The organism is Bradyrhizobium sp. 197 (genome assembly GCF_023073375.1).
Taxonomy (GTDB): domain Bacteria; phylum Pseudomonadota; class Alphaproteobacteria; order Rhizobiales; family Xanthobacteraceae; genus Bradyrhizobium.
In genome coordinates this window covers 1-57,671 of record NZ_JADPJJ010000186.1, presented here as the reverse complement: position 1 = coordinate 57,671, position 57,671 = coordinate 1, and the positions used below count along the sequence as shown (strand labels likewise).

Genomic DNA, 57,671 nt, shown 5'->3' with positions numbered 1-57,671 from the left:
CGAGCGCAACCTGGCGAGCGAGTTTTCCGGTCACGCCGTCCGCCGCCCAGCTCACGATGCGCGCGCCAATTCTCATGGCGGCCGTCAACGGTCCACGCTTGCCGTCGCCCGTTTTTGGTGCGTGTGAGATCGGTTGGTTCAGGGAGAAGCTCACACTGCCTGCATCCTTTTGTTTCGGAAACACCCACCGAAGCAGGCCGGAGGCATCGCGTTGCAACAACGCATAGTCCCGATCGGGTCGAGGCTGATCCAGCGTGACGGCGATCGCCGGTGCGGCCGCACCTCCGCGCGCGCCAGTCGTGACGTTCCGATCGGGCGCAGCCCGGATCTCGAGATCGGCAACCACCGTCATTCCCGCGCCGTGGACAGCATCATCCGGCAGAACTTCTACTTCGACCGGACCGCGCTTTGTCGATGGCGCGGGGTCGCGCAGTCGAGCCGAGCCAGTCCAGCCGGGTGCGCTTACTGTGATCGCCCTGCTGCTGAGCCGCGCGCGCCCGGCACCGTCAAGTTTCACATCGCTCGCCATGGCTGAATCAATCCTGGTTGAGTTTCAGCAAGGGATGGCCATAGAAAATGTAGGCGAGCCGCGTGATGCCGGGACTCGCCGCGTCCTGACGCAAGCTCTTAAGGGCGACGCCGGCCTCCATCGCCTCGTCCAGCATCTTCGTGAAGAAGCACCTGGCGAAGTGACAAGCCCCGGCATCGTCGACTTCCCACAGCGGCGCGATCACGGCTCCAGTGCCGCGTCTGGTCAACGTGCCCGGAAAGCCGGACACCTGCCCCAGGGTCTGACCGCCAGTCCCGGCCTGACAGGCGTTGATGAAGACGACGGAGTAGGGACGCGGCGGCCGGTCCTTTCCATCAAGACCCAGCAGGTCAGCTGGTGTCATTTCATGGCCGTCACCAAGAATCAGCCGCTGCTCGTTGGCTCTCGGATCGCTGTAGCCATGCAGGGCCAGCAGCAACGTTTCGGCGTTCGGTCGTGGCGAGGCCAACCACTCTGCAATCTCCGCACCATTGGCTTCGTGACGCATCGCTCCGAACTTAGTGACGGCGAACTCAGCCTCGGCAATTGCGTGCGGCAAATCCCTGCGAGAGCCGGTCGTCTCATAAGATGACGCAACGACGACATGGAAGTCTCCGAGCTCCAACCCGGCGCGGGGCGCCGCGAAGTCGTCATTGATCGGCCAGCGTCCAACCCTTGCGGCCTCACCGAGATAGCGCCTTCCGGCCCCCCCGCCGCCCGCAGGAAGCAAAGCCAATTCCCATGGGATGAAAGCGTCGTCAGTCAGAATTAAGATCGAGGGTCCTGCGCCCTTCTTCGTCAGGGCCGCGCGGAGTACGGCATCATTCCCGTCCAGTAATTCCTTCGGAATAAGCGCTGCAATATCGAGCCCGATATTGCGCAATCGCCCGGCCCTCTGCTCTTCCGACGGCAGGACGCCGCGACCGATCTCGCTCAGCTCTTTCGCAAATTCCTCTGGATGAGTCCCGACGCTCTTCTTGAAGGGCCCTACCCGGCGTTCATCGCGCGTCAACGCATCGAAACGGATTTCGGAGCCGGCATGAGCGATACGCAGGATGACGTCGACCGGTGTCTCCAGGCGCGGAAAGTGGACGGCGTCGGCACGGTCTTGGGGAGCTGACAAGATGCTGACGTTAGTTGAGACATAGGTGTTCTCGAAGTTATTCCCTACGACCGAACCCGGACCTTCAGCAACAAAGCTTTTGCCGCCGCCTTTCGATGACGGCTCGCTTCTTTTAGAGTCGCTGGACGCGATAACGTGGGTCAAAATAGTCGAACTTTTAGCCGAACCTCCGACCGCGATGGAGCCTGCTCCGGACGCGCGTGTATCTTTTCCACTCATCACAATCTTCTCCTCAATCAAATCCCGACAATTGCGCGAAGCATTTAGGAAATCCGTCTCGAGTGCCGGAAGTATAGTCCGCTTGAGTCTTTTTCTTTTCGTGATCCAGTTGTCCATCGCTGGTCGAGTCCAAGTTTGGACCCAGTTTAGGGCTCCTCATAACCCACGATGGCTAAGCACTGCTGATAATATTCCATCCCCTTCCGACCCTCGCCAAGAGCATCGTAGGCGACCCCGAGATTGGAGAGCGCGCCGGCTTGGCCGTCCCGGTGTCCTATCTCCCGAGCGATGACCAAGCTCTGTTCCCAGTGTTCAATTGCCCTTCGTGTCTCGCCAAGTGCGGCATACCCGTGCCCAATATTGAGAAGGGTGGCGGCTTCGCCACGACGGTCTCCGATCTCGCGGGCAACCCGCAAGCCGATCTCGTGGTGATCGATGGCCTTGCGGGTCTCGCCGAGCTTTGCGTAGGCGAGCCCAAGATGGTCCATCGCCTCGCCTTCGCGCCGACGGTCTCCTATCTCGCGGGCCATCGCCAGGCTTTTCTCATGGCAATTGATAGCCTTCCGGGTTTCGCCGAGTTTTACGTAGACGAGCCCGAGATTATTGAGTCCATTACTCTCGACATGGAGATTCCCGAACTCGCGCGCGATAGTTAGACTCTGCTCGAAGTGTTCAATCGCCTTTTGGATCTCGTTCAGGTTGGTATAGACCAGCCCAAGATTACCAAGCACGATGCCCTCAAGTTTCCGGTTTCCGATCTCGCGTGAGATCGCCAGCGCCTGCTCGTAATGCCCCATCGCCTTGCGATTTTCGCCAAGATCGGCATAAACGCGCGCGAGATTTAAGAATACATTGCCCGCGCCGCGACGATCGCCAATCTCCCGGGCGATCGTGAGAACCTGCTCGTAATGCTCGATCGCTTTGCGCGTCTCGCCGAGATCGTAGTTGGCGTTACCGAGATTGCCGAGCGCGTTGCTCTCGCCGTAACGGTCCCCGGTCCTGCGGCAGCCCTCTAACGCAGCCTCGCCCCATCGAATCCGTTCACGCGGATGCAGCCTCAAGCTCAAAGCGTTCACGCCGGCGTTCGCATAGGCCGCTGCCAGCCTCGCTGCAGCCACCGACCGCGCTGCTCCTGCCGCCGCCCAGTGCTGTCCAGCCTCGATGTTTACCCGCTCCTGGTCGAACAGCGACAGCCCCACCCCGATCGCCGCGCCACCCAGAAGATAAAGCGCTTCCGCCCGCGTCAGGACCGATACAAAATATTGCGCATGGCGCCGCGAAGCGGCCTCCGCCCTCTCCGCCGGCCAATCGCGCCGTGCCACATCCCGCAGAAGATCATGCAGCCGGTAACGATCATGCGCGATCGGCTCAAGCAGGCCCCACGCTTCTAGCTCGCAAAGCCGATCTGAGCCGGCATTCTTGTCATCGATCGTCCAGACCGCCGCCGCCGCTGCCGCGTCGAACCCGGACGGAAATACAGACAGATCCCGCCAATCCGCGCAAAACGTCTCATCCTCGGCCCACAGCTGCGCCACGCTCCGGCCGATCAGCCCCAGCACATCGTGATAGGGCAATCCCCGCAGCTTCAGCCGCGAATAATCCTTCTCCACGCACGCGATGTAGTCCGAGATGCCGCGGCCCTGGTGGTTCTTCAAGAACAGCGCTGCGACCCTCAGGGACAAGGGATGACAGAAACAGCAATCTTGAGCGAGCCTGCGAAGCTCCGCGTCGGTCAGTGACCGCTCCCCGTCCAACAGCTTCAGCACAAACGTCGTCGCGTCAGGTAGCGGCAGGTCGTCCAATCGGATACTCTTGGCGTCTGCAAGATGCAGCACCTGACGCGACGTCACGATCGCAGCACTAGGGGCTGGCGGGAGCAGCCGCCCCACCTGCGCCGTGTCCCTGGCATTATCGAGGATAAGAAGCACTTTCTTCTGGCGTAGAAGGTCGCGATAGATCTCTAAGATCGCCGCATCGTCGTCCGGAAGCCGTCCGCTGGGATGAAAGCGACGGATCACGCTTTCCATAGCCGCCTTCGGCTCCATCGGCCCGTCACTCGTACCGCGCAGATCAATCAGCAATTGCGCATTTGGAAACTGAACAGTCAGGCGATGGCCGACCTTAACTGCCAGCGCCGTCTTGCCGGCTCCGCCAATGCCCTTCAAAGCCGAAATCGTCGCCGATCCACCTTGACCGGCCAAGACCGCGACAATCTCGTCCTCCTCCCGGCCACGTCCCGTGAATGCTGCTGCGACCGAGGGCAGGTTGTGAAGAACCGGCGGGAGCGACACACGCACCGCCTCGCTTAGCTTTGCCAGGATCGCCTCCGGAATCTCGATCGCGGCTCCGTTTCCGAACTGCAAGACGAAGGTCGTCAAATGTGAGTTTACGATGCTGCCCCCCGCAATCGCCCCAACGCCGGAAGCCACGACCTCACCCGTGTTCAGCGCTTCCACAAGCGCCTGATAATCGCGCTCCAGGAGCTTGCCTTGCTTCAATCTCTCGACAATGTCATCCAGCATCGACGGACTCCGCCGTTCAATCACTGTTTGCGCTCAGCGAGCGCACGTCACCTTTTCAAATTAGATATCTGGTTCGCGTATAAAGCGGAGGAGCGGTAGGGCCGTTACCGCTCGCAAATAAATCAGTTCGCGCGGTAGTGCATCGCGATATTAAGTTACAACTCAAAGATATTATCGGCACGATAGCTTGCTGTCCATCGCGGATGAAGCAATGTGGCCATACAAGCTTCGGGCCGGAACAGCTCGGCCATTCTTGGCCAGGTGAGCGGTATCAGTGAAGTTCATGCAATTCCGGCTAACCGGATGCTTCTGCAGCCGAAGTAACGACGCGCTGCACAACGCTGGTACCGACGCCGACGCTCCGGCCGATCTTGAGGATGCCCATACCCTCGGCGCGAAGGGCGCGGATGTGAGTTTCGGTCGATGAATTAACCGCGGGCCGACCTAGCTTAATGCTACGCTCCTTAGCTCGCGCGAGCCCGGCGTTGACCCGCTCTCGGATCACTTGGCAACGACACCGCACATTTGGGACATCGCCCGACCGGGTGGCGTGCTAGTGTCGAGCGCTCGCTGATCCAGGTAAAGATCGCAGCCGAGCGTTGCAACTCGGTCAAGAGGTCGACGAGATCCTAGAGGCTGCGGCCGAGTCGATCGACCGACCATGCCGGCGACCAAGTTGATCTTGCGCGCACATTTGTAGCTATCCGCCGTAGCTATTTTCGCAACGCTTCCTTGAGCCGCCAAGAAATAATGCCTTTACAGTCACTTGCAGCTCCCGGTGCGGAGGAGTGGATATCCTCTTCTGGGCCAGAAACGACTGCATAGGGATAGGCCTGGCTTAAGCGCCAAGGGTGTCCTGTTAACAGCATTGATAATCCGAGGCGTTTCTAGCGTCAGCGGCCGGCAATCTTCGGTCGGAGCTGCGGCGAGCCGGAGGACCTTGCAGCAGTAGCTTTTGCCTCATCGGGCTTAAACCTATGGGCCTGATCTCGGCGTCGGGTTGGAGCCGCTAAGCGTCCTTCGTTGGCACCCGCCACGCGGTGATCTGCGGATAGACCTCGATCATCTCGTCCAGTGACAACGCTTTGAAAGTAGCTACGATGCCGGCCATGCAACCTCCCCGAATTTGAGCGGGAGGCCTGGCTTTGCGCGCAAGCCGGCCAAGTTGGCTTGCGGGGACTAAGGGGGCGGGAAATGGACAAGGATCTCAAGGCCAAGGTCACCGGCAAGGCTGACGTCTACTTGCATAACCATCTCGCGAACGCGGCTTACTGGTTAAACGCCAGATTGAGAAGAAGATCGAATCCGGAGACAGAACCGGCATAGCCTTCGACTATCTGGCTTGCGCAACCTCAATCGCCTTCACGAATGAGGCCCACATCAATTTCTTCGGCATGAAGTGCTTAAAGGGTTACATCGAGCGCGACCCAATCGAGAGCAAGGTCGCCGTGGTGTTCAACGCCTTCAAGATGCCAATTGTCTGGGAGACCCGGCCACTTAGCTCATTCCGTAACATGAAGAACCTGCGAGACACGCTCGCCCACGGCAAACCGGCCGAAATTCGGTACGACAACGTGGCCAGCGCCACGCCTGACCAGCGGAACATCATCGATAACCTGAAGGCGGATTGGCAGAAGGCGCTGACCCACGAGCCGATCATGACGGCCTACAAGGACATGGACGACCTGTTCAAGCAGCTGCTGGAGAAATCCGGCCTGAAGCTGTTCGATACGATCGAGCAGACCAACTATACCATCAGCCTGATTGAGAAGTGAGCCTCACTCTTCGTCGTCGTCATTATCGTCATCCAGCCAGGAGTCATCATCTTCGCCGAAGTCGTCATCTACTCGATAGACACCCGCGCGGTATGGGAAGCTGGCGTATTCCCGCGTTTTGAATACAGAGAACCCCATCGCGATAGCAAGAACGGTCCCCTGTATGCGCAGCTTGCCACCTTCATAAGTGATAGTGCCAACCCGAATTATGCTGCTCACGTCCACGCTGCCGGAAACCCAGCGACCGTGGGCCGAAGATGACGTGGCCTCGAACCGGTCGAGAGTGAACTCGACGCTCACGCTGTTTGCCCTCCTAGTGCCATCCGTGGTCTGCCCCGGCCCCTTGTCTACTGAGTTCTGCTTGGCGAAGCTGTGCAGCCCTTGCACCAGGATGAAATCGGAAGGCTTGAGCAGAGCCGACAGCACGCCTCTCTCCAGATCGTCCGAGATATTGGCGATGGTCATCTTCTCAAGGGTCGCATGCAAAACGTCTCGCACATATGCGTAGAGAACCCGGCCGTAGCTATCACCATACATCCAGCCTGTATCGAGGTTCCGGGGCACAAGAAAGCCATTCCGGTCACAGAGCTGTTGCCTCTTGGCTATATCGAAGGCTTCGAGGTCGCTGAATTTCACCTGGTTCTGGACAGCGAGGTCAAAAAGCCGATGGTGGTTGAAGTAGACCCATGCGGCATGATGCTGACGCGATTGATCAAGAATGGCCTCGGCGTCCATCTGAACAATCTCGGCCTCCCACCGCTGCTTGAAGCTGCGGAGGGTCGTTTCATCGATGTTCTGCGTTAGCTCGCTCTTGGTGTGGACTTTCGCGTGATCCAGCGTGCAGAGCACGGACAAATTGTCCACCCCGTGATCGCGCGTTTCAGCCCATTTCCTGATGTGATGGACGATCACGCCTCGTTTCCGCTTCCGGCAGACGCAGCATGTGAAACGGTTGGCGAATAAAACCGCGATCAGATTCTTTGGAGGTACAGGCGGCCGGCCGCTTCCAAGGATGTTGTCAACGACCAGCTTGTTGAGCCCTAGCTCTGTCAGCTCGGCGCGCGTCATCTGCTTTAGCTTGGTGACCGTATGGCCTGCCTCCCTGAGCTTTACAGCCTTGGTCGTAGCAACGCCGAGGCTGATCAGCGCAAGATCAGTCCTGTTGGTGCCGCTATCAGGCTCCGCCCTCATGCCCGGCTGCTGTCGATCAATCCGGCTCACGGCGCTATTTCCTGATCAAGCATGCATCCGGCTTCAATTTCAGCGACTTCATCTCTTCCAATACGACGTATTCGGCAAACCTAGAAGGCGTCTTTTACTTTTGCCGCTGGGATATGACCCGCTAATGGGTGGCGGAGCCGTAAACACACCGGTTCACTGGCAGCCCCTCCCACCCCCGCGAGCCAGTCGGTGGGTAGGGCTCCCTAGTCCGCTTACGTGTCATAACGGGAGCGTGTATTCTCGCTGCCGGTAAGGCTCGGGGTGGGTCATAAAAGACTGGTGGGTTTGGTTTCACGAGAGCAAATATCATGACTGGCTTGAAGAATAATCTCGCTGGCGTCACCGTAAGCCGCTTGGCAGCTCAGGCCTGGTTCGGACATCTGTGCTTATCCGTGGAGCCAGAAGCCTCTTCCGCTTGGTCAATTGCTTGAGCCCAAAGTGACGACATGGACAGGGCTAAGGAACGCCGCTCGGGATCTAGCGTGGCATCCATAACGATGATCGTTTGCTTGAGGTATCCTATGCCGTTCGCGATGGACACAAGACTTGATTGACCGTTTAGCGCCCACAAATCAGTCGAGGGTTACGATTGATATCATGGCGCCACTTTGATTACGCTTACGCGCCATCAACCTTTCAGACCTCTGGCGACAATACCGGCGAGTATCGCCGCGGCGAGGTCACGATCCGTGTTTGGAAACTGCATTTGTCGAAGGACGTAAATGTACGCACAAGCAAGTACCTCGCGATCTCCGAAACCATCAGCATGTGCCCAGGCGCGAGTAGCTCGTATGAAATTTGGAACCGTAGTTAGGCTGCTAAAAGCTTCGCGATCGAACCAATCAACTGGTTTATCCCCGGCTTGCCACCGCAATAGGCTGCGACAGCCGTGCGGATGAAAAAATGCACTCAATTCAAGCGTCACAGCATCGATAGCGCTCGGCAGTGGATCTACTGAGCCATAGTCCAGCAGCATGACCTGAAGCGTTGCGTTGGCTCGAGCGTTCTCTCCATGTAGATCGCCGTGGCGCGTGCAAACGTTAACAGAGATTTCGCGCTGTTCGTACGCTTGCCAGTCTATCCCGTCTAAACAGGAATGAATGGCCGGTAGGCGGTCTTCCCATACCAAAAGCTTCGCGAAGTCGCCAATCGATCCCTTCTGCACATTCGGCTTCTTCGCCCAAGTGGCCTCGCAATCCTGTAGCGACTTCACACATGCCGCTGCGTTCTCATCAGAAGCTTGGAGGATCTGAAATATAGATCGATCATAACCTTCAAGAAGCCGGTAAAATGCGCTGCGACTGGCTAAGACGCGCGCCACAGGTGGTGGCAAAAGCGGAGCATAGCTGCCTGCGGGCAAGCGTATCACTTCCTGCTCATAACGCTTCACCTCGTTGGCAATGGCGTCATGCCGGCTCAGTTTTGCTACGGCAGATATGCGGACTTCGCCTTTGCTGTTCTTTACGTCAGTTTTCAGCACCCGCGCGCCGGAAAGGCCATCGCTTAGAATTTCGACGTCAACGCAGACGCCCTCCTGCAATCTGCCGAAGCAGCGAACCAACCGCGCTTCCTCGTCGCTTAACTGTATGCCAGCGCCCTTCGTATTAATTTCGATCTGATCGGTAGTTCGCGCGGTTGCCGCAATGTCTTCGACAGCAGCGAAGAACGGCGCTAGCATTGATTTCTGAAATCTGCGAACAACCGGGACGGCGCGACGATCGCCAAAGACGTCACAATGCTGTGCTTGAGCTACCAAATGATCTACATATTCGTCTCCCATCGGCAGAGCTGTCAAAAAATATACAATCGTATCAGGGGCGACTTGGCGAACCTGTTCAAGCACCGCTCTTCCATGTGCTACGTCGGGGTCTAACTGACCAGGCGCGCTTGGAATGCGTTGGTCCAGCACAATCAGATCGAACGCCTTCGCGTTTACACGCACGATCGCGGTATCACGATCCTGTGCCACCTCAACCGCGTCCCTGCCAAAGAGCCGCATCAGGTCCGGAAGTATCGCGGCGACTCGGGCCGGCTCATCTTCTACTAAAAGGCAGCGCATGGCTCTATCCTCAGTTCCGTCCGGTTATCATCGGCCAGCTGAGCGTGAGAGCGCACCCCCTGTCCTTCTGTGGAAGAAGCTCAATCGTGCCGGAGAGTGAAAGCATGGCAGCCTTAGCCGCAGGCAATCCGTGACCACTGTGCCCTTTTGAACTGGTCCCTATCTCAAAGGCGCCAGGAATGCTTCCGGTGAAGCCCACGCCTTCGTCGATAATAGAGATCCAATTGTCGCGGTCGCTCTTCCCCCAATTGATAATGATTGCGGGTTTGTGATCTTCCTTCGCCGTAGGCAGGCAAGCCTCAATCGCGTTTCTGATTCCGTTGGTCACGGCAATTGTCACAAGAGAGGAGTCCCCCTGAACCATCAATGGCTGAACGCCAGCAAAGCTGACGCTGCATCGTTGATGCTCGAGGTCGTTCGGTAAACAATTGCGAATGACAGTGGCGAGATCAAATTCCTCAATAATGGCCGGCTTTGAGGCATTATACAGCTTCTCGATCGCTGCAGCCTGCAACTGCATCTGACCTACTGCTGTCTTCGTCCGGCTTGAACCGAAGTTGGGGACCTCTGCGGCAGCAGCATGTTCGATATCGCCGATTAGGGGGTTAAGCTGGTGCAACACACGTTCCGTGACTGTCCGCATTGCCCTTAAGAACGCCTCATCGTAAATCGCACGCGCCTGCTCCGCCGGGGGCTCCTCCGCAGCGGGTTGGCTTGCGTTCAATGCTTCGAGCGCAGCAGCGAATTGCTGCCGAATGTACGGCACGCTTTCATTATGGTATGCCGCTTCAATAATGGCTCGCTCGACCAACCCTGGATTCGCAGCGATCTCGCGACCCGCCAATCGACGATCGGCAGATCGTTTCGATGTGACAAGAGCCGTAAATTGTTCAGGCGTCATCTGTTTGTCGAACGGCCATAGAATGCGGCTCGCGTGCGGAACGCTTCATCGCCGCCTTCCATGACACTGCTTATAGCTTTGACTGACTTTGGAGCGTCCAGCGGACCTGCATGGACCACGAACCCTCGTTGCCCATTTGAACCCAACGTCACAACCTGGCTGGCCTCTCCCAAAACCGGAATGTTAGCATTGTGAGTCGAGAAGATCAGTTGGCTGCGCTCAGAATGTCGACGAATTGCCCCGATGAGCGTTTCGGCAATGAAAGCGTTATCGAGATGATCCTCAGGCTGATCGACGATCAGAACGCGGTCGGGATGTTGAAGCAAAATCGAAAGCACGACGGTGCAACGTTGTCCCACAGACAGCTCGCCCATAGACTTGAATTGGGTACCATCAAGAAGTTCGAAATCGGCGGCATCGTCTAGAGCTAGACCTATTATGCCCTCGACACCGGCCGAACGTAGCTGCGCGGCTATTCGCTGAGCCCGCTCACTGCTGATCTTCGCTGTCTTGCTTAAGAAGCTGATATTGTCGCTTTCGGCGGCCTCGACCAACTCCCGCGGAGTCATTGCGATTGCAAGCGCTTGAGCCAACTCATTATAGCGCAACCCACTTCCACGGAGAGCATTTGTGATCGCGCCAATGAACTCTGCCACTTCCGCTGATTGACGAATCTTTACTCGAATAAGTGGCGAAAGATTCTTTGTTAGCAATTTTGCGACCCGCTGCCGTTCCGCGCAACGCGCCTCGCGCAGCGAGTCGAGCTGGTCGAGCAGCCCGCGTCGCTGTTTTTGCACGCGGCCCACTCGCTCCAATTTCTGAGCACGCAACGTTCTGAGAGCCTCCAATTGTGTAGATTGCTCGCGAAGCCCAGCTAGTTGCCGCGCGGCGGCACCTGCTCCTTCCTTCAGTCCTTCAACTTCGCGGCGAATGATGCGGGCCTGTTCCTCCAGAGGCGCCCGCTCCTTTTCGACCGATTTGATTGTTCTCTCGATCTCACCAATTACTTCGGCGAGCAGGTCAAGCGCTTCTTTGACCCGCTTGTCGGCATGCCCCAACTTGAGACGCGCTGGCTTGAGGAGATCGGCTCCAGCGGTGGCAGGCCAGTCGTCCAGTGTAAACCCGAACAGCTGAGTTTCTAGCAATGTCTCTCGATATTCCGAGGCAGCGTCCTGCGCTCGCCGAAGGGCGTCCTGGCGTACGGAGAGATTGGCACTTTGTGCCGAAAGCGCCTCAAGCTGCCTCTGCTTTTGCTCAAGTTGCTGAGAGGTCTTGGACATTTCTGCGGCACGTGCTTCAGCGCGAGCAAGCTCAGCCTGGACACTTTCCGCACCAGAAAGACGGTCAGCTATATGATCGGCTTCGCGAAGCAAGCCGCGAACTTCGGTGGTCAGAGACTGAATTTGCGTTACTCTTTTCCGCTCCTCGGCTCTTTGTGCCGAGCTATCCGGCGAAAAGAAATCGATGATGTTGAGCCTACCGCGAGCACTGAGGCCGAAGGATTCGACATCGGTCTGCGAAAAAATAAGTGGACGGGCGAGATCCGGCTCGAGCCCCTCGGGATCGGCATCTACAGAACGGGAGACTAGAAGATTGCTGCCGGCGTCTTCGATCGAAAGCGTGACTTGCCCATCTTGCAACACCGAGAGGGCTTGCTCGCGAGCTCGTTTGGCGTCCTCCTCGCTTGAGGACCCACGGACATCGAGGCAGTATCGAATGAGCTCGATAACCGATGACTTACCCGTACCCCTGCCGCCAATGAGAACGTTCAACCCTTCCTCAAACCGTAGGTCGAGCCCATCCAAGAAACCGCCTTCGACCTGCATTCGCCGAATGATCAAACGTACCTCGCTACTTTCGAATCCGGGTACCGCGTAGGCCGAATCGGCGCCGCGTCTCCCCCCGGCTATTCAAAGCGGTTTCGGGAAAAATACAAGAAGCGACACCCCGGAACAGAACTGAATGCTCAACGCTTTGAAATCTATTGTTATTTTTGGTCCTCGTCACCCTCCAAGAAACGTCCTGCCTTAATTGGCCAGAGCCGAAGCTAAGGACAGCGATCCCGTGATGGTGATTGGCAGCGCCTTTTCGGAACTTGAATAGCCGGCCACGAGCTCTGGCTGAGCGTTCTGCTCCTTTAAGCTAGCTTGTCATTCCTCTCCGCGATAGGCGCGCTCAGCCTACCGGATCGTAAGCCCTCTTGTGGCCCAGATGCGTAGACAACCATGTGTTGGATCAACCGGCACATCATCGGCAGCCGGCGTTGGCTCGTTGGAATCGAATTTTGGCAGCTAGTCGTAGCTTGCCACCGTAGCTCGTAGCGCTGCTCTGGCGCTCAATTCCAAAAAACGGTGATGTATCGCGGCCTTGGCTTTCCAGTGAGGAGGAGCGGTGATCCTCCCAGCGCTGAACTCTGGCGAGGCGCTTCCAAGTTGCAGGTTAAGATGCAAACCGTTTCCCCGTCACCTGGCTCTAAGGCCCTCGACGCTTCTCGGGACAGCAATCCACTTCTATCTCGATGGCCAGCGCCGGCCTTCAATGGATTTTTCTTGATCTCCCGGTGCACACGTCGTGCACACGCCGCCTTCTAACCACTTGAAAAACTTGAACTCTCGCTCCAATCCATCATCGGCGCCACGGAAAATCGACGCGCTAACATGTTATTTCGCTTATCATCTTGTCCGGAACAGCTGATTTTCGGGGCCGACGGAAATTCAAAACTGACTATCGGGGCATTTTCCTTTCATTTCAAGCTCTTACTCGATCGCCAGTTTGTCCCTCGACGACGCCGCGCCTCCTCCACTACAGCATTGCAGTACCGAATGAGCTCATGCAGTACCGCGCTAGTTCCGACCCTCTTTACCAATCCCGCTTGCCTCGAGCGCAAAGTAACGTGCCGCTCTGACCACGCCTAGCATAGAACAAGCGCCATCGTAGTTTTGGCAGTGATAGGGCAAGGAAACCTCGGAGCGACGATCCGAGGTTAGCGTTCGCGCATTCTCATTCCAGGAAGGGACGATGGTCGCTTTCTCCTGCATGAATCGTGTCGCTTCGTTGCGCAAAGGGTTATGCCCCATTCATCAAAGGAGTGACCGAGCTTTGGTTTGGCGCTGCGATAGCGACAGAGTCAAGCAGAGCTGGCGTCAGTCGCTCCTCGAGTACGAAGCCGAAGCACTGTACACGGCGGCTTATGCCCTCGAGGACTGCGCTTCGGTCATCAAGATCGAAGTCCTCAGTGATCGACCAGTTCCAACGCCGCTTTATTGAGGCGCTCACCCAGAATGAGAGTGCTTGAAACGGTCCCCTCGATTGCCGTGAAATCGGACGTGGTCAATTGGACATCGACGGCGCCGAGGTTCTCTTCGAGCCGGTGCAACTTCGTGGTGCCCGGAATCGGAACGATCCAAGGCTTCCGCGCCAGCAACCAGGCGAGCGCAATTTGCGCCAGCGTTACCCCCCTCTGTTCCGCGACCTGTTTCAAGGCGCCGACCAGGACCAAGTTCGCTGCGCGCGCTTCCGCCGCAAAGCGTGGAACGTTGCTGCGGAAATCGGAAGAATCGAGCCTGGTGTCCGCAGTAATCGCACCCGCCAGAAACCCCGCGCCCAGAGGGCTCCAGGGAACGAAGCCGATTCCCAGCTCCTCGCAGGCCGCAAGAACATGGTTGTGTTCTACATTTCTCGTCCATAGCGAATATTCGCTCTGGACGGCGGTGATCGGCTGAACAGCGTGAGCGCGGCGAATGGTTCCCGCGCTCGCTTCGGAAAGGCCATAGTGCTTCACCTTGCCTTGCTCGATAAGCTGACCGAGAACCCCGGCCACGTCCTCGATCGGCACTGCGGGGTCGACACGGTGTTGATAGTACAGGTCAATGACATCCGTCTTGAGCCGCTTGAGCGACTGCTCGACTGCACCCAGGATGTGTTCAGGACGGCTGGTGAGGCCGTAGCGGGAGCCGTCAGGATTGATGCCGAAGCCGAACTTGGTTGCGATGACTACTTTGTCGCGGAAGGGGGCGAGGCCATCACCCACGAGTTCTTCGTTCGTGAATGGCCCGTAGACCTCGGCCGTGTCGAAGAAGGTGACGCCGTGGTCAACCGCCGCGTGAATCATCTTGATCGCTTCGGCTCGCTCAAGCGGTTTGCCATAGGTCGAATCAAGCCCCATGCAGCCGTAGCCGAGAGCGGACACCTCAAGGCTGCCCAGTTGACGTTTCTTCATTAGAATCTCCTTCGCGTTCATCGCTTCAGAACGGCGCTTAGCTCGCTGATTGCATGCCTCAGATATGGATCGACAAACGCACTTTGATTAGACTTTCAATTCTGCATGCCGTGATGCATGATATTCACAAGTAGATTCGATTTTCGCAGTTGCGGTCGGAACGAGCTAACTGACGGCCGAGGACATTATCTGCGCGTGAAAGAAGTGGGGGAATCTCGCGGCTGAAAGGACACCCCACGCGGGAAAGGGTTTTTATAGCGCCCCTTCCCCTGCCTCGATATCGCAACGAAGGACGCCTGTCAGGCAGAGGCCAGATGCTGGCCAAAGAACTCGGCCAGCTTCGAGACGGCCGGTCCAACGAACTGTGGTTTGTCGTAGAGATCGACATGTGTCGCACCGTCGACCACGAACAGTTGCTTCGGCTCCTTGGCCTTCTCGTAGACCCGATCGCTCCAGAACTTCGTCTCGGCCTTGGAACCTGCGATAACCAGCAAGGGCCGAGGTGAAATCGTCTCGATCATTTCAAACGGGTAGAACGCCATCTGCTGGGGCAGACTCGAGAACACATAGCGGTTCACCGAGTTGGGATGCTGCCCTCGTGCCGTGCGGTAATACTCATAGCCTTCCCTGTACATGACAGGAGTCGCCGCCGTGAAGTCAGCCGGCGAATTGGCTACGACAGGCACGAGGCGTACGGGCTCGCCGCGTGCCTCCCGGCTGCGCTGTTCGCCGGCGTCCTTGAGCCGTTTGATCCGCTCCCCATAAGATATCGAACCCGAAAGACCTTCCCGGCGGCCTTCTCCGATATCGAACGTGCTGACGGCGGCAGCTGCCCTCACACGATGTTCGTGCTGGGCGTGGTTCAGCGCGTAGCTGCCACCGATGCAAATGCCCAGCGAGCCGATACGGGCCGGGCCGACCTGAGGGTGCTGAACGAGGAAATCGGTGGCGCAACTGATGTCGTCCACGCGTTGCCCTGGCACTTCCATGAGGCGCGGTTCGCCGCCGCTTTCACCCTGGTATGACGCATCATAGGCCAGACCAATAAAGCCCGCCTCGGCGAGACGCTGGGCATAGAGGCCGGAGGACTGTTCTTTGACGGCGCCGAACGGATGGGTCACCACGATCGCTGCATACTTCCTGCTGCTGTCGAAGTTCGCAGGTTTGAACAGGTTGGCGACGATGTTCATCCCAATGTTCCTCGCGGGGTAAGTGACGCGTTCAATCGTCACGCCTTTCTCATTGGGATAGTTGACCACTGCCGGCTCCTTCACGGCGGTGGATTGAGCAGATGCCGAAGTGACGCCAACCAGTGCCGAGCTGGCCACGACAGCACCAGACAGAGCAAACGCAGAGGTTCCGAGGAACTGGCGTCTCTTCGCATCAAAGGTTCTATCAGCCATCACATATTTCCTTGTTTGAAGGTTTGAAGAGGATCGAACCGCGACGAGTCGCCAGCCTAACGCGTCCACGAAATGCACTTCCCTGCATCTGCGAATGTTCAAGGGCTTGCCACGCTCCAGCGACGTCTCAGTCCAAGCCTAGTGCAACTTCGACACAGCGATTAGCCTGCAAGATTGGCATGCAGTTTTGGATAAGATTCATGAGTGTGGGGCGGCCGCGACATAACGGGAGTTCTTGCGGTCGCTCGGGCGCGCAACTGCGCAAAGGCGGCTGCAAACCCGGGGGGATTCGATCTTTATGACGCCAGTTCTGTAACTTGTGGCCCATCTAGTGCAATTGGATCGATCGTACTAGATTGCATAATTAGCGGGCAATACTGAAACGGATTCAAGAATGGCGCGAGACAATATGAGCGACTTGACCACATTTCTCGCTGTCGCCCGGGAGCGCAGTTTCACGAAAGCGGCTGCCCAACTCCGCCTGTCGCCGTCGTCCCTTAGCCATACGATCCGCGGCATGGAAGAACGACTCGGTGTTCGGCTTTTAACGCGGACGACGAGGAGCGTCTCACTGACAGACGCCGGCGAGCGCCTGCTCCAGACAGTGGGCCCCCATTTCGAAGAAATCGATTCCGCGCTGTCGGCGTTGACCGAACTCAGGGATAAACCTGCTGGCAGCGTCCGCATCACGGCTGGTGAACACGCTGCCGTCGCGGTCATCTGGCCTACCGTCGAAACGCTCCTGCCGGATTATCCCGACATCAAGGTGGAGATCATCATCGATCACGGCTTCACGGACATCGTTGCTGAACGCTTCGACGCCGGCGTGAGGCTCGGCGAGGAGGTCGACAAGGACATGATCGCGGTGCCCATCGGTCCCGAGATGCGGATGGCTGTGATCGGCACACCATCCTATTTTGCCCGACATCCAAAACCGCTGACCCCGCAGGATCTGACCGCTCACCGCTGCATTAACATTCGCCTGCCAACATTCGGCGGCTTTCATGCCTGGGAATTCGAGAAAGACGGGCGCGAACTGCGGGTCCGAGTGGACGGACCTCTTGCGTTCAACGGATCCCGATTGGCGTTGGCCGCTGCGCGCAGCGGCGCAGGACTGGCCTGCCTCTTTGAAGACCATGTCCGGGAGGATATTGCCGACGGCCGCCTGATGCGCGTCCTGTCCGATTGGTGTCCGTCGTTTTCCGGTTATCATCTCTATTATCCAAGCCGCCGGCAACTCTCGCCAGCCTTCGCCGTTTTGGCGGACGCTTTGCGGCGTCGATCAACCATCGGAAGTTAAGATTCCTGATTGTGGCAATCGAAGAAACGTCCAATTCTCGAGATGATCCTCCTGCACAGTTACAACGGGGCGACACTCTAGCGATGCCGCAACATCAGACGCGAGCGATCCAACGCACGCCAAACTACGACATCAATCGTCTGCGCGCGCTTCAAACTAGATCGGTACTGCATTTGGTACTGCACGGTTCTCGACGACCACGCTTAAGTGCTGATGTTGCATTTCTTTTCGAGAAATCCCTGTCCAATCCATCATCGGGGCGCAAGAAAATTTCCAACGTAAGTCATTCATTTCGTTGATCTGTTTCATCTTCACCCGGTCCTATGACGGATCGAGCCAATCTTTATTGTCACTCAGTTGCTCGGCAAATCGGCGCTTTGTCACTGGAGCAGTTCTTTTCTCCATTCACATGCAACGCGAGCGCCCCAAAGAACGTCCCACATTCAACCGAAATCAAGAATCAGCTTTGGCAAATGAAATCAATGTTGATCCGAGGCTTCGAGGGAGAAATCACATGCGCCGCAACATGAGCGTGGTCGGGGAAACTCCTCAATAGAGCGTGAGCAGCATGATGAAATTGGACCACATGGCCGGTCAACCCGGAGCACATCAAATCAAGCACGTTGGGCACGAGCACTCCATAACTGCGACCGGATTCTGCGCCCGCTCGGTCTGGAGACGTCATGCAACGCATCGAGCGAAAGCTCGCCTCGCCGATGGCGGCTAAAGGTTATGATGAGCCGGTTCACTCACGGCCCGCCAAACGGCTTCGGTCGCTCTAGCGGGACGAAAGCGCTCAAATGGGCTGGGTATGTCGACGCGCCGCCGCCTATGGTCGTGCCCGTGCTGATGCTCAAGTAGACGTCCTTCACTCCCCTGGGCGTTTCCAGCAGGATCCAGTTCTTGCTTACATCCCCTATGCCGATAGTCGTAAAGCGCATCGACTTGCCGAACTGCGAACAGGAGATTGGCTTTTCGGTCGTAAACGAATTCCAGGGGCCATGCAGGGTACCCGATCTGCCGCCGGTCTTCGGAAGGCTTAAGCCAAAGCCCAGGCCGACCGCCGCATAGACGTAGGTGCACTTCAAATTATTTTCCGTATCCCATATGGAGAACAACGCGCTGGCAAACGCAATCCCGGCTCCAGCCCTGCCCTTCACGATGCGCTTGATTGCCGCTCTCGCTGCAAACGAGATCGAACCGTCGACCTCAAGCAGCATGGCTATCTTGAAATTTCGACTGACCTTTGGTCTCGGCGGAACGGGTCGCGGCAAATCTGGCTTTATGATCGGTTCGAAATAGACCTTAGGCAGCACCCAAAGGACCACGGATCTATCGTTGTCTTCGTCCAGCCTGTGATTTGCCGTCTGCGTATTGCCGATCGCGTGCGTCTGCATTTGCTCCGGGTGGATGCCCATCTCGGACAGAGACTTCGCGACCGTAATCACGCGGTTGGCTGATGTCGTCATATTCCAATCAGCCGTACCGATCCGGCTCGCGGATCCCGTCATCCAGATCTGACCAGCGTCGTGCTCCAGCAGGGGAACCACTTTGTTCTTCAGAAATTCGGAGTGCTCTGTCTTCAAGCCCCGAAACTGGTAGCCGGCAAAGTCATCGAAATCGAAATTCCAAAGCCGCGCGTGCAGAACCCCCACTCCCGAAAAATCCAGATCGACGTCAACCTTGCCCCGACCAGTTTTGTGGAACATGTCTCTTCAACCTGCAATCGACAAATAGGAACTCGTCGGTGATCGGCCGGACGGCGCAGGACCACCTTGTTTTTAGTGCTGGCAAGAAAAGAGAGGTTCATGAAATCGACAGCTGCAACGAAGGTTGTGATCTTGTTCCCATTTCGATCTGGCACCGAGGCAGTATGGGCTTGTGCAATACGCGACATCACTGTCGCGATCGGAGCAGCGACGATCTAAGGGAGTCGCGATAGGACGGGCCCTGGAATTCGTACAGCACGACGACTTCGCGGAATCGCCCTAAACTTGGAGGCCCCTACCCAACCGCTGTTAAAGCAGCGCATCTGGAGAATACCTTTACCGGCTTGCTCTACGTCTGCCTGATCGCCCATCAAAAATAGAGCGAAACGGTAAGCGTCGTCCAGCAACCGCAGCGCAATATCCCGGAAGCACTTGATATGGTCGTTGGTGATTTCATCGTTGAGGTCATTTGCGTATCAATTGCGCATGGCTTTTCGCAAAGCGGGCGAAATGGTTACGAGCGTGATCGCAATCATGGACTCTCGCGCTCAACGCCTGGATTGGAGCGACGAGGATCTCGCGAATAGGAACCTGGCGCCGTATCCTCGATCTGCTCCCTCTTTAAGGCTGTCGCCGCCATGGCCCGTTTCCCGCGGGCGCGCGATCTGCAGAACGACGGAGGTGACGACTTCTGCGGTCGGCCGCCGACTTATCCGCCAAATCGCTTGACCAGCTTTGAGCCCTTGGCTGCATCAATCTGCTGGCCCGTCAGGTCAGAGCCGACGCTCAATCCTATCGTCATGAGGTTCTTGACACGCTGCGCCGCCTGCTTCTCATTGGAATAGTCGATCTCGACGTGATCGAGGCTCATCAGATGGCCAAGCTCGTGAGCCCAGGCGCGTCCATTGGCGTGGTCATTGCCATACCACTGGACGAAGCTTGCCGGCTCCGGTTGGCTATTGGGGTATGAGCTTCCGCCGGCGGACAGATTTTCAATCGAATTAACGAGGTAGATGTGGACGGCATTGTCCGGATCGTGCCGAGAGGCAAGAACGCCCAGCAATCGCTGATCATTGCTGCGCGCGCTCTTTGCCATGTCGAGCGGCTTCTCCATCAAGCAATCGCTGATCACGAACGCGATCTTGGCCTTTGACCAGATCGTATTGACCACGTCGAGCGCCTTCTTGGCCGTCTCGCTGCTCCATTGCCCGGGCTCAACGTTCCCCCTCTCGGCAAATGGCGTGATGTAAACCCTCAACGGAATTGGCATCAGCTTCTCCGAAGTTCGGAATTGCGATTGTATCCCCGTGCGCCATCCTTCGAAATGGAGCGGCTTACATTCAGCGCTTTCTGATCAAGCCGGCTGACGACTTGCGCTCCTACGACCTTCCGGTAGCGGCTACCGACGCGATCGACTGGTTGACCATGGCCAGCCTTCGCAATTCGGAGGACTTTCATTTCAACTCTACCGCAGGAACAATTTCCGGGCCGAGCGCTCCGGCGGGAACATGAAGGTGACGATCGCCTGGGGAGATGGAAAGCCCAACTGACCGGCTCCTGACCTCCGTGCAAACTGTAACCGAGACGATCGACCCGCAAGCCGGCCCCCAAGACTTCACGTCCCCTCGATCTGCCGTCAGCGGAACTTTCGTTTGAACTAAGCCAGAGCCTTCTGCAGCGCTGTCGCGAGCACACCATAAGATGCAATAATCGTGTAATTTCAAAAACTTAATTCATTCGCGCGAGACATAGGCACTGGCGGTACCCATCATCCACACGAAACCGCCCACAGCGCCGGGCCGCGATTATCTTCCGTGCCTTTTGAACGCGTCCGCATTTCAAGACAACACATAGGAATGGATCGGGCTCGAGATTGGTACTGTAGGCCGATAGGCAGCCGCAACTAGCGTACGAATTCAGTAATTATTTCTTACGCGGCCGTCCTCGCGACGTTACCATTCTATGGGCATAGTTGGGTGTTCGCCATGAGATTATACAGGCGCCTTCGAATTTTGCTTCTCCTTGCCGCTTCGCTGTTACTGGCAGCTCAACCAGCCTGGGCGACCAAGCGCGTGGCTTTGGTGGTTGGCAATGCCAACTATCAGAACGCCCCTCTGCTCCCAAACCCGGCCAACGACGCTGCGGCCATCACCGCAACTTTGAAGGAGGCAGGTTTCGATGTGGTTGACTCAAGGCTCAACCTCGCCGCGACTGATATGCGGCGGGCCCTGAGAGAATTCGCCGATCAGGCTCGCAATGCGGACATAGCCCTGGTGTACTATGCTGGTCACGGTATCGAGATCGACGGGACAAACTATCTGATCCCGACCGACGCCAGACTCGAACGTGACACTGATATCTATGACGAAGCATTCTCGCTCGACCGCGTCCTGCTGGCAATCGAGCCTGCGAAACAGTTGCGCGTGGTGATCGTCGACGCGTGCCGCAACAATCCGTTTGCCGATTCGATGAAGCGTACAGTTGCCTCTCGATCAATCAGCCGCGGGCTGGCCAGGGTCGAACCCGCCGTCTCCAACACGCTGATCGCGTTTGCCGCGAAAGCCGGACTAACCGCACTCGATGGCAACAGCAAGAATAGTCCGTATGCGACGGCTCTCGTAAAGTATATCGCAAAGCCGGGGCTCGACTTGCGCAGGGCCTTCGGCTTCGTCCGCGATGATGTCTTGCAAGCCACGGGCAACCGACAGGAGCCCTATGTCTACGGCTCGCTGGGCGGCGAAGACGTTGCACTTGTTCCCGCTGCCAAGGCTGATGAGCCGGTGCAAGCAGCCAATCCCCAGGCAGAAATTCGTCGCGATTACGAATTGGCCTTGCAGCTACGCAACAAGCCCGCTCTGAACGCGTTCCTGGACCAGCATCCGGACGGATACTACGCAAATCTGGCGAAGCTGCAGCTTAATCAGCTCGATGCTGAGGACGCACGCGTCGCGGCAACAGCGAAGGCGCAGCAGGCTGAACAGCAGAAAACTCGCCTGATGTCGCAGGGCGCCCAGCGTGCCGACCAGGAGAAGGCGGCCGCGGATCTGAAGGCTGCGGAAGAGGCCCGAATTGCCGCCGAGAAGGCGAAGCAGGCGGCGCAGGAGCAGGCCACCGAGGCGGAACGGAAACGGACTGCGTCCGAATCTACAATCGTCGCTGCTCTCTCCGGGAATAAGCCGGCTGTTGGGAGTGCCTTCGCGGATAATCCTACAGCCGCTGCACCCGCTGACGACAATACGCCGCCAAAGCTTGCCGCACTCAGCGCCGAGCCGCGCCAGACCGATATCGCAAAAGCCAATATCACCAAGTCCGTACAAAGCGAATTGAACCGCGTCGGCTGCTTCACCGGTACCATAGATGGCCAATGGAATGCGGCCTCACAGCGCTCGTTGGCTCTGTTCAACCGGCACGCGGGAACGAAATTTGATGCCAAGCTCGCAAGTCTCGACGCGCTTGACGCAATCAAACTCAAGCCAACCCGGGTCTGTCCCGTGATCTGCGATCATGGCTACAAGGCTAACGGCGACCAGTGCGTCAGGATCACGTGTGCCGAGGGCTCGTTCCTCAACGATGACAACGAATGCGAGAAGCGGCGCGGAAAGAAGCCAGTTGCCAAGCGCAACACGGACGAAGGTTCGTCACGTGCCGATCGTTCGGCGCGCCAAAGATCTGAGCCCATGGCAGACGTTCCGCGGCGACAAGCCACTGCGAAGGCAAGTGGCGGAGGCGGCAGCGGCCAGGTTGTTTGTGACCAATATTTGTGCCGTCAGGTCCGTCGCGGCTGCCACCTCGACTACCGTGGCGGGGGAGGCCCGGGTGGCAACACCGGGAATGTCGAGGTATGCAATTAGCAAGGCGCGAGTTCGCCACGCCAATAGGAAGCCGTATCGAGGATATGGCGAACAATTGAGTGCAACACCGGGTCGGCCCAAATCCACGTCCGATCTGGTCGACGCGGAGCGACCTTCGTGGTGGCGTGTGAGCTCGAACAGAAGGACGCCACCTCCTTTCCAGGGGTGACGCTCTTTACGAAGCGGCTAGCGCCCGGCATGAAGCCGACGGCGGTCTATCTTCCGCCAAAGGACGTAACCGCTGCCACCAAGCTCGATATCGTAATCTGGCTGCATGGCTTCTACGTCAAAGACCACGAATTCCTGTTTCACAACGATCCAGCGCGGCTCCGCGAAACAAGTTCGGGATTCCGGCAAGGACGTCGTGCTCGTAGCGCCTTTTCTGGGCTATGAATATGCCGTTGGCGATACCTTTGCTGGAAATTATAGCGTCAAGGATCTGGCAACGTCGAACTGGGGGGAACGCTACCTCGAGGAAATTCTTGGAGCTCTGGCCCGGTTCCTGGGAGGCTCTTCGACGTCCATTCCTCAACTCCAAATTGGCAAGCTCATCATCGCATGCCACTCCGGCGCTGGTAACGGCATGCGCAATCTGGAAAGTATCAGGCGAAGCTGACTGCTTGTTGGGGATTTGACTGTCTTTACGGCGCCAAGGCGCGGCCAGACGATGCGACCTTCTGGTATCAGTGGCTGGCTGGACAGAGCGGCCCTGCGCTTGAGATCGTGTATGGTCCGTCAACGCTGCCGCAGTCCGTGAAGTTGGATCTGATAGGACGCGGGCTGGCGATCTCCGACGGCAATCAAGCGCATCCTCAGCGCCCGGCCCTCAAGGACCTCCGCGTGACCGTAGGTCACTACGATCAGTTCCCGGCATTCGGTCAGATGGTCAGAGTCGCCGATCTGGACGAAGCTTTCGTGGATCGGTTCATTCTACCTCAGGTCGCCGACCAACCACGGTTGCATCAGAAGCCTGCGCCGGCGAGTGGTGAGTTCCCCAACACGCGATTTCCAATGCTCGCAGCGCGTTTCCCTTCCCCAGCGACATTCATTACATGATCGCCCGCGGCGGCTTCTTCAGCCGGCTCAGCAAGCTTTGAGCTGGGCGACTCGTCCGGACGAGTTCACCTGATGGAATAGGGTTTGACGTCGAACGACCAATTGTTCGGCAACAGCTTTCCGCTGGCGTTGTCCAGCACGCGCAGCTCACTGGTCCAGGCCGATAGATAGCTCAACGCGTCGGCCTGACCTTCCAGCTTGCGGGGCATGTCCGGCAAATCGAGCAATTGCACGCGCTGCTCGCTCAGGATGGCGATCATGACTGCGGACCCCGTCGGCGGTGCGACGACATATTCAAAACCACGCTGCCGCGCCGCCGGAGCAGGGACGACAAATTCGACACCCGGCTTGACGAGATTAATATTGCGTTCGTTCGATTGCGCCAATAGCTCGGGCGTCGGAAAGATCTGGGACATCCGCCCTTCCGCGTCGACGTCGACCAAAATGAGATATCCAGGCTTCCTGGCGGTGACGCCGAACGAGACCTTGCCGCCGACGTTGACGGTCTGACTCGGCAGGATCTGAAGGGACACACTCGCGGTATTGGTCTGCCTGCGCACCGCTTGTACGGGCCAAAGCCAACGTGCGTACGTCGTGCCGACATGCAACGAGCCCGTCGGCAACGGTGCTGCGGACGCAGCTCCGCTACCCGCCAGTAGCAGCAGGAATGCGAGCCATGGTCGCTCCTGGCGGATCGGCTGCGATGACGGCATGGCCTGCCCCCTAAGAGTCAGGGAGCACTGAAGAAGCCGATCGAGGCGATTCGCGCGTCCGCGGGCAAGTAACGCTCGAGACTCTTGATCACCTGCCCCGAGGCGCGACGCCGGTTGAACTGCACTAGGGCTGTCTCAAGATCGACCATGCGTTGCTGCGAGGTCACCGCAACGATCTGTTCCGCACCGAACGGCTCGCCGACCCTGAGCGGTAGGCGCAAACTCGCCGATCGGGCCAACGCCGCATCAGCACCCACCGGATACAACAATTGGATGGTGCCATCGCCGGACACATTGAACAGCAGCACCGCCCTTGATGCCACATCAGACAGGTCAACTTCGATGGTCTGGCCAGCACGTTGTTGGCGATCGTCTGGCCAAATACGCATCACCTGCGGCGACCGGGTCGCAATGCGCTTGAGTTCACGAATTGCCGCAGTCCGATCAATCACCGTCGGCAGGCTGGCAACGTCCATCCCATAGGCGACCACATCACCCCAAGCGATTACGTCGTGCGACACCGGATCCCAGATCAGGTCGGGATTGTCCGTCGGTTGAACAGCCTGCACGGGAACGTCTTTTGGCTTCACGCTTACAAAATAACTCGTCTTGCCGTCGAGCGCCGCCAGCCGGATTGGTGCAGCGAGGCGGAGGGGCCCCGGCGCGTCGCCAGTCGGAAGTTCCTTGGTCGCCCCGGCAAGGGTCGGAACGGCTGGTGCCTTGGCCGTGACAACCGACGGTGCGGGCGCCTGTCCCTCGACGGGCACCCCGGCTCCGGCGTGACCCGAGGCCGCTCTCGCGGCCGGCCCCTGAATCAGTACGACACCGCGCGTCAATCCGAAGGCGACGTCGGTATCCGGCGTCTGAGCTGGCGATGATATGGTCACGATGTTCTGGCGCTGGTCCGAGAGCTGATAGACCACCTGCCGAACATTGCTGAAAAGCTCCTTAAGCGTCACCTTCCCATCGTGGTTGATGTCCGCGCTGCCTTCCACCGCACGCGCGACCGCATAGCTCAGAGCCCCGCGTAGGCCATCGATGCCAGGGATGCGGACTTCCGGCGCCTTGGTGTAGCGGTCCACCGCAGCCAGAAACGCCGTGTGGTCAAGGTCAAGTTCAGACTTCGGATCGTTGCTGTCCGACACCGGCTTCAGTTCATCGACCAGCAACGTGTAGCGCGGGACCTGCCGGAAGCTCATCTCAGCGGCACGCGGATCGATATCGCGCACCATACCGCCGCCGTGGCAGGTATCAGCCACGAAGATCACCCTCGCTCCGCGCAGCTCGAACTGCCGGATGAAATGGTTGAACTCGCTGCCCAGAACACGCTCAGCGGACCCGGTTGGCGTGATTTCAAAGCCTGGCAGCAGGAACACGTTCTCCATCCCGTCCGGCTCCGCGCCCTTGAGGCGCTCCGGCTCTTGGGTGCCATGACCGGCGATCGACAGAAAGATGAGGTCGTTGTTCTTGGTCCGCTCCACCAGTGCACTGATCTCGCGCAGGACGCCTGCCCTGTCGGCCTGGGCGTTAGTCAGTTCGATGACGTCGTCAACCCCCATGGATTTCAGGCTGGTCACGATGTCCGTGGCGTCAGCGACCGCACCCTTCAATTTGCGCACGTGCTGGTAGTCGTCGATCCCGATCACGAGCGCGCGCACCGCCGCCCCGTCTGGATTGCTGATCGACAAATCTCCTGCCGCATGCGCCTGCGGGATTGCCAGTCCGATCAACGCAGCGAGCCCGACGGTGGCGCATAGCCGCCCGATCCCGCAATCAAGTCCTCTGGGCATCCGCATCGTGATCCACCTCGACATCATGCCTACCCATTTTGTAGCTCTGGCGACACGCTGGGTTCAGCGCCTTTTGCTTGCCGTTTTGCGGCCCGCCGGCGGTTGTTCGGTCTCCTGATAGGCGCCCGCTGAAACCGTCGTCTGATCATCCGCGAACGCCCGAAAGCGGACCGGAACATAGCCGCGCGCGAGCAGGCTCGCCAACGGATAGACGTTGCGACAGACGCGGCCGTTGCAGCCACCGGTCGAGGACTCCATCACCTCGGCCTTGCGATCGGGAGTGAACCGCAGGAACAACATCACATGCGAGCCCGGCTTGTTCAGCGCATCACCGGGCCTCAGGTCCCAAGGATTTGCCACGGGCGCTGCGATCGCGGGGATGGCGGCAGTCGTGTAGTGGACGGAGAGTCCCCACGCGGCGCTGACGAATGCCGAACAGTCGACTCCAGCCACATCCGGCCGTGGCGCATTGCGAGTGCACACATTGCCAGCCAGCGTTCCGCTCTCGATCCGCTGCCGGAAGTTCGCGAGCGAACCGTGGCAGCCCCAGCAATAGGGTACGCCGCGCACCTCCTGGTTCACTTTTCCCTGCAGATACCACGGCCGACGAACACGGCTGAAGCCACTGCATTGGCTATCGGGATCGTTGCCGTAGTTCGCCTGCGTCAATTTCCACTGGATGCCCTCGAACGCAAACGCGGTCTCGATCGCCTGCTGGCGATTGGACGGCCTCACGGCGGCCGAAGCGTCAAATTTGACGTCGGATTGTGGTGCCGGCGCTGTTGTCGTTCGCGACGGCCGCACGTCGATAATCGAGGCATTGGTCAGAGGTCGGAACCCAACGCCCACCACTTCGATACCGTCCGGCTTGGTTCGCAGGAAATAGACGTCGCCATCACCCGAAACCGTGACGAACCGTCTGGTCAGCGGCGTATTTTCCAGAGGAAGCTCATAGATTCCCTCGAGACGCCCATTCGCGGCATAGCGTGCGACGAACGTGGAGGCGTTCTTTCCAGATGGCGGAACGTCCTCGGCCAGCACGTAGAAGCGGTCGCTGTTGTCGATCTCGAGAAACTCCACCGTGCCGAGTTGGTTGCGCACGCGCAGGCCGAGCTGGCCGATGGTCTCGTTGGTGACCATGATCTGGATCTCGACCCGTACGCTGGCATTACCCTTGTCAGGAATGATATCGGCGATCACCGAGCCCTTGCTTCGGGAAGCCACATATTGCCGGTCGGGTTGCCGAGTCATCTTGATGATGGCCGCGCGGGTGTTCTGACCGAGCAGGTCTGCCGCGCTGCCGGGCGCCTGCGATCCCATCTGGGCGAAAGCGGAGGCGGCGACCTGGTCGTCCGCGCCGCGGCTCGAGACCTCCTCAAGCTGGATCACGTCACCACCGAGTCCGCGGGTGGATTGCCCCGGCGCTGCCTTCAGCGTCCGTACGCCGCCGTCCCAAACCATTATGTCGTCATCGTGGACGACGAGATCAGTCGGCTGGACGTCTTCAGGCATCTTGAGGACGTCAGGATAGGAATTTGGCTGTTTCGGGTCAAACTGGAGGATGCGACCGTTGATCTGATCGAGCACAAAAAGGTTGCCCTGCCCGTTGGCGCTGAGTGCTTGCGGTCCCGCGAGTTCCACGTCCTCGCTGGCCGGGACGATGCCGACCATGGAAGCAGCCGAACCGCCGGCAAAGCTGCGTACGACAGTATCGTCGGCGTGCGCCTTGGTTCCGAAAAGGCCAGCGCCAACGATGAAGACCCAGATCCAATGATTTGGACGAAGCATGTTCGCCTCAATGTACCCCGAACCGATCGCCGCGTCGGATCGACTAATCCGAGATGCCGTTGATGCGGCGCGTCAATTAGTGGTGAGCAATCTCAATCACGTTCAATTCTATCACTGGACGGTGATCGTCCGAAATTTCCTCAGCTTGCGGTGGAAAACCATGGCCCGGAATAGATTTGAGCAAGTGAACGAAGTCCAGTCCGACGCGATCACGCTACTCCTGAAACGCGACAATGATGGCGCCTCCGGATCGATCGTGCTGCCTGCCGCCGCGAGCCAGGGACGGCTGACCACCGACCAGGTCAGCGCGCAATTGCCGGCTCAGGATGCTTTTCGCAGCGCGATCCGGCTTGCAAACGACGTCAAGCTCGCGCTCGTGGTGTGCGATCCAGACGGGGTCTGGAAGCCCGAGTGGGGCGATCTTTATCAGCCGATCGATTGACCCGCCTCGGATGGAGCCAGCATATGCTGCGACGCCGCATAGACACCAGCTTGCCGAACGGAGCCTCCACCCGACTGTCGTTCCGGATACGGGCCCTGATGATCGCGCTGCTGGTTGCGACAGGCTCGCCGGCACGCGCCAACGACTCGGCTGCGGAATTGTCGATCGGTGGGCTCCAGTTGGTACGCACCAATGACGTGGCCATGGAGAGCGAGAACCTTCGTATCGCGCTCGACAGGATCAGCGTTCGCTACCAATTCGCCAACGTCACCGCCAAGCCAGTCACGCTTACTGTTGCCTTTCCGCTGCCCGACATCGACCTGTCGGAGGCTGAGAACGTTGCACTGCCGTCAAATGATCCGATCAACTTCGTCGACTTCGAGACCAAGGTCGACGGCAACCCGGCGCCGCTGACCGTCGATCAGCGCGCCATGGTCGGCAACAGGGATGTCAGTGCCCTGCTCCGCGAACTCAAGTTGCCGCTGCTGCCGATTGGTGGCCGCGAGATCCGGGTGACCGATCTACCCGCGGCGACCCGGACCCGGCTCGTGGACAACGGACTTCTGGTGCCTGCCGGAATGAGCGACAACGGTCGCCAGCAGTATGCGCCGGGTTGGGTTATCAAGACCTCGGCTGTGCGCCAGCAGGTGTTTCCGCCCATACGCGCCGTCACGGTCGAACACCAGTACCGGCCGAGCGTCGGCTCCAGTCCTGACACCATTCTGCGCTCGAGCCTGCGCCGCAGCAGCGCACTCGGTCAGGAAGTCGCGCGTTACCGGAAAGAATACTGCGTCCAGGATACGTTCCTCGCCGAGCTCGATAAGCGCGCGGGCGGTAACCAGACCAACAGCGCGAATCTGCAGGAGCGGCGCATATCGTACGTGCTCAAGACCGGCGCGAATTGGGCTGGGCCGATCCGGTCATTCAAGCTGATTATCGACCCAGGCGGCAGCGACCGTTTGGTGAGCTTCTGTCCTGGGCGGCTAAAGGCCTCGTCGGCTACTGGAAACACGCTTGAATATACGGCAAGCGACTTCAAGCCGGATGCCGACCTGAAAATCCTGGTGATCGGAACATTCTGAGCGTGCCGGTCAATTGGTGAGCAGCACGTAGCGCGCGGCCGCGATGACAGTCACCTTGTTGCGCTGAGCCTCGCTCAGCGCCTGCAGGAAGAACGTGTCGGCCGCCATCGGTCGCGGCTGGCGCAATGAGTCCAGAACCTGCGGGACCGCCACGACCAACAGCAATTGCGGACCGCTCGCGCGCGCTGTCGGGAGCGTAAACGAAAGTGAGTCGATGCCCGGCTTCAGAAGATAAGACAGGCTCTGGACTTCGCCGCGATCCGACACCATGAGCAGCTCCACCACGCGGTTGGCAAAGTTCTCAATGGTCCCATTGAGGGTTTCACCGCCCTTCAGCTCTGTCGCTGACAAGGTGATGCGTGGCATTCGCGCCTGATCGCTCCCGACCTGATTCAAGAACTTGACGGCTGGGCATTGCGCTTGGGTCACTTGCCTGACGCCGACCGAAGCCTCGAAACCCTGATCACGCCGAAACGCTTTGTCGAAGGTGTCGAATGGGGCGGTCGAGGCACCGAACCCTTCGATGACAGCGGCATTTGGGCTCACGGCAATCGGCAAGACGAAGAAGCAGTCACCGCCGGAATATTGGGCCACGTATTTGCGGATGCGCTCAGCGCGCCCGGACCCATCGAGTGCCCCAGACTGCGTCGCCGTCGGCTGCGCGGACAGCTTCTCCGGCTCTTGGCGTCCGGGCTGTGGTCCAGCGGGCTCGATCTTCGGCGGCGCCATTGTTCCGGCGAGTTTCGGAGGTGGCGGCAAGACCGCGCGGCCTGGCGCTGACCAGACCAGCTTGTAGAAGGCATATCCACCGCCGACCAGCAGCAACAGAGCCGCGACGCCCGCCCCCAGCCGTAGGCTGCGCGGACTCCGCGCGGTCGACGGCATACGGTCCTGCGGCGCCGGCGCCGCGCTTTCCGGCCGCCGTAGCGGATCGAAGCCAAATAAAGGCGCGGCCGGCGTCTGGGCCGAACCGGTTGGCGTCCAGCTGGCGACCTCCCCCATAGTCGGGCGCAATGCCGGATCAGGCTGCAGCATCCGCTCCAGCAAAGGCCGAATGCGCATATCCACCGCGCCGAGATCGGGCACTCGCCGGCGCTTCTCCACCAGTTGAAACTGGCTGCCGCCCATGTCGAGTTTCTGTCCGGTCAGTGCATGGAACAACACAAGACCGAGGCTGTAGACATCGGATTTCGCCGTCACGTCATTGCCGTACAACCCTACTTGCTCCGGCGATGCGTAGTTGTCCTTGCCAGCGAAGCCCGAGCCGATGATGGTCTTGTCACCCATCTGGGTCGACCGGGCGATGCCGAAGTCGATGATCTTGGCCCGCCTGACGTCGTCGAGCGGAACGATGATGTTGTCCGGAGACACGTCGCGATGGATGATGCCGTGCTCATGGGCGGCCTCCAGTCCCGATGCGACACGCTGCATCAGCCTGATCAGCGCCTCGAAGGTCAACGGCCCATCATCGAGCATGTTCGAGAGCGAGCGGCCATTCACGAACTCCATCGCGAGATAAGGTCGCTGCAGCACCGGCTCCACGGTAAACAGGAAGTAGCGAACGATCGCGTCATGCGGAAGATTGTGGAGTGCCGCGGCCTCTCGACGGAACAGCGCGAGCGCGGCCTCGTTATCAACCACGTCGGGCAGTAGCATTTTCACCGCAACAGGCGATCCGGTTTGGATCTCACGGCATTTGTAGACCTCACCCATGCCGCCCGCGCCGATCACCGCTTCGATCTCGTAAATGCCGTTGAGACGGGTGCCGGGCGGCACGCCGTGATAGGACGATCGGAACGGATCGCTCGGAGTCATGGTTGCGGCTCCCGATTGAGCGGAGATCTTGTCGTCTCCTGAGATCGTGGCGTCAGCAGTCGCACGATCACAATCGTCAAATTGTCAAGCCCGCCACGAACAAGAGCCAGCGCGAGCATGTCATCGCAAGCCGCCTGGGCGCGTCGCGTAGCCGCGTGCTGCAGGATCTCGTCGTCCTGCACGTGCCTGGTCAGGCCATCGCTGCAGATCACGAAGATATCCTCCGGCTCGGCCGGGCCTGTCACCACCTCAAATTCCGGATCATCAGCGACACCGACGGCACGCGTAATGGCATTGCTCGGCCAATCATTCACGTCTTCGCGCGACAGCGCACCTTCTGCGATCAGCTCCTCCAGTTCGCTGTGATCATGCGACACCTGGCGAATTGCGCCGCGACTGATAAGATAGACCCGGCTGTCACCCGCCCATATGCAGGCATAGTAACTATCGCGAACGAGCAGAACCGCCGCTGTGGTCCCGACGGTGGCACCCTGTCGTTCATGACTAAGCGCCAGTATCTGCTGGTTTGCGCTGAAAAGCCGCTCCTCGCATTCCGCCAGCAGGTCTGCGGCTGATTCTGGCGTGCCGATCGCGTCAAGCGACTGCACTACGATGCGACTGGCGAGATCACCGGCCTCGTGCCCCCCCATACCGTCGGCGACCGCCCACAGGCCAACGTCAGTTCGTACCAAACATGAATCCTCGTTCCGCTCCCGCACCCGTCCGGCATGGGTGACGCTACCAACATCGAACAAGGACGGAATATGCACCATCGCGCGTCATCCATTCCCCGATGCCGCGAGGCCGAGATCACCGGTCAGCAGCGTGACGTAGTGAAACGGGTCTGGCAATCCGCGACAACTCAGCGCCATTGGCGGGAAGCCTTCCCCTCCGGCGGTCCACCAGAAGCTAGCCGCGGCGTAGACCTGTGGGTTGGCAGCGCAAAGTGCTGCAAACGACCCCGCGAAGGCTTCGACCGCCGAAGCCCTCCCCATTGCCGCAGTACCAAGCGACGTGACCGGCGGATCGCCGGCGATGGTCTCCTGCAGTCGTGGCACCGCAAGCCGATCCAATGCATCGGAGATCTGCTCGAAGGTTGCGGCCCGATCCAGGGTCGAAAGCAGGAACGCCTCCACTTGCCCGAACCATTCGTCCTGCGGATCAATGCTCGGCGGCGGCAGCGAGACGGCCTCGCCGGTCACCGCATGCAGGGTCAAGGGATAGTATCGCCCCACCCCATCGAGCGAGGGCATGATCGCACCCGCCACTGTCGTGCCGCAGATCGCGGCGCCGAGCCAAAACCGCCAGACCGGCGCGGTCAGAAAGGCCTGCTGCCATCCTGGGCCAAGCTGGTGGCGACTTGCTGACAGCGCAGCCTGTACCCATGGCTCCCAGGCTTCCAGGAAGCTGCGCGGGGTCGCGATCGCGATGAAATCGCGCTTCGCACCGATTTTGCCGAATATCCCGCAACGCATGGTCATATCCCGGTCGGGCAACGAAACTCGCGCAGCACTGACAGGTTCAGCGGGTTGCGCAACGATCCAGTCGAAATTTGATAGTTGAGCTCGCGCCCGGCGACGATGAAACTCGCGGTGGCCGTTTCCGCTTTCACCACTAACGAGCCTGCCTCCAGCATCCGAAACAACGACCAGGGACCAATGCGCTCAAGCACGGATGGCGGGCCGGTGTCGTTACTGACTGAAATTGCCGTTCGCGGCGCTGGGCCCGGCCATAGGACGGTAGTCGGCGAGTTGCTCTGCGGCTGTGGCGGTGGCGTAGGTTGCGGGCCGCCGAACAAGGACGAAGGGGCCGATCCGGGAATGGTTGGGCTCGCAATCGTGGTGCCGCCGATCTCGGTCTTAACTGTCACGCCTGGCCCCGGTGCCCCAGGGGGTCGGATCGCGAATGAAACGGCGGGCACACCGCCGCCCGTCTGGAAGAACGCATCCCGGATATAAGCCGCATTCTGGAATTGTTTGAGCGTGTCGGGCGAGAACGACCGACCAACGGGGCTCTCCTTTCGCCAAGCCCAGTCCGACCGCGACGTGTCGGCATAAGGTGCTAGGTACTGGGTGAAGAACCTGTCCATAACGCCATTCGGACTAAACAATTTGGCAAAATCCGCGAGCGGAACTTCCTGGCCGCTGCCGCGGATAAACGGGTAGCGGTTAGTCACGGTCTGTTGGCAGACCGGCGTGACCTGATCGCGCAACGTTTGCAGGATTTGCCCGGCGGTCGAAGCCGCGATGCTGCCTTCGAACTCCGCGGCTGCTGCTCGCAGCATGTCGGAGAATGGCGGCGGCATGCGCGAGGCATTGTTGCGGAGCGCTGCGACCTGGGTCTGAAGCGCGGCTGTGGCCTGTGCGGTCAGTTGGGGATTCTCGACGATTAGCGTCAGGTTCTGCGCGATGTCGTTCAGGTTCGCGACGGTCGAGTCGATCGGCCGGCGGGTGCTCTCGCCTTCGAGCGCCGCGTGGTAAGGTTTGAACTGCGCCTCGATCATCGCGCCAGGCGGTCCATCCTGGGCATTCGTGAAGAGTGCTGGCGCCGGTGCGGCAGCTGGAGCCGAAGCGCTCGCCGGCTTCGCCCGTTCCTTGGTCAGCACCGTCTCGTCGCGCACCGATTCCAGAATTTGCCGCATCGGCGAGGTCGGCGCCGAAAGCGCCCGCAGCACCTCATATTTCGGCTTGTCGGCGAGCAGCTTCTTCAGGCGCAGGCTCCCGAGCGCCGTTCGCCAGGTCGTCACGAAATCGTTGGAATAGATGCTGAGCAGATCGCCGGCCAGATTGTCGTACTGCTGGTCGATGGCCGACTGCTGGCCGGCATCTCCCAAAACCCATCGCTCCCGCTTCATCCGCTCTGACAATCCGGACAGCCGGGCAACGAACTTCTGATGGAAGCCGTTATACGTGAAAAACTCAGGTACCCGCACGGCGTCCAAAGGCTGCCCCGTCGTGGTTTCGAACACGACGCCCATGTCGGGGCCGCCACGGCGGCTGGCGATCCAGTCGCCGGCGATCGATGCGCGAGCCTCTGATTTCAGAAACTCGTAGGCTCGTTGCGACACGCTCAGGCGCGCCAAGGAGCTCTGGGCCTGCTTGATCAACCGGCCGTCGAGTTCGACCAGCGGTTGCTGTTCGGTCTCGAGGTCGAACATTGCCACGAGGTTCTCGTCGAGCAGACGCCGCCCTTCCGCGTTGGTGGCGCCAGGATAGAGGTTATCCGCCCAGTCACGTTGCATCCAGGAGCGGATCAGCTCGCGGTCCGGCGACTGCAGGCCGCCGACCATCAGATAGACCTTGAGCGCCTCATAGACGAAAGCAGGCTCGTTTATGCGCGCATTGAGCTGCTCCTCCAGGCGATACAGCAGGCGCGGCCGGAACATGCGCTCAAGCGCGGTATGATAGGCCGCTTTCGAGGGCGACAGCAGCCGGGCGTGCTGACTGAGCCCGTAGCGAGCCGACAGAGGCACCGACTCGCCGCGCGATCCGTAGCCTGCGGGGGCGTTGCGGAGGCGGTAGAGTAGCGGCAGCACCTTGTCGAGATCGTGATCGGCAATCAACGTCTGCTTGATAAGTGGCGCGCCGGCGACTGCATACTCGCTATCCGCCTGCAGGCTTTGCTCGATCAAATCGGAATTCCGCTTGTAGCTCATCAGCCAAGCTGCGATCAGTCCGATCGAGACCAGACCGATCAATGACAGGGCCGCGGCCTTCAGGATCAGCGCGCGGCGCACCGCGGCACGGTCGGTCGAGACCCAGTCGGCCTCGCCGATGATGACCTTGGAAATCAGATCGGCGAGGAAGAAGCTCTTGCCCGTGCCCGAATAGGATCCGGAACTGACCTCCTCAGCGCCGAACGTGCGTGCCAGCGACCCGATCAATTGATCGATCGGCGTGCCCTGCTGCGTACCCGAGGTAAAGTAGAAGCCGCGCAGGTTCGCGTTCACGTGATAGCGCGTCGGCTCGAAGATCAGGTTGAGAAAATCGTGGATCTGGGGCTTGAGCCGCGCCATCTGTGCCGGAAAGCCGAACAATTGCACGCGGTGCTGGGGCGTCGGCTCGTCCTGCAGACGGTCGAGCGTCTCCTCGCTCAGGCGCTCCAGCAGACGATCGAACTCGACCGGGATCTGCCCCACGAGATTCTGGGTTTTGTCGGCGGTCTGGAACGTGGCACCCCAGACCTGGCGGCGGCCGGCCTCCCCGAGATAGGCGAAATACTCGGTGAAGCCGGCAACGAGATCCGCTTTGGTAAATAGCGCGTAGACCGGGAAGCTGACCTTGAGCCTCTGATGCAGCTCGAGCAGGCGCATCCTGATGGCATCGGCATGAAGTGCGAGCTCCTGCTTCGGCAGCGTCAGGATGTCTTCGATACTGATGGCGACAACGACGCCGTTGATCGGTTGGCGCGACCGGCTTTTCTTTAGGATGTCCAGGAACGCCAGCCAGCTGTCCTTGTCGGCCTTGCTGTTGGAGTCCTGGGTGGTGTAGCGGCCGGCGGTATCGATCAGCACCGCCTCCTCTGTAAACCACCAATCGCAGTAGCGGGTACCGCCGACCCCTGCGATCGCCGCGGGCGTCGCCCCCCGGGCGAGCGGAAATTTGAGCCCGGAATTGACCAGCGCCGTGGTCTTGCCGGCGCCGGGCGGACCGATGATGACGTACCAGGGGAGATCGTAGAGATAGCCCGACTTGTTGCCGCTGGCGGTCTTCAGCGTCGCGAGCGCATCCTTCATGCGCTCCTTGAGCACCGGTTCATCGCTGACGGGCTGGTCTGCACCAGCGATGCCATCGGCAATCTCCTTGGCACCCTTGCGCCGCTTGAACAGATTGAGGCCAACGATGCCTGCCACGGCCGTGGTGAGCAGCAGAATAGCGATCTGCCGGACGATATGGTTCTCCAGCGGCCGCCAATCGCCGAACGCGATGAAGGGACCGGCGAAATAGATCACCGCTCCGAGCGAGCTGAGCCCGACTCCGTAGAGAACGATGCGGAGAATGTCCTTGGCAAGCATCTAACCGTACCCGTCGCAAACCACCTGATCCGGCGGTGTGTGCCTATTCGCTGCGTTCGATAAAGATCTCGACGCGCCGGTTCTTGGCGCGTCCCTCGGGCGTTGTGTTGCTGGCAATTGGCGCATCTGCTCCTTTGCCCTCAACGTCGACGCGCGAACCATCGGTCAAACCAGGTTTCAGTGCCGCGGCAACCGCCTTGGCGCGCTCGACCGACAACTCGAAATTGGTCGGGAAGCGGACTGTGCGGATCGGCGAACTGTCAGTATGGCCGACGACCCGGATCCGTCCCGGCTCCTTGTCGAGGGTTGCTGCGACGCGGAGTGCGATCGGCTTGAAGCCGTCGAGGATGGTCGCCTGGCCCGACGCAAACAAGGCTAGGTCGCAGACCCTGATCACGATGAAGCTGGGGGTCTGGTCCGCCGTCATGGCACAGGCGGTGTTCTCCTTCGCGAGCGCATTGCGGATGCGTTGCAACTGGGTAATGCGATCCGGCGGCGGCGGAGGCGGCGGTGGTGGGGGTGGTGCAACGACCTGACGCTTGAGCTCGATCGGGCCGTCCGGATGGAGCGCGAGCGCCACCTCGGCAGCATTCTCTGCCCGCCCAGCGAGGAGCGTCCGCAGAACGAAATAGGACCCGGTCAGCAGCGCGGCAACGACGGCTGCCACGAGCCAGACCGGAACACGCAGACGCTGCCGGCGTCCCGCCAGCGCCTGCCCGCGCCAGTTGGGCGACAGGTCGCTCATCGTTTTCGGCCGGACCCGGCGCAGCAATTCATAGAGGTTGCGCTGGATCAGTTGCAGGTTCGCAAGTCCGCCCCCTGACGTCCGGTGGATGCCCTGAAAACCAAGCGCAAGGCAGGTGTGCTGAAGTTCGAGGACCGGATAGTTGACCAGTGGATCAACCTTCAAATGGTCGAGGATCTCAAAGAAACGGACGCCGCCGACACGCTCGCCGAAGAACCGGCTCAGCATCGAATATTGCGTCCAGACGTGACGCTCTTCGGTTGGGATGTGCTGCACGATATCGTCGGCAGTGGCACACAGGATGTATTTCGCTGTGTTGGCTTGGTGCTCGGAAATGCCCGCTGAACGGATGTCCTTCTCAAAGAATTTGATCGCGTCCGCGACCTGCTCCATCAGGCTGGCGAATGACGCTCGCATGAGCGCCACCCGCAATCGACCGAGCAGTTGCAGCAACGGGCCCGCAGCGCGCATCACCGGATTGGCATTTGGCGCGACCAGATCGTCAACGCGCAACGGCGGCCCTGGCGGCAACATGGGTTGCGGCACGTGGCCTTGCGCGGGTGTCGAGATCCATTCCTCGGCTGGATGGCTGGCCGGCGCGGAGGCGTAGTTCGAGCCCTGTGGAACGGGCGAAAAGGATGATGGTGGCGCTGGCGCGCCGGGAGAGGGTACGGGTGATGGCGAATAGGCCGGGCGTGCTGCAGGCCCCTCGCCCGGCGGAGGCTGAGAGGTCGGCGCCGGCGGCAACTTCCCGCCGGGATTGGGACGGATGATCGTCCGTTCGCCCCGACCGAAAGGATTGACCGGCTTGTCCTTGTCGCTCATGGCCTGTCTTCCAGGATAGCCCAAAGATACAGCTCAAGCTCGGGCCAGTCGCCGGAAAAGTGCATTCCGATCGACGCAGCCGTACTGAACTCGGGCCACAGCGGCGACTTGCGGTCGAGATAGAAATAGACGTGATCCGTGATGGCCCGGATATGCGGCGGCGGCGTCGGCAAATGCGCCAGCGTCAGGCCCGGCAGGTTTGCGTGCACGATCTCGTTCATCTTGGTGTTCGGCCCGACCTTGAACAGGTGCGGGAAATCGTTCTGGATCTCCACAAGCGGCCGCCGTGCGGCAACCTCCAGCACCAGGGTCGCATTTCGGAATAGCGCTCGATCGCGGATCGGCGATACGAACGCATTCTGTGCGCGCTCGATGATCTCCAGGCGGATCGCCCGCCGGCCCAGCCGCGCGCTCAAGAAGTCCTGGATGTCGCTGACCAAGGGTGTGAAGACGTTCTCGATATCGTCGTGATTGTACGCCGGATAGTTGCGCGCCCGCCGTTCCGCCGTGGAAAACGTCGCAAGTTCACCCGCGAACCTCAGCAATTCCTCGTACAGGCGCTCGGGGTGCACGCTGCCGGAGCGCTGGAAATGAGTCAGCACGGGAATGGTACGGTTCAGCACTTGCAGGACCAGATAGTCGACGCTCTGCAACCCACCACCGGATGACGGATCGACCGCGTAACGCGCCAGCTCGTCGAGTTTAGTCTCAACCCAGCCGATGATGCGGTTGAGCCAGCCATCGATGATCGGATGCGCGGCGCAGACCAGCATCGGCGGCACGAACTTGTCGTCGAACAGGATGTTCTTGTCGCGCACCTCGAGAATGCGCGCGATGCCGAGGCCCATGTATCCGGGCTTGCTCGTCTTGCGCAGTTCGAACGACAAGCGCGGATAAGCGATGTCGATCTCTTCCTCGATGCGTAGCGCCGAGGTCGAGTCAATGAAGGTTTCCGAAGTACGGACATAGCGACTGGCGCTGTCGGTGCGGTCCTCGTCGACCTCGCGGGTGTTTGGCGCCGCGACCGGCATCATCAGCCAGACGATCTGGCCTGCGGCCGTCTCCGGCACATCGATCGATTCGGGTATTGGGCTGTCCGCAGGAATATCGAAGGGCGTACCGTCCGGCATGACGCCGGACGCATTGCGCACCGCGAATTTGCTCTGTTCGGTAAGATCCTTATCGATCTCTAGCTGGGCAAAGCCCCAGGGGTATGGTGTCGTGTAGCGAACGCGCTTTTCCAGCAAGTGTTCGATGTAGCGGTCGTTCTGCTGCAGATGATGCGGCCGCAGAAACAGACCTTCCGACCAGAAAACCTTGCTGTACCAAGACATTCATACATCCACTTAGAAATTGTCGGCAACCGCGTGGTCGCCGAAAGTTTACTTTGAACCGGGCTTGTCACCGCGGTCGTAATAGTCCGAGAAAAACAACATAAAGGTTTCGATCGGCGCGCTGTTGTCGCGGCCAAGATGCGCCTTCCAGCGCGTCAAGAACTCGTCCCAGAGTTTGCCCTTGTTCGTGCCGAGCCAGGAGCTTGCGCCACGCTGAAGCTCGAGCTCGCGCGCCATCAGCGTCGGATCTATGCCGGCAATCAGCTCATGGACAGCGTGCTGCATCGCCATATAGGTCCTCAATTGATGTGACTTGAGATCACTGAAGCCCTGTGCAAAGGCGCGCTGTGCGTCGAGATAGCTGCGCGTCGGCGGCCCAAAGAGGATGCGCATCGCTTCTTCCGAGGTCGGCGAGAATTTCAGCGGATTATTTTCGAGCGCTTGGACGGTGGTCTGGCTGGTGCTACGGGTCAGCTGCTTGGCTTGGGTTCGCGCCTGCAGCAGCGCCATCAGATTGTCCACGGTCATACGCAAGATGATGCCAAGCTGCTCGGCGAGTTCGGCATCGGACTTGCTGGCAAAGAAGTTGTCCGGCAATCCTGCAGCGCGCGCCATCAGTCGCGCGAAGTCGGTACCACCGACTGGCTTGGCCGTGACAGGGCCCTCGTCTGCTGCTTGCGCCGGGCGCGGCGTCTCAACCTGCGGGTGCGATGGCGATGCTGGCGGCTGGGCGGCGGCTGGTTCATCATCGATCCACACCGACGGCCGGCGTGGAGTCGGCATGGCTGGCGGGCGCTCGACTTGCGGTTTCGGCGCGGTGACCGGACCGGCTGCCCAGTTCATGTCGTCGTCCTGCACGGACGGTTGGTACGGAGACATCGGCGATGACCGTCGAAATGGGTCCACACCCGGCGCCGGGACGCTCGCCGCCCAATCCAGGAACCCCGGATTGACGGGCCGCGGAGCCTCGCGTGGCTTCTTCAACAGTTGCGGATCGATCGGCGGCGGAACGTCACGATCGGCCGTCCAAAGCTCTCCGTAATCCGCATGCTGCTGGCCCGAGGGTTCGTGCAGTTGCGCCTCATGGTGTAGGGTGCGCCCGCCAGCCTCAGCCTCCAGCGAAACTCCGATGATGTAGTGGCCGATCGTGAGCCGATCGCCGTCGCGCAGGCGGTGCGGCCCGCGCATGCGCTGGTCGGCACCATTGAGAAAGGTGCCGTTGGTCGAGACGTCGTGCAGCCAATAGCCACCGTCGCGAAAGTGCACCTCGCAATGCTTTCCGGAAATCGTCCGCGCCGGATCCGGCAGCGTCCAGTCGAGGTGACGGTCCCGGCCAATATCGACCGAACGCCTGCCGGTGACCGTAAACGACACAGGTCCGCCGTCCGGAAGATTCGGTTCGTTCTCGATATTAAAGCGCAGCACCATCACATCGTCTCGTTAGCGCGGAGGGCGCGGTTCGCCGCGTGCCAATTGAATACCATCCTCCAGGCATGACGTCATTATCTGGTCCCGGGAGTCACGGGGGAGCCGGCAGAGGCCAATCAGCAGTGCTGTACGCACCGCCCGTGCGGCCTGATCTGGCTTGGCTTCCACGGGCGCAAATTCCGGGGGAACCACGCTTCCGCCGGACCAGCCGGCCGCCAGCGCCAGCCACGTTGCTGGCTGCTCGGGATCGTTGGCATTGCCGACAGCCAGCGCCTTGTTCCGGGACTGCTCGTCCGGTTGCCGGACCCAGGTCTCCACAATATTGAGCGACCTGCTATCGCTGGCATCGAAATGGTCGAACATCCGTCGCAGAGAGCGACATCCCCAGCCAATTGCCACGCGCCTTGGAAGCAGGTAGGCACAGTAAGACACGGCGGGGTGCCAATTGCACGCGTCGGCGGCCTCCTGAAGGAAATCCAGCGAAGGCTTGTCAGCGTCGGCTCTGCCGACATCATAGCGCGCCAAGGGATAGGCCTGAAACAGATCCTGTACCGTGCCGAATCTAACCTGCCCCATGATCGTCAACCGACAAGAGTTGGAGTGCCGTGAGCGACCAGCGGACCGCCTGCAGCAAGCGCCATGCCGGCCTGCGCTGTCATGGCGATCGTCGGCGCGTTGATGACGATACCCGCCGGGGTCAGGATAATCTGGCTCGGACCAACCTGCAGGGTGATATTGGCGTTGGCCATGAGCGTGATGCTGATGCCCGCATTGACGGACTGGTCCATGGCCAGCGTGATGTGCTGACCGCCCAATTCGATATCGAGTTTGTCATTGCCTTTCTTGAGCATGGTCTTGCGGGTGTCGCCGCCGAATGCAGCTTCGCCGATGGTCCGTGTCTCGGTGTCGCGGACCGTCACGTCATGGTCCTTCTCGGCATGCACCGTGATCTTCTCGGATCCCTTCTTGTCCTCGAAATTCCACTCGTTGAAGCCGCCGCCGCCTTTGGTGGAGTCGGACTTCAATCCCGCAATCGTCTTCTTCGACGGCAGATCGTAGGGCAGCTTGTATTCGTCGTTGTACACGGTGCCGATCACCAGGGGCCGGTCCGGATCCCCCTCCAGGAATTCGACAACGACTTCCTGCCCGACGCGTGGGATGATCTGACCGCCCCAGCGCTTGCCAGACCAAACCTGGGCGACCCGCAACTGGCACGACCGCTTCTTCTTGCGATCCCAGAAAAAGCGGACGTAGATTTCGCCGAGCGACTCGACGTCGATTTCCTCACTCGAATTGTCGTCTTTGGTCACCACCTTGGCAGTCTGGATGCCATTGATACTTGGCTTCGGGGTCAGCATCGGCGCTCGAAACGGCCGATCGCTCGGCAGAAACTCGTAGCTGCCGAAATAAACGTGTTGCCCGGCGTCGCTCGGACCGCCGGTGCGATAAGATTCGATCGAGAACGAGTGCGTGGCGCGCACCACGAGATATTCCACGTTCTGCGAATCCTTGGAGTGCTTTTCAAGCTTCGTTAGCCCACCGGGGAACAGGTTGACGGCATCGCCATTGCCGCGGCGCCTCCGGTCCATTGCCTGCTCGGCCTGAAGCTGGATTTTCGCGTAGCGCTCGCCGTCGGACTTTTCCTTGAACTTCCCTGGATAGTCGTAAAACTCCATCTCCGACCGGGTGTAGTGCTCGGAGCCCTTGGCGTCGCTGACCATCTGCGCGTTGGGCTTCTGATAGTTGTAGTCGTTGAGCTCGATCTTGCCGGTCCGAAACCGGCGCTCCGAGACCCATTCGTAGATATGCTGCTCGCCTCGACGATCGGCCCCCGTCAATGGGATATAGGGAATCGTAGCAAGACCGTTGATCGGGCTATGCGACGATTTGGAGTCCGCCAACACCAGCGTATGTTTGCCGCCCTCGTGCTTGAAGAAGTAGTAGATGCCGTGCTGTTCCATCAGCCGGCACACGAAATTCAGGTCAGTCTCGCGGTACTGAACGCAATATTCGAGCTTCGGACAGGACCCCTCTTCGGTCAGTTTGGATTCATAATCGGTGAAACCGCGTTCGTTGAAGACCTCCTTGATGATGTCGGGCGCTTTCTTGTCCTGAAAGATCCGACAATCGGTGGTCCGCGACAACAGCCAAAACCAAGGCCTCAGCACGATCCGGTAGCTGAAATAGTCGTTGTTTACCCCGAGCCACTGGGCCTCCGTCAGAATGCCACTGAACTCGCGCTCCTTTTCATGCAGCTTTATCGTCAGCGTACATTGCTGACCAATGGCTCGGTCGAAGTCGAGGTCGGCATCCTCACTGAGACACTCGATGCGATACTCGAACAGTTCACTGAGACCTTCCGAGCCTTCGAATCCGGCAAAAACCAGAACGTCCTTGCCAAGAGGCGTCTTGAGTTCGCAGAGGCGGGTATCCTGAGTAAGCTGGCCCATGTGGGCTTAAACTCCCTCCTTCGATCGAATGACCCGCTGCAAAGAGCTGATCAGACGTTATGCAAGAACCGCGGAAATCCTGCCTGCCACTGGCAGTGCCGGCAAGTCCGCCCCGGGGCTGGGCCTCCTGACGTTTCACGACAGCCGTCCAAAGAACCACCCTGGCCATCAAGTAGTCGGCTCCAAGAGCTTGCCGGTTCACGCGAAAATGGCATCTTCGGAAATGAACCAAGATCAGCAGGCATCTGACCCATAGGTATAGAATCGGATCATACGCCCCCGCGCGATCCCCTAGTCGTCACGGGCTCGGCAGCGGAGCCGTGACCGAGCAGATGGACGATCCTCGCATGCTTGATGTCGCCTCCCTGACGCTGCCCATTACCGCTGACGATCCCTGCGGGCCGGATCTCGACGCCATCGGAGACGTCCAATATCTGAACTTCTTCGCAGGTGCGGAATCCCTGCTGCCAATGTCGTTCTTCGAGGTCGTCAATGCCAATGGGGAGCGTGGACGCTTCGATCCAAAGGCAGTCGATTTTGCCGGCCAATTTGCCGCCGCACAGCCCCTTCTGGCGCGTACCCGCGATCTGCGCCTAAACCTGCTGCTGGCCAAGTTTTCAATCCTCAACCGCGACCTCGACGGCTTTCTTTACTGCCTGAGGGCGACCAACTTGCTGCTGCGCGAGCAGTGGGAAGCGGTGCATCCGAAGGGCGAGGACGGCGACTACGCGCTTCGGGCCGTCACGGTCGAAGCAATCGACGTGTTTCCGACCGTGATCAACCCGCTCCAGTTCCTTCCCCTGATTGAGAACCGCAGACACGGCAACCTCAACTACCGTGCCTATCAAATCGCCCAGGGCGAAATTCCCGCCGGCGACGCCGACGCCGACGGGCTCGATCTCGCGACCATCGAGCGCATCGTCAGCGAGACCGATCTCGACACTCTCAAGGCAACCAGCGCGCGGTGCTCCGCGGTCGCTGCTGAAATCGCAGGCATCAAGGCGACCTGGCGTGAGAAGATGAACTCGGGGCAACCTATCAGCCTCGACAGGCTCTCCGGTTTGGTTGACGGCATGGCTGCCTGGCTTGCGGGTCTTGTCGCGTTGCGTGATCCCGCGGCGATTGCCGCAACTGCGGAAGATGCCGGTTCCGTCGATACACAGGTGCCGCTGGACACCACCGGGATGTTGGCTTCATCTGCACAGGCGTCCGCAGCGCTCGGCGCAGCGGCGGCCTATTTTGCCCGAATGGAACCATCCAACCCGGCGCTGTTGCTGGTACGTCAAGCGCAGGAGATGGTCGGCAAATCATTTATCGAAGTGATGCGGATGCTGGTGCCGTCCCACGTGGAGAGCGCTGCGATCAATATCGGGCGGGACAAGGTCTTCGACCTGCCGATCGAACGGATGGCGGAGCTCGCGACCTCGCTCTCATCGACGACCGATGAGAGCGCCCAAGATATTGTTTTTTCGGCGGAAAACAGAGCGCAGGCCTTGGGCCTGCTGACGAAGGTGGCGTCGTTTTTCCGAACCGCGGAGCCGTCCAGCCCGATCCCCTTTTTGGTCGATCGCGCGCGCGACCTTGCACAACGAGATTTCCTCAGCCTTTTGAATGATGTTTTACCTGAGGGAGCGCTTAAAACAATCGACAGATCGCGTTGAACCGAGCTTTCGGTCGAGGGCACTAATTGGACACAAGGATGTTTGCCGACCGCAGCAACTTGAAGCGCCCTAGTCAATCTGCGTCGCGCAAATTCGATGTTTAAAGCGATTTCGTAATGAGGGAAACCATGGCTACTGACAGCGGTCAAAAATTTATTCGACGAAACCGCGCACCACGCGTGCACATCACATACGAAGATCCTTATGACGCCGAGCGACTTATAGAACTGCCGTTCGTCATGGGCGTCCTCTCCGACCTTTCCGGCAATAACCCTGGCGTCGAGAAGACGAAGGTCGAGGAGCGTAAATTCCTCGAGTTCGACATGGACAATTTCGACAACCGCATGGCCGCAATCCAGCCCGGCGTGACGGCGCGCGTCGCCAATCGCCTCAGCGATGGATCCGACGAAAAGATCTCGGTCAACCTGCACTTCAACAAGATGGCAGACTTCACTCCGGTGGCAGTCGCCCGCCAGGTGCCGGCCACCGCCAAGCTGCTCGAGGCGCGCGAACAACTCGCCAACCTGCTGCGCTACATGGATGGCAAGGTGGCCGCCGAGGACCAGCTGAAAAAACTGCTCGCCGATCCTCAACTGATGGCAGCGCTGCGGGAACGCGCGACAAGCCAGTCGACCGAACCTGGCACCGAGAGCTAAGGAAGGAATGGGGACCATGGCAAAAGAAGCTGTTCACAAAGAGAGCACTACCCAGGTCAAAACCGTCGAAGCTGATGAGTTTGCCAACCTGCTGAAGCAAAGTTTCAAGCCGCGCACTGAACGTGCTGCAACCGAAGTCGAAAATGCCGTGTCCACGCTCGTTCAAGAGGCGTTGAAGGACACGAGCGTCATCAAGTCGGACGTCCTCGACACCATCGAGGAGATGATCGCGCGGATTGACCAGAAACTGACCGCGCAAATGAACGAGATTCTTCATACACCTGAGTTCCAGGCAATCGAAAGTGCGTGGCGCGGCCTCCACTACCTCGTCTTCAATTCCGAGACCGACGCCAACCTGAAGATCCGGGTGATGAACGTCTCCAAGAACGAGCTGTATCGGAATCTGCGGCTTTATCCCGATGCGCGCTGGGACCAGAGCCCCCTTTTCAAGCAGATCTATGAGTATGAGTTCGGCCAGCTGGGTGGCGAGCCTTTCGGCTGCCTGATCGGCGATTATTATTTCAGTCACCTCCCCACCGATGTACAACTGCTCCGCGATCTCAGCAAGATCGCCGGCGCCGCGCACGCCCCCTTCTTCAGCGGCGCCGAGCCGACGCTGATGGGAATGGACTCTTGGACCGAGCTGTCCAACCCTCGCGACATCGGCAAGGTGTTCGACACGCCGGAATATGCCGCATGGAAGGGACTGCGCGATCAGGACGACTCGCGCTATCTCGGCCTATGCATGCCGCGCGCGCTCGGCCGCCTCCCCTACGGCGCGAAATCGGAGCCCGTGGAAGAGTTCGCCTTCGAAGAGGAGACGGACGGACACACCGGCGACAAATACGGCTGGATCAACGCCGCCTACGCAATGGCGGTCAACATCAACCGCGCCTTCAAGGAGTTTGGCTGGTGCACGCGCATCCGCGGTGTGCAGTCCGGCGGCGAAGTTATCAACCTGCCGACGCACACATTCCCGACCGATGACGGCGGCGTCGACCTGAAATGCCCGACCGAAATCGCCATCAGTGATCGCCGCGAGCACGAACTTGCAAAGGCGGGCCTCATCCCGCTGATCCATCGCAAGAACACCGACAAGGCCGCCTTCATCGGCGCCCAGTCACTCTACAAGCCGAAGAAGTACTTCGGCGAAAAGGGCGTGGATGCCACCGCGTCCGACAACCTGTCGTCACGACTACCTTACATGTTCGCAGTGTCCCGCTTTGCGCACTATCTGAAGTGCATGGTTCGCGACAAGATCGGATCCATGAAGGAGAAGGATGAGCTGACGATCTGGCTGCAAACCTGGATCAACGAATACGTTGATGCCAACCCAGCCCTCTCGTCAGAAGCTCAGAAAGCGCGCAAGCCACTGGCCGCTGCGAAGGTTGAAGTCATCGCAAACGAGGAGAATCCGGGATATTACAACGCGCGCTTCTTTCTTCGTCCACACTTTCAGTTGGAGGCGATGGACGTCGGCCTCAGCCTGGTTTCACGCCTACCCGGCCCCGGTTCCTGACGCCGCAACATCGCAACCGTAACCACGCAGAAATTTGAGAGGACTATGCTATGGCTGTCGACATCTTCTTGAAACTCGACCCGATCAAGGGCGAGTCGCTGGACGACAAGCACAAGGACGAAATCGATATTTTGAGCTGGTCTTTCGGCGAGAGCCAGTCAGGCACTTTCCACAGCGGTTCGGGCGGCGGCGCCGGCAAGGTCAGCATCCAGGATCTGCACTTCACGCACTTCGTCGACAAGGCCACGCCGGAGCTTTTCAAAGTCTGTGCGAACGGCAAGCACATTGATACGGCGATTCTCACGGTCCGCAAGGCGGGTGAAAATCCGCTGGAGTATCTCAAGATCGAGATGAAGCACATTCTGGTCTCGAGTGTATCGACGGGCGGATCGCACGGCGAAGATCGCCTCACCGAAAACGTGAGTCTGAATTTCGCGAAGGTCAAGATGACGTACAAGACCCAGACGGAAAAAGGCGGCGCTGGAGCGGCGCCGGTGTTTGGCTGGGACGTTCCCGCCAACAAGGAATGGGCCTGATTGTCGGCTTCTGCTTGGCGCCGGTTGCGATTAGCGCGAACCGGCGCCGCACGGTGCGACTGCGGTTGACGTCTCGGCGGGAGCGGTTGCGAGCCCGACCGCCTGCCGAGGCGACATTATCCTGGAGACCAGCTGATGCTCCGCGAAAGGGCATAGCGAGCCTGGCGTCTTGGGGACGGTAAATGACCATTACTCCAAAGAGGGATCGTCTCTCTCCCCCGCTAATGCTGGCCTTTCGCTTGGCTCATGAAGCTCGCGATGCGCGCAAGAAGCTCAATTTGCGCGATGAATTCGGTGAACGGGTCATTGCCGGGCGGCGTAGCGCAGGCCGCTTTCCGATCTCGGAAACGCTGTTGCGGCGGGAGGTCTCTCATGACCTTGAAACACTTCTCAATACCATTGCTCTGGAATCGACCTTGGATCTGAGCGACCGGGATTGCGTCCGGACATCGATCCTGAACTACGGCTTCCCCGATATCGCCCACCGCTCGATCGACGAGGTTACGGACGACGAACTCACCGACGCGTTGCGCGAGACGCTAGCGACCTACGAGCCCAGACTGGATCGCAAGACGATCCGGGTTCGTCGCGACGGCTCGGTCGGTCCTGAGCAGCTGAAGCTGCGCTTCATCGTTCACGCCGACCTCAAAGCTGAGCCGCTCAACGTCCCCGTGGAATTTGTCGCCGACGTCGACCTCGACAGCGGCGACATCCAGATCAATCGACTTTAGCATGAATCGCGAATTCCTCGATTTCTACAATCGTGAACTGTCATTGCTGTACGAGCAGGCGGGAGATTTCGCCGAAGAATATCCAGGTATCGCAGAGCGCCTCGGCGGCCTGATCCGGGACCGCTCGGACCCGATGATCACGGGACTGCTGGAAGGCGCTGCGTTTCTTGCCGCCCGCGTTCAGCTCAAGCTCAAGCACGAGTTCCCGGAATTCACTGCAAACCTGCTCGAGCAACTGGTACCGAACTATCTTGCGCCGACACCTTCGGCCATGCTGGTCACCGCACGGCCACCCTATGCCGACCCGGCGCTGCGCGACGGCAGGAAGATCGCGCGCGGCGCCTATTTCGACGCGACCTATCGCGAGAGAGAACGAAGTCTTTCCTGCCGGTTTCGACTTTGCCGCGACATCGTGCTCTGGCCATTTGACGTCACAAGCGCCGAGTATTTCTCGACGGCGGGCGCTCTGCAGGCGCTCGGTATCCCGGTCGGCAGTGATGTCATCGCGGGGCTGAGGCTATCGTTGACTCATCGTAGTGCGGCCCGGCTCGACGAGGAGCCGCCGGACGCAGAGGCCCGGACCAAGCCGGAAACCTGGTTCGCAGGCTGCCGCGTGAGCGAGCTTCCGATCTACCTGTCCGGTGCGGAATCCGACGCCATCGCGCTTTACGAGCAATTGCTCTCGAATTGCAGGGGGGTCTACTTCCGGCATCTCGACGACTTCGGCGATCCGGTGGTGACTCGTGCCCCCCATGACAGCGTGCAGCAAATTGGCTTCGACGAGAACGAGTCTCTGTTTCCTAACGACAACCGGATCTTTCGTGGCTCGGAGCTGCTGCGTGAATATTTCATGTTTCCACGCAAGTTCCTCGGCATTACCCTCACCGGACTTCGCAGCGTGATGTCACGGCTGCGCAGCAAATCGATCGATATTGTCTTCGCATTCGATGAACACAATTCACGGTTGGCCGCCTCGGTGCGCCCCGAGACGTTCAGGCTCTATACCGCGCCGGCGATCAATCTGTTCGAGAAGACGAGTGATCGCATTCCGGTCAAGTCGAATACGCACGAGTACCATGTGGTGCCAGATCGCAGCCGCTATCTGGAATACGAACCGCACCAAGTACTCGAAGTCTACGCGCACCTTCCGGCAGAGAAGGATAAGCGGCCCGTGCGCCCGCTATATTCGGCCGCCGTCGACCGGACCAGCGGGTCGGTCGACGGGCTTTATTTTACCGTCCGCCGCTTACCTCGGCGCCGCACAGTGGAAGAAAAGACATACGGTTCTTCCTCCGACTACACCGGGACGGACATGTTCCTGTCACTGCTCGAGCCCGTTGAATTGAGCGGCAAAGGCTCTGTCGCCGAACTGAGCGTTCGGGCTCTCTGCTCCAATCGCCATCTCACGGAGCACTTGCCGGTCGGCCAGGGCGGCGCCGATTTTCGCCTGCTGGACGACACATCCCTTGATCTGATGTGCGTCGCCGGTCCCACGCCGCCGCGCGAGCCAGTGGTGGCCCAATTGCGCAGCCGCAGCGAAATCGCCAACAGCGGGATTGTCAGCTGGCGGCTGATCAACATGCTCAGCCTCAACTATCTTGGCCTCGTCGAGCGCGGTGGCGGCAAGAACGCCGCAGCGCTGCGCGAGATGCTGTCCTTGTTCGCCGACCAATTCGACGACGCCACGGAACGCAAGATCCGCGGCGTGCGCAGCATAGAAAGCCGCCCCGTGGTGCGGCGCGTGCGTGAGCGCACCGGCAGCGGCGCAGCACGGGGCCTGGAGATTACCGTCACGCTCGACGAGAAAGCATTTGAGGGCAGCGGCGTATTTTTGCTCGGGGCGGTGCTGGAACGCTTCTTCGCCGACTATTCCGGCTTCAACACCTTCACCCAGACGGTCATCTCGACGCCGGAGCGCGGCGAGATCATGCGATGGCCGCCGCGCATGGGCACGCGGAGACCGCTATGACGCTGATCGACCAGATGAAGGCCGAGCCCTGGCGTTTCGATTTCTTCCATACGTTACGCCAGTTCGAGCGCGCCAACCCGGATCGACCGCGGATCGGTGACAGTGCCGCGCGCCGCGACGAATATATCGAACTCGGCCAAGTGCCTTATCTGGAGTTCCCCGCCTCGAACCTCGCGGCGGTGGACGACCAGAGTGGCCGGCTCAGGATACTCGTCAAATTTCTCGGCCTCCTGGGCCCGCAGGGCGCCCTGCCCATTGCCACCACCGATGAAAGTCTCAGCTGGTGGCTGATGCGGGATGACGCCTTCCCGCGCTTTCTTGACCTCCTCAACGGACGCTTCCTGCAACTCTTCTTTCGTGCCTGGGCCGACGCGCGCCCGATCGCGCAGCATGACCGCCCCGCGGACGATCGCTTCATTGCCTATGTCGGCTCCTTCGCCGGCTTGGGCTCCGCTGTTTTCGCCGATCGCGATACGGTACCTGACATGGCGAAGCTCAGCTTCGCTGGACTGGTCGCGCCCAGGGCGAAGTGTGCATCACGGTTGACTCGGTTCCTGCAAGGACTGTTCGAGGTCAAAGTCGAGATCGACGAATTCGTCGGCACCTGGCTCTCATTCGACCCAAGTCACTGCAGCCGGCTCGGCGGAACGCATGCGAGGCTCGGTCAGGACGCCCTTCTCGGCTCACGTGTGTTCAGCGTCGAGGACAAGATCAGAGTTCGGATCTTTGTCAGAACATTTGCTCAGTACGAACAATTCCTGCCGACCGAAACACCCAACCTGTCGGAGCCACTGGCCGACGCCGTTTTCTTCTATATCGGCGACGAATTGGAATGGGAGGTCGAGCTCGCCATTCCTGCGGGAGAGGTTGTACCGGTCAGGCTCGGACAAAGTGGTCGACTTGGATGGACCTCCTGGGTCTCACCGAACTGGGCCTCCACGGAAGAATATCGCCGCGATGCCCGCTTTCAGCTCGGCGAGCGATTGAGAGCCCGCCGGAGCGCCGCAGCCAATGCCGCGGCGATTTGAACCTATCCATCGCGCTGATCGCCTAATGCTATGGAATTTGAAGCAATTTCCGCGTGATGGCAAGCATCCGCGGAGGAATTGAGCAGGAGGAGCCGCCGTGACCGACATCAGCATTGAAGCTGTAACGGGCAAGCTGAACCGGGCCGGCTATGATGCCTTCATACAGGCCCTGCGCCATGCAAAGAGCGCCGGCAATCGCAACGTCGAGCTTGCGCACTGGCTGTTTCATATTCTGCAGCAGGAGCGCAACGATCTCAGCCTCTCGGTCGATCACTACAAGCTCGACCGCGCGCGCTTATTGTCGGACCTTGCCGGCGTGATCAGCGGCTTTTCTAAGAACGAGACCGACATGCCGGGCGTCGCGAATTCGGTCATCGATCTGCTCGATCGCGGCTGGCACTATGCCACGCTCTTCTTTGGCGAGACCCAAATCCGCACCGGTCATCTGCTTGTGGCAGGCCTGAAATCGAACGATATTCGTCGCACGCTGAACAACCTCTCGCGGGAATTTGCCAAGGTCAACGTCGACGCACTGGCGGCTGAACGCCGCGCTGTCTGGACCGGCTCCGACGAGGAGACAATGCGGCCGATGGACGGTTCGGGCCTGGTTGGCGCCGGCACGGAAGGCGCGGCCCAAGCGGGTCCGAAGGGCACGACGCCGCTCGACCGGTTCTCCCAGGACCTCACCGCCAAGGCCAAATCGGGCGAAATGGATCCGATCCTTGGCCGGGACGAAGAAATCCGCCAACTGATCGACGTGTTGATGCGTCGGCGGCAGAACAATCCAATTCTCACCGGCGAGGCTGGCGTCGGCAAGACCGCAGTTGTCGAAGGCTTCGCGCAGCGCATTGCCGCGGGCGACGTGCCGCCACCGCTGCGCAATGTAAGGCTCTGCGCACTCGACATCGGCCTGATGCAAGCCGGCGCCTCCATGAAGGGCGAGTTCGAGCAGCGCTTGCGGTCGGTGATCGACGAGGTCCAGAGCTCACCTACCCCCATCATCATGTTCATCGATGAAGCCCACACACTGATCGGCGCCGGCGGCACGGCCGGCACTGGTGATGCGGCCAATCTCCTGAAACCTCCCCTCGCCCGTGGCACGCTGCGCACGATCGCTGCCACCACATGGGCGGAATACCGCCAGTATATCGAGAAGGATCCCGCGCTTACACGACGTTTCCAGCCGATCCAGATCGACGAACCTGATGTGGAGACCTGCTGCATCATGCTGCGCGGACTTCTCGGTCCGATGGAAAAGCACCACGGCGTTCGCATCTCGGATGCTGCGATCGTCGCAGCGGTCAACCTGTCCCACCGCTACATTCCTTCGCGGCAGTTGCCGGACAAGGCGGTCAGCCTGCTTGACACCGCCTCGGCACGCGTGGCCATCAGCCAGAGCGCGACGCCGGCCCTGATCGAGGATGCACGCGTTGCGATTGCCGCTCGTGAAGCTGAGAGATCAGCACTCGTCAGCGACAGCGATCTTGGGATTGAGGACAGCGACCGCATCACGGCGATCGACAAAGACATTGCGGCACTGAAGGACAAGCAGACAAACCTCGAATCCGATTGGGCCACAGAGCGGGAACTCGTCAAGGATATCCGGAGCATTCGAGAGATTCTGTCCCAGCCCAAAGAAGGCGAAGATCCGACTGTCAGGCGCGCGGAGCTGCGCGGCAAGTTCGACACACTTGAGACCATCAATCCGGAAAAGCGAATGGTCTATGCCCATGTAGATCAGCAGTCGGTGGCGTCCGTTGTCTCTGATTGGACCGGCATCCCGGTCGGCCGGATGATGCGCGACGAGATCGAAACCGTGCTGAAGCTACCGGAGATCCTCAACCGCCGCGTCGTCGGCCAGTTCCATGGGCTGACGATGATCGCCAAGCGAATTGAGACCAGTCGCGCCAAGCTGGACAACCCGTCGAAACCGATCGGCGTGTTCATGCTGGCTGGCCCGTCCGGTGTGGGCAAGACCGAAACCGCCCTGGCGCTTGCCGAGACTCTTTATGGCGGCGAGCAAAACATGATTACGATCAACATGTCAGAGTTCCAGGAAGCGCACACCGTCTCGACCTTGAAAGGCGCACCTCCCGGCTATGTCGGCTATGGCGAAGGTGGGCGCCTCACCGAGGCCGTTCGGCGCAAGCCCTATAGCGTCATTCTGCTCGACGAGGTGGAGAAAGCTCATCCCGACGTCCATGAAATATTCTTTCAGGTATTCGACAAAGGAACCATGGAGGACGGCAACGGGCGGCGGATCGACTTCAAGAACACTTTGATCATCCTTACCACCAATGTCGGCACCGATCTGATCATGGGCCTATCACGCGATCCAAAGTATCGCGACGAGCCGGAAGAGCTCGCCAGGATGCTAAGGCCGGAGTTGCTGAAGGTGTTCCCAGCGGCGCTGCTCGGACGCATCGTCTCGATACCGTACTTCCCGCTGTCGGACGAGATGCTGTCCGGGATCGTGCGTTTGCAACTCGACCGCATCGGACGGCGCCTTCGCGACAATCATAACGCGACCTTCGGTTATGACGACGCGGTCGTCGAGCACATTGTGTCGCGTTGCAACGACCCGGACTCCGGTGGGCGAATGATTGACAACATCATCACCAACACCCTGCTCCCCGAGCTGTCGCGCGAATTCCTCAGCAAGTCGCTCGCCAAGGAAGAGGTGAAGGAAGCACGCGTCTCGATCGATAACGACAAGTTCGCATATTCGTGGAATTGAGCACGATGAACATTCAAACCGAGCATCGTCACCCGAACATCGGTCCAACGCCATACGACGAGGTCTACTACCCGGGCCATGTTTATGGGCTTACTCATCCCAACCATCTTGCTACCATGGCCGCCGTTTACGGCATGCAGCCGGCGCCGGTCGAGCGTTGCCGGGTGCTGGAGCTTGGCTGCGGCGTCGGCGGCAACCTGTTGCCGATGGCCTTTCAATACCCGAACAGCGAATTCGTCGGTGTCGACCTGAGCGGCGTGACGATCGAGCGCGGCCAGCAAAATGTCGCTACATTGGGCCTGGAGAACATCAAGCTTCTCCACTGCGACATCATGAATGTCGATGCAAGCTTCGGACGGTTCGACTACATCATCGCGCACGGCGTTTATTCCTGGGTGCCACCGGCAGTGCGCGAGAAGATGATGATGATCTTCAAGCAGAACCTGGCTCCGCGCGGGGTCTGCTACGTCAGCTACAACGCGCACCCATTCTCGCATCTTCGCGACATGGTCCGCGACATGATGCGGTATCACACCCGCCGCCTCACCGGCATGGAGGAGAAGGTAGGGCAGGCCCGCGCGATCCTGAAGTTCCTGAGCGACGGCTCCAAGGCCGACTCGGTGCACGGCGCGGTTATGCGCGACCAGTACAACCGCGTCCTCAAGTCGCCCGACGAGCTTTTATTTCACGACGATCTCGATGATGGCGCCGAGGCCTTCCTGCTGCATGAGGTCGCCGAAGACGCAAGCCGCCATGGCCTGCAATACCTGGGCGACGCTGATTTTTCACGACGCTATCTTGCCGGCTATTCCGAGGAGGTTCGCGCAGCGCTGCAGCACTTCCCGGAAAGCGAGTTCATGGCGCGCGATCAATATCAGGACTTCATCGACGGCAACGGTTTTCGGCGCACCTTGCTCTGCCACGACAGCATTTCGCTATCCCGCCAGATCGACCTCGATTTCGTTACCCGGTTCCATTTGCTGAGCACGACCAACCCGGTCCATTCCGACTCCTGCGTGACAGACGATTCCGCGATGGAATTCGAGAACCAGGACGGCAGCAGGGTCACGCTAATCAATCCGCTATTGAAGGCCGCGTATCTATGTCTCGGCCGAGCTTGGCCGCGGGCATTATCATTTGACGAGTTGCTCGATGGCGCCCGCGCGCTGCTGGGCGACCGGCAGGCATATGATGACCAAAAGGTGTTGACTGAGGCGATGTTCATCCTGGCTTGCAGCGGCGAGGTTTCGTTCCTGCTGTCGCGTCCCTTTTTGTTGAAGGAAGCTACGGAGCATCCGCAGGCGAGCCTGCTCGCGCGAAGACAAGCGCAAACAGGTCCGCTGGTCACCAACCTCCTCCACCAAACAGTGCAGTTGGAGGACGACCGGACCAGGGATTTCCTGCAATTGCTCGACGGTGCGCGGACCATCGACCAGATCACGGCCGAAATGACAGAAAAATTCGGCCCTACCATCCGGATAGGCCAGAAGGATGGAGCCGGGCAACCAGCCGAGCCGTTACTGCTGTCAATGCGAGAAAGCGTTCAACGCTCGCTTGCGATGGTCGGCAAGCTGGGCCTGCTGGTCGCGTGACGCGCTCAAGTGCACGGCTCCGTTGGCGATGAACGGCAGGAGTTGGAAGCTCCTGCCGTTTCCTGAAACGGATGCGGTCCCCGGCACTCTAGCCGTCGTGGGTATATTGCTGGCCGAGGAGCCATCCCGTGAGAATACCGCCGGGGCCGCTGGTATAGACCGGATCAAAACCAACACCTGCGCGCAGCATCTTCCATTCATGCTCCCCGACCCAGGGAATCCCGGGATCGCCCTTCTGATACTGGGACAGCAGTGTTCGGGCGACTTCTGCGGCATTGGCGTAGATCGGCCCGTTGGCCCAGCGAGGGCGGGGCAGGCCAGTCATGCGGCAATAGAGCGCCGTGCAGACATAGGCAGACGCCTCTTCCGCATTGGCATCAAGGCCGGTACGCAACAGATCGTATGCCGCGTGCAGGCTCTCGTGGACGATATAGGCTGCGTCCAGCCGGCCCGTCGCCGACACGACCTCAAGCGTATTAGCCGCAACCGCTGTGCCGTCGGCTCGGGTTCGCGCGACATCGTTATATTGCGCAGCAACACCCGCTGCGAGATCGGTCGGAACCGCGACTGTGACCTGCCCCAACCGGATCGCCCGGGCAACGTGATGAAACGTTTGCGGCGCAATCGTCACGTGGCTGCCGCGGATCGGAAACCGAAAGCGCATGCGTGCGACCGCCGGGCCATTGAGTACGTCTAATACCCTGCTCCGCAGTGACATTGATCGTCCTCACTGTTCACACTACCCCACGGATGGTGGTCGCCGTTTCCGATCGGCAGGTTCAAACACTGCGCTGGCGCGACATGACTTCGCATGACCTGGGCCGGGCGCCAGCTTCATCGAATGCGCCGGCATTGAACCCGAACCCGTTCGGGCGAGACTAATCTGAGGCGGAGGATTGCCGCGGAAGGCGCCCCATGACGACGACCGATCCGACGACGACCGACACTTACCGGAAGATCGCGGCACGGCTGACCATGTTTCGGCCGCAGATCGATTTGACAAAGTATTTTGCGGGGCCCAACCCGGATGTGCGGCTCTACGAGGAAAAGCCCTACATCCGACACCAACTCGAGAAGTATGGTGTCGCGGCTGCGACGAACACACTCGATGGCGTCACCTTCCTGCCGAAGCACTGGCGAGATCTGACCAAGAAGCTGCGTATCGCCAAGACGCCGGAAGGATTCGACGCCTTCGCCGAAGGCCAAAGTGCCGAGAAGCCATCGCACTGGGCTCTTGACCTGTCGATGGCCGCCACAATCGGCAAGGGATTTCGGGAGATCTGGCGTCCAAAGCTCTCCGACAGGCCACTCTCAACGCGCGATCTTCCGGGGCGGCACGGTTTCGGGCTTGGACGCGATCGCGGACAGTGGGGCGACGCCTACAGCTCGCAATTCGGCAAGGACCCGCAGCCACAAGACATCACCTCGCTACATTTCGCGGTGGCACCCGATCGGGTAAACGTTCACATCGACGAGACGGGCTTCGCGTTCGAGGGTGTAGGTGGTGCACTGACGGTGGGCCCAAACTTTTTGCATCACGCCGGCAATGAACTGTTCTGGAAGAGCAACAAGCATATACCGCAATGGGCGGCAGAGCATATCGACCTGATTCTGCCGAACAGCGCGAACGACTTTTCGCGCCTGGGCATTTCGGTCGACATGTACCAGCGCAAGGATTTGCGTGTCACGGTCACCGGCTCCTGCGGAATTTTCGGCGGTTTCGAGTGCTCGGGAACCGTGAGCATCAGCGGAACGCATGATCTGCTCGGTTCGAGCTCGAAGGGCCGGCGCTAAAGCGGATATTGTTCGTTCGACATTGCTCCTTGTCTAGTAACTGCCCAGGTCCGTTTGCTCGGTTAGGCGACGCTGAGTTTGTGGATGAGTTGTGTGGGGCATCGGGACAATGTTTCGAGCATGTTCCATCCGCGC

The 57,671-nt window shown here is 59.7% G+C and carries 42 protein-coding genes (1 of these 42 running past the window's edge); 17 read left to right on the top strand and 25 right to left on the bottom strand.

Annotated features, from left to right (window positions below; genetic code table 11):
* The 3 genes in view from IVB27_RS40460 to IVB27_RS40450 are tightly spaced (at most 29 nt apart) and all read right to left on the bottom strand, a layout consistent with a single transcriptional unit that may run on beyond the window.
* Positions 1-529 carry the start of an esterase/lipase family protein gene (locus tag IVB27_RS40460; protein WP_247448102.1) on the bottom strand. 956 nt of this gene lie to the left of the window's left edge, so 529 of the gene's 1,485 nt are visible here — the first part of the coding sequence; the start codon lies at positions 527-529; the stop codon falls past the left edge of the window.
* Between the two features lie 7 nt (positions 530-536).
* Complete coding sequence (locus IVB27_RS40455) at positions 537-1,988, bottom strand: CHAT domain-containing protein (protein ID WP_247448101.1); 1,452 nt, start codon at positions 1,986-1,988, stop codon at positions 537-539.
* Positions 1,989-2,017: 29 nt separating this feature from the next.
* Positions 2,018-4,393, bottom strand: a complete 2,376-nt coding sequence (locus IVB27_RS40450) for a tetratricopeptide repeat protein (protein WP_247448100.1) — start codon at positions 4,391-4,393, stop codon at positions 2,018-2,020.
* Between the two features lie 1,194 nt (positions 4,394-5,587).
* On the opposite strand from IVB27_RS40450, the gene IVB27_RS43085 reads away from it, so the two are divergent.
* Together IVB27_RS43085 and IVB27_RS40445 are read left to right on the top strand one after the other, a co-directional pair.
* Positions 5,588-5,719: a hypothetical protein gene (locus IVB27_RS43085; protein WP_256468513.1), complete on the top strand. Its 132-nt coding sequence runs from the start codon at positions 5,588-5,590 to the stop codon at positions 5,717-5,719.
* Positions 5,720-5,787: 68 nt separating this feature from the next.
* Positions 5,788-6,168: a hypothetical protein gene (locus tag IVB27_RS40445; RefSeq protein WP_247448099.1), complete on the top strand. Its 381-nt coding sequence runs from the start codon at positions 5,788-5,790 to the stop codon at positions 6,166-6,168.
* A gap of 3 nt (positions 6,169-6,171) precedes the next feature.
* Here IVB27_RS40445 and IVB27_RS40440 read toward each other — a convergent pair whose 3' ends face one another.
* The 6 genes from IVB27_RS40440 to IVB27_RS40415 form a co-directional block, all read right to left on the bottom strand.
* Positions 6,172-7,389: an HNH endonuclease signature motif containing protein gene (locus IVB27_RS40440; protein WP_247448098.1), complete on the bottom strand. Its 1,218-nt coding sequence runs from the start codon at positions 7,387-7,389 to the stop codon at positions 6,172-6,174.
* 628 nt (positions 7,390-8,017) lie between these two features.
* Positions 8,018-9,448 carry a response regulator gene (locus IVB27_RS40435; protein ID WP_247448096.1) on the bottom strand — a complete coding sequence of 477 codons (1,431 nt, stop codon included), beginning with the start codon at positions 9,446-9,448 and terminating at the stop codon, positions 8,018-8,020.
* Between the two features lie 10 nt (positions 9,449-9,458).
* Positions 9,459-10,349 (bottom strand): ATP-binding protein, encoded by an 891-nt coding sequence (locus tag IVB27_RS40430; RefSeq protein ID WP_247448095.1) that lies wholly within the window; start codon positions 10,347-10,349, stop codon positions 9,459-9,461.
* Positions 10,346-12,190 carry an AAA family ATPase gene (locus IVB27_RS40425; RefSeq protein ID WP_247448094.1) on the bottom strand — a complete coding sequence of 615 codons (1,845 nt, stop codon included), beginning with the start codon at positions 12,188-12,190 and terminating at the stop codon, positions 10,346-10,348. The genes IVB27_RS40430 and IVB27_RS40425 overlap by 4 nt, the downstream gene beginning before the upstream one ends.
* Positions 12,191-13,581: 1,391 nt before the next feature.
* Positions 13,582-14,568 (bottom strand): aldo/keto reductase, encoded by a 987-nt coding sequence (locus tag IVB27_RS40420; protein WP_247448093.1) that lies wholly within the window; start codon positions 14,566-14,568, stop codon positions 13,582-13,584.
* 299 nt (positions 14,569-14,867) lie between these two features.
* The gene (locus IVB27_RS40415; RefSeq protein ID WP_247448092.1) at positions 14,868-15,971 is read right to left on the bottom strand and encodes an alpha/beta hydrolase; all 1,104 of its coding nucleotides are present in this window, start codon (positions 15,969-15,971) and stop codon (positions 14,868-14,870) included.
* Between the two features lie 394 nt (positions 15,972-16,365).
* Between IVB27_RS40415 and IVB27_RS40410 the strand changes: the two genes are divergently transcribed.
* On the top strand, positions 16,366-17,271 hold the full coding sequence (locus IVB27_RS40410; RefSeq protein WP_247448091.1) for a LysR family transcriptional regulator: 906 nt from the start codon (positions 16,366-16,368) through the stop codon (positions 17,269-17,271).
* 156 nt (positions 17,272-17,427) lie between these two features.
* Here IVB27_RS40410 and IVB27_RS40405 read toward each other — a convergent pair whose 3' ends face one another.
* From IVB27_RS40405 to IVB27_RS40395, 3 genes are all read right to left on the bottom strand, one after another.
* Complete coding sequence (locus IVB27_RS40405) at positions 17,428-17,580, bottom strand: hypothetical protein (RefSeq protein ID WP_247448090.1); 153 nt, start codon at positions 17,578-17,580, stop codon at positions 17,428-17,430.
* Positions 17,581-18,020: 440 nt separating this feature from the next.
* Positions 18,021-18,980: an OmpA family protein gene (locus IVB27_RS40400; protein ID WP_247340861.1), complete on the bottom strand. Its 960-nt coding sequence runs from the start codon at positions 18,978-18,980 to the stop codon at positions 18,021-18,023.
* 709 nt (positions 18,981-19,689) lie between these two features.
* Positions 19,690-20,094, bottom strand: a complete 405-nt coding sequence (locus IVB27_RS40395) for a hypothetical protein (RefSeq protein WP_247340864.1) — start codon at positions 20,092-20,094, stop codon at positions 19,690-19,692.
* Positions 20,095-20,965: 871 nt separating this feature from the next.
* Here IVB27_RS40395 and IVB27_RS40390 point away from each other — a divergent pair.
* Both IVB27_RS40390 and IVB27_RS40385 read left to right on the top strand, forming a co-directional pair.
* Positions 20,966-22,831 carry a caspase family protein gene (locus IVB27_RS40390; RefSeq protein WP_247448089.1) on the top strand — a complete coding sequence of 622 codons (1,866 nt, stop codon included), beginning with the start codon at positions 20,966-20,968 and terminating at the stop codon, positions 22,829-22,831.
* Between the two features lie 274 nt (positions 22,832-23,105).
* A complete protein-coding gene (locus IVB27_RS40385; protein WP_247340868.1) occupies positions 23,106-23,447 on the top strand; it encodes a hypothetical protein in 342 nt (113 codons plus the stop codon).
* A 505-nt stretch (positions 23,448-23,952) separates the two neighbouring features.
* Here the strand turns inward: IVB27_RS40385 and IVB27_RS40380 are convergent.
* Genes IVB27_RS40380 through IVB27_RS40370 form a run of 3 tightly spaced genes read right to left on the bottom strand, consistent with a single transcriptional unit; the run spans position 23,953 to position 28,178 of the window.
* Positions 23,953-24,600, bottom strand: a complete 648-nt coding sequence (locus IVB27_RS40380) for a DUF4384 domain-containing protein (RefSeq protein ID WP_247448088.1) — start codon at positions 24,598-24,600, stop codon at positions 23,953-23,955.
* Positions 24,601-24,617: 17 nt separating this feature from the next.
* Positions 24,618-26,396 carry a caspase family protein gene (locus IVB27_RS40375; RefSeq protein WP_247448087.1) on the bottom strand — a complete coding sequence of 593 codons (1,779 nt, stop codon included), beginning with the start codon at positions 26,394-26,396 and terminating at the stop codon, positions 24,618-24,620.
* Positions 26,397-26,453: 57 nt separating this feature from the next.
* The gene (locus tag IVB27_RS40370; protein WP_247448086.1) at positions 26,454-28,178 is read right to left on the bottom strand and encodes an NHL repeat-containing protein; all 1,725 of its coding nucleotides are present in this window, start codon (positions 28,176-28,178) and stop codon (positions 26,454-26,456) included.
* A 184-nt stretch (positions 28,179-28,362) separates the two neighbouring features.
* On the opposite strand from IVB27_RS40370, the gene IVB27_RS40365 reads away from it, so the two are divergent.
* The gene (locus IVB27_RS40365; protein WP_247448084.1) at positions 28,363-28,620 is read left to right on the top strand and encodes a hypothetical protein; all 258 of its coding nucleotides are present in this window, start codon (positions 28,363-28,365) and stop codon (positions 28,618-28,620) included.
* A 98-nt stretch (positions 28,621-28,718) separates the two neighbouring features.
* The gene (locus tag IVB27_RS40360; RefSeq protein WP_247448083.1) at positions 28,719-29,702 is read left to right on the top strand and encodes a DUF4424 domain-containing protein; all 984 of its coding nucleotides are present in this window, start codon (positions 28,719-28,721) and stop codon (positions 29,700-29,702) included.
* A gap of 9 nt (positions 29,703-29,711) precedes the next feature.
* On the opposite strand, the gene IVB27_RS40355 is transcribed toward IVB27_RS40360, so the two are convergent.
* Genes IVB27_RS40355 through tssI form a run of 9 tightly spaced genes read right to left on the bottom strand, consistent with a single transcriptional unit; the run spans position 29,712 to position 43,313 of the window.
* On the bottom strand, positions 29,712-31,517 hold the full coding sequence (locus tag IVB27_RS40355; protein ID WP_247448082.1) for a serine/threonine-protein kinase: 1,806 nt from the start codon (positions 31,515-31,517) through the stop codon (positions 29,712-29,714).
* Entirely contained in the window at positions 31,514-32,290 is a 777-nt protein-coding gene (locus tag IVB27_RS40350; protein WP_247340877.1) for a PP2C family protein-serine/threonine phosphatase, read from the bottom strand. Before IVB27_RS40350 ends, IVB27_RS40355 begins: the two co-directional genes overlap by 4 nt.
* 6 nt (positions 32,291-32,296) lie before the next feature.
* On the bottom strand, positions 32,297-32,998 hold the full coding sequence (gene tagF, locus IVB27_RS40345) for a type VI secretion system-associated protein TagF (protein WP_345947003.1): 702 nt from the start codon (positions 32,996-32,998) through the stop codon (positions 32,297-32,299).
* Complete coding sequence (gene tssM, locus IVB27_RS40340; RefSeq protein WP_247448081.1) at positions 32,995-36,531, bottom strand: type VI secretion system membrane subunit TssM; 3,537 nt, start codon at positions 36,529-36,531, stop codon at positions 32,995-32,997. Before tssM ends, tagF begins: the two co-directional genes overlap by 4 nt.
* Positions 36,532-36,574: 43 nt before the next feature.
* Positions 36,575-38,101 (bottom strand): type VI secretion system protein TssL, long form, encoded by a 1,527-nt coding sequence (tssL, locus tag IVB27_RS40335; RefSeq protein WP_256468512.1) that lies wholly within the window; start codon positions 38,099-38,101, stop codon positions 36,575-36,577.
* A complete protein-coding gene (tssK, locus tag IVB27_RS40330) occupies positions 38,098-39,435 on the bottom strand; it encodes a type VI secretion system baseplate subunit TssK (protein WP_247448080.1) in 1,338 nt (445 codons plus the stop codon). Before tssK ends, tssL begins: the two co-directional genes overlap by 4 nt.
* Before the next feature lie 48 nt (positions 39,436-39,483).
* The gene (tagH, locus tag IVB27_RS40325) at positions 39,484-40,863 is read right to left on the bottom strand and encodes a type VI secretion system-associated FHA domain protein TagH (protein WP_247448079.1); all 1,380 of its coding nucleotides are present in this window, start codon (positions 40,861-40,863) and stop codon (positions 39,484-39,486) included.
* 12 nt (positions 40,864-40,875) lie between these two features.
* A complete protein-coding gene (locus IVB27_RS40320) occupies positions 40,876-41,439 on the bottom strand; it encodes a DUF6931 family protein (RefSeq protein ID WP_247340882.1) in 564 nt (187 codons plus the stop codon).
* Between the two features lie 5 nt (positions 41,440-41,444).
* Positions 41,445-43,313, bottom strand: coding sequence for a type VI secretion system Vgr family protein (gene tssI, locus IVB27_RS40315; protein WP_247448078.1), 1,869 nt, complete (start codon positions 43,311-43,313; stop codon positions 41,445-41,447).
* A gap of 347 nt (positions 43,314-43,660) precedes the next feature.
* On the opposite strand from tssI, the gene IVB27_RS40310 reads away from it, so the two are divergent.
* The 9 genes from IVB27_RS40310 to IVB27_RS40270 all read left to right on the top strand — a co-directional run bounded on the left by IVB27_RS40310 (position 43,661) and on the right by IVB27_RS40270 (position 55,742).
* The gene (locus IVB27_RS40310) at positions 43,661-44,974 is read left to right on the top strand and encodes a type VI secretion system protein TssA (protein ID WP_247448212.1); all 1,314 of its coding nucleotides are present in this window, start codon (positions 43,661-43,663) and stop codon (positions 44,972-44,974) included.
* A 128-nt stretch (positions 44,975-45,102) separates the two neighbouring features.
* Positions 45,103-45,630, top strand: a complete 528-nt coding sequence (gene tssB, locus IVB27_RS40305) for a type VI secretion system contractile sheath small subunit (RefSeq protein ID WP_247340884.1) — start codon at positions 45,103-45,105, stop codon at positions 45,628-45,630.
* 16 nt (positions 45,631-45,646) lie between these two features.
* Positions 45,647-47,149 carry a type VI secretion system contractile sheath large subunit gene (gene tssC / locus IVB27_RS40300; protein WP_247448077.1) on the top strand — a complete coding sequence of 501 codons (1,503 nt, stop codon included), beginning with the start codon at positions 45,647-45,649 and terminating at the stop codon, positions 47,147-47,149.
* Between the two features lie 50 nt (positions 47,150-47,199).
* Positions 47,200-47,685: an Hcp family type VI secretion system effector gene (locus tag IVB27_RS40295; protein WP_247340886.1), complete on the top strand. Its 486-nt coding sequence runs from the start codon at positions 47,200-47,202 to the stop codon at positions 47,683-47,685.
* A 182-nt stretch (positions 47,686-47,867) separates the two neighbouring features.
* The gene (gene tssE, locus IVB27_RS40290; RefSeq protein WP_247448075.1) at positions 47,868-48,416 is read left to right on the top strand and encodes a type VI secretion system baseplate subunit TssE; all 549 of its coding nucleotides are present in this window, start codon (positions 47,868-47,870) and stop codon (positions 48,414-48,416) included.
* A gap of 1 nt (position 48,417) precedes the next feature.
* The gene (gene tssF, locus IVB27_RS40285) at positions 48,418-50,385 is read left to right on the top strand and encodes a type VI secretion system baseplate subunit TssF (protein ID WP_247340889.1); all 1,968 of its coding nucleotides are present in this window, start codon (positions 48,418-48,420) and stop codon (positions 50,383-50,385) included.
* Positions 50,349-51,413 (top strand): type VI secretion system baseplate subunit TssG, encoded by a 1,065-nt coding sequence (gene tssG / locus IVB27_RS40280; protein WP_247340891.1) that lies wholly within the window; start codon positions 50,349-50,351, stop codon positions 51,411-51,413. The genes tssF and tssG overlap by 37 nt, the downstream gene beginning before the upstream one ends.
* 97 nt (positions 51,414-51,510) lie before the next feature.
* Positions 51,511-54,150 carry a type VI secretion system ATPase TssH gene (gene tssH, locus IVB27_RS40275; protein WP_247448074.1) on the top strand — a complete coding sequence of 880 codons (2,640 nt, stop codon included), beginning with the start codon at positions 51,511-51,513 and terminating at the stop codon, positions 54,148-54,150.
* Between the two features lie 5 nt (positions 54,151-54,155).
* Positions 54,156-55,742, top strand: coding sequence for a class I SAM-dependent methyltransferase (locus tag IVB27_RS40270; protein WP_247448073.1), 1,587 nt, complete (start codon positions 54,156-54,158; stop codon positions 55,740-55,742).
* Positions 55,743-55,830: 88 nt separating this feature from the next.
* Here the strand turns inward: IVB27_RS40270 and IVB27_RS40265 are convergent, their stop codons facing one another.
* On the bottom strand, positions 55,831-56,406 hold the full coding sequence (locus tag IVB27_RS40265; RefSeq protein ID WP_247340895.1) for a hypothetical protein: 576 nt from the start codon (positions 56,404-56,406) through the stop codon (positions 55,831-55,833).
* Positions 56,407-56,657: 251 nt separating this feature from the next.
* On the opposite strand from IVB27_RS40265, the gene IVB27_RS40260 reads away from it, so the two are divergent.
* Positions 56,658-57,536: a hypothetical protein gene (locus IVB27_RS40260; protein ID WP_247448072.1), complete on the top strand. Its 879-nt coding sequence runs from the start codon at positions 56,658-56,660 to the stop codon at positions 57,534-57,536.
* Positions 57,537-57,671: the final 135 nt, after the last annotated feature.

Excerpts from the sequence above, each read along its gene's own strand:
- tssI (WP_247448078.1), bottom strand. The coding sequence starts at position 43,313 with ATGGGCCAGCTTACTCAGGATACCCGCCTCTGCGAACTCAAGACGCCT.
- IVB27_RS40420 (WP_247448093.1), bottom strand. The coding sequence starts at position 14,568 with ATGAAGAAACGTCAACTGGGCAGCCTTGAGGTGTCCGCTCTCGGCTAC.
- IVB27_RS40455 (WP_247448101.1), bottom strand. The coding sequence starts at position 1,988 with ATGGACAACTGGATCACGAAAAGAAAAAGACTCAAGCGGACTATACTT.
- tssB (WP_247340884.1), top strand. The coding sequence starts at position 45,103 with ATGGCTACTGACAGCGGTCAAAAATTTATTCGACGAAACCGCGCACCA.
- IVB27_RS40265 (WP_247340895.1), bottom strand. The coding sequence starts at position 56,406 with ATGCGCTTTCGGTTTCCGATCCGCGGCAGCCACGTGACGATTGCGCCG.
- IVB27_RS40370 (WP_247448086.1), bottom strand. The coding sequence starts at position 28,178 with ATGCTTCGTCCAAATCATTGGATCTGGGTCTTCATCGTTGGCGCTGGC.
- IVB27_RS40320 (WP_247340882.1), bottom strand. The coding sequence starts at position 41,439 with ATGGGGCAGGTTAGATTCGGCACGGTACAGGATCTGTTTCAGGCCTAT.
- IVB27_RS40260 (WP_247448072.1), top strand. The coding sequence starts at position 56,658 with ATGACGACGACCGATCCGACGACGACCGACACTTACCGGAAGATCGCG.
- tssF (WP_247340889.1), top strand. The coding sequence starts at position 48,418 with ATGAATCGCGAATTCCTCGATTTCTACAATCGTGAACTGTCATTGCTG.
- IVB27_RS40360 (WP_247448083.1), top strand. The coding sequence starts at position 28,719 with ATGATCGCGCTGCTGGTTGCGACAGGCTCGCCGGCACGCGCCAACGAC.
- tssE (WP_247448075.1), top strand. The coding sequence starts at position 47,868 with ATGACCATTACTCCAAAGAGGGATCGTCTCTCTCCCCCGCTAATGCTG.
- tssK (WP_247448080.1), bottom strand. The coding sequence starts at position 39,435 with ATGTCTTGGTACAGCAAGGTTTTCTGGTCGGAAGGTCTGTTTCTGCGG.
- IVB27_RS43085 (WP_256468513.1), top strand. The coding sequence starts at position 5,588 with ATGGACAAGGATCTCAAGGCCAAGGTCACCGGCAAGGCTGACGTCTAC.
- IVB27_RS40410 (WP_247448091.1), top strand. The coding sequence starts at position 16,366 with ATGGCGCGAGACAATATGAGCGACTTGACCACATTTCTCGCTGTCGCC.
- tssC (WP_247448077.1), top strand. The coding sequence starts at position 45,647 with ATGGCAAAAGAAGCTGTTCACAAAGAGAGCACTACCCAGGTCAAAACC.
- tssL (WP_256468512.1), bottom strand. The coding sequence starts at position 38,101 with ATGAGCGACAAGGACAAGCCGGTCAATCCTTTCGGTCGGGGCGAACGG.
- tssG (WP_247340891.1), top strand. The coding sequence starts at position 50,349 with ATGGCCGCCGCGCATGGGCACGCGGAGACCGCTATGACGCTGATCGAC.
- tssM (WP_247448081.1), bottom strand. The coding sequence starts at position 36,531 with ATGCTTGCCAAGGACATTCTCCGCATCGTTCTCTACGGAGTCGGGCTC.
- IVB27_RS40350 (WP_247340877.1), bottom strand. The coding sequence starts at position 32,290 with ATGGTGCATATTCCGTCCTTGTTCGATGTTGGTAGCGTCACCCATGCC.
- IVB27_RS40445 (WP_247448099.1), top strand. The coding sequence starts at position 5,788 with ATGAAGTGCTTAAAGGGTTACATCGAGCGCGACCCAATCGAGAGCAAG.
- tagF (WP_345947003.1), bottom strand. The coding sequence starts at position 32,998 with ATGACCATGCGTTGCGGGATATTCGGCAAAATCGGTGCGAAGCGCGAT.
- IVB27_RS40390 (WP_247448089.1), top strand. The coding sequence starts at position 20,966 with ATGAGATTATACAGGCGCCTTCGAATTTTGCTTCTCCTTGCCGCTTCG.
- IVB27_RS40435 (WP_247448096.1), bottom strand. The coding sequence starts at position 9,448 with ATGCGCTGCCTTTTAGTAGAAGATGAGCCGGCCCGAGTCGCCGCGATA.
- IVB27_RS40400 (WP_247340861.1), bottom strand. The coding sequence starts at position 18,980 with ATGTTCCACAAAACTGGTCGGGGCAAGGTTGACGTCGATCTGGATTTT.
- IVB27_RS40450 (WP_247448100.1), bottom strand. The coding sequence starts at position 4,393 with ATGCTGGATGACATTGTCGAGAGATTGAAGCAAGGCAAGCTCCTGGAG.
- IVB27_RS40430 (WP_247448095.1), bottom strand. The coding sequence starts at position 10,349 with ATGACGCCTGAACAATTTACGGCTCTTGTCACATCGAAACGATCTGCC.
- IVB27_RS40310 (WP_247448212.1), top strand. The coding sequence starts at position 43,661 with ATGCTTGATGTCGCCTCCCTGACGCTGCCCATTACCGCTGACGATCCC.
- IVB27_RS40270 (WP_247448073.1), top strand. The coding sequence starts at position 54,156 with ATGAACATTCAAACCGAGCATCGTCACCCGAACATCGGTCCAACGCCA.
- IVB27_RS40355 (WP_247448082.1), bottom strand. The coding sequence starts at position 31,517 with ATGACTCCGAGCGATCCGTTCCGATCGTCCTATCACGGCGTGCCGCCC.
- IVB27_RS40395 (WP_247340864.1), bottom strand. The coding sequence starts at position 20,094 with ATGGAGAAGCCGCTCGACATGGCAAAGAGCGCGCGCAGCAATGATCAG.
- IVB27_RS40385 (WP_247340868.1), top strand. The coding sequence starts at position 23,106 with ATGGCTTCTACGTCAAAGACCACGAATTCCTGTTTCACAACGATCCAG.
- IVB27_RS40380 (WP_247448088.1), bottom strand. The coding sequence starts at position 24,600 with ATGCCGTCATCGCAGCCGATCCGCCAGGAGCGACCATGGCTCGCATTC.
- tagH (WP_247448079.1), bottom strand. The coding sequence starts at position 40,863 with ATGGTGCTGCGCTTTAATATCGAGAACGAACCGAATCTTCCGGACGGC.
- IVB27_RS40295 (WP_247340886.1), top strand. The coding sequence starts at position 47,200 with ATGGCTGTCGACATCTTCTTGAAACTCGACCCGATCAAGGGCGAGTCG.
- IVB27_RS40415 (WP_247448092.1), bottom strand. The coding sequence starts at position 15,971 with ATGGCTGATAGAACCTTTGATGCGAAGAGACGCCAGTTCCTCGGAACC.
- IVB27_RS40405 (WP_247448090.1), bottom strand. The coding sequence starts at position 17,580 with ATGAAACAGATCAACGAAATGAATGACTTACGTTGGAAATTTTCTTGC.
- IVB27_RS40375 (WP_247448087.1), bottom strand. The coding sequence starts at position 26,396 with ATGCGGATGCCCAGAGGACTTGATTGCGGGATCGGGCGGCTATGCGCC.